We start from the raw sequence: 57,671 nt of genomic DNA, 5'->3' as shown, positions 1-57,671 counted from the left end.
GACCTTCCCGAGACCTCCCATGAAAAAAGTCCTGTTGCTCAATGGCGGCAAAAAATTTGCACACTCCGACGGCCGCTACAACGCCACCCTGCATGAAGCCGCGTTGAGCGTGCTGGATCGCGGCGGTATGGATGTCAAAACCACTTTCATCGACGAGGGCTACGACGTCGCCGAAGAAGTGGCCAAGTTCCTCTGGGCCGACGTGATCATTTACCAGATGCCCGGCTGGTGGATGGGCGCGCCGTGGACCGTGAAAAAGTACGTTGATGAAGTCTTCACCGAAGGCCATGGCAGCCTCTATGCCAGCGACGGTCGCACCCGTTCGGACGCGTCGCAGAAGTACGGCAGCGGCGGCCTGATTCACGACAAGCAATACATGTTGTCGCTGACCTGGAACGCCCCGCAGCAGGCCTTCGACGACCCGACCGATTTCTTCGAAGCCAAAGGCGTGGACGCGGTGTACTTCCCGTTCCACAAGGCCAACGAGTTCCTGGGCATGACCGGTTTGCCGACGTTCCTGTGCGTGGACGTGATGAAACGCCCAAACATCGACGGCGACGTGGCGCGCTATGAGCAGCATTTGGCAGAGGTGTTTGGTCTCAAGGCGTAACTGTCAGCTAGTATCGAAAGCTTGAGTTTGTGTGCGGGCTTTTGTGGCGAGGGGGCTTGTCGGAACGCCGCACCGCCCCGTTCGGCGGCGAAGCCGTCGTAAAATCGATATACGCAGTTTATCTGAACCTGCGTGCGCACCGGTTTTGGGTCCGCTTCGCGCACCAACGGGGGCAAGCCCCCTCGCCACAATGGATTTTCTCTGCACAATAGGGCGGCGCAGGACTATCGATAAGGGACACACGTGAAAGCCAGATCCGATGAGTTGCAGGTTTTCGTCTGCGTGATTGAATGCGGGTCGATTTCTGCGGCGGCCGAGCAGGTCGGGCAAACGCCTTCGGCGGTCAGTCGTACGCTGTCGCGGCTGGAGGCCAAGCTCGACACCACGTTGATCAACCGCACCACGCGGCGCATGGACCTGACCGAAGAGGGCAAGTACTTCTTCGAACACGCCAAGCGGATTCTCGATCAGATGGATGAGCTCGAAGAGCGCCTGTCCTCACGCCAGCAAACGCCGTCCGGGCGTTTGCGCATCAACGCGGCATCACCGTTCATGCTGCACGCCATCGTGCCCTACATCGATGAATTCCGCCGGCTCTACCCCGACATCCAGCTCGAACTCAACAGCAACGATTTGATCATCGACCTGCTGGAGCAGAGTACCGACATCGCCATTCGCATTGGCACCCTGACCGACTCGACGCTGCATGCCCGCTCCCTGGGTTGCAGCCCGCTGCACATCGTCGCCAGCCCGGCGTACCTGGAAAAGCATGGCACACCGCAAGCCGTGGCTGACCTGGCCCACCATACGCTGCTGGGGTTCACCCAGAACGAAGGCCTCAACCAATGGCCGCTGCGTTATGTGCATGGCGATCGCTGGCCGATCCAGGCGTCGATCAGTGCTTCCAGCGGCGAAACCATCCGCCATCTCGCACTGGACGGGCAAGGCATCGCCAGCCTGTCGCATTTCATGACCATCGAAGACATTCGTGCCGGACGCTTGAAGGTGTTGCTGGCCGAGTTCAACAGCGGTTATCGCCAGCCGATCAACGCGGTGTACTACCGCAACTCGCAACTGGCCCTGCGCATTCAGTGCTTCCTTGACTTCATCCAGGGCAAGTTGGCGGATTATGCGAGCGCAGACTTCAAGGGTTGATTCGTGATTGCTGCGCAATGACGAGAGGGGCTGAGCTTGCTTCAGACCGCGTTATCGTTCTTCGCGGGCAAGCCACGCTCCCACAGGTACTGTGTTGTTCGCCCATTTCGTGAATGACACAAAACCTGTGGGAGCGAGCTTGCTCGCGATGGCGTTTGCGCAGGCACAACAACTGGTCGGTCTGACTGCATTTCCGTAACATCCGCACACTCTTTTTCGTCTCTCCCTGTGTGCGGTTCCCAATGAAAGCAAAACGTCTACGTGCCGATGTTCTGGCCGGACTCACCACTTCCTTCGCCCTGTTGCCCGAGTGCATCGCTTTCGCGCTGGTGGCCCATCTCAATCCATTGATGGGGCTCTATGGCGCGTTCATCATCTGCACCCTGACCGCGCTGTTCGGTGGGCGACCGGGCATGGTGTCCGGCGCGGCAGGCTCGATGGCCGTGGTGATCGTCGCGCTGGTGGTGCAACACGGTGTGCAGTATCTGCTGGCCACGGTGTTGCTGGGCGGGTTGATCATGATCGCGTTCGGGCTGCTCAAGCTCGGCAAGCTGGTGCGTATGGTGCCGTACCCGGTGATGCTCGGTTTCGTCAACGGCCTGGCGATCGTCATTGCCCTGGCGCAACTGGAGCACTTCAAGAACGGTGAGGCCTGGTTGAGCGGTACGCCGCTGTACATGATGCTCGGGCTGGTCGCGGTGACCATGGCCGTTGTCTATGTGATGCCGCGCCTGACCCGTACGGTGCCACCGGCGCTGGTGGCGATTCTCGGCGTGGGCCTGGCGGTGTATCTGCTTGGCCTGCCGACCCGCACCCTGGGCGACATGGCGCACATTGCCGGTGGCTTGCCGACGCTGGCGCTGCCGGACATTGCGTGGAACCTGGACACCCTGCGCATCATCGCGCCCTACGCGATCGTGATGGCGCTGGTCGGGTTGCTGGAAACCCTGTTGACCCTGAACCTCACCGACGAATTCACCGAAAGTCGTGGTTACCCGGATCGCGAGTGCGTGGCGCTGGGGGCGGCGAATCTGGTGTCCGGTGCGTTCGGCGGCATGGGCGGGTGCGCCATGATCGGCCAGACCGTGATCAACCTCAGCTCCGGCGGTCGCGGGCGTTTGTCCGGGGTGGTGGCGGGGGTGTCGATCCTGCTGTTCATCCTGTTTCTGTCGCCGCTGATCGAGCGCATTCCGCTGGCCGCGCTGGTGGGGGTGATGTTCGTGGTGTCGCAACAGACCTTCGCCTGGGCTTCGTTGCGGGTGCTGAACAAGGTGCCGTTGAACGACGTGCTGGTGATCATCGCGGTGACGGTGATTACCGTTTTCACCGATCTGGCAATGGCAGTGCTCTGCGGGATCATCATCGCGGCGCTCAATTTCGCCTGGCAGCAGGCCCGGCAGCTGTACGCCGACAGTCATCTGGAAACCGACGGCAGCAAGCTGTACCGGGTGCATGGCACGCTGTTCTTCGCCTCGACCACACCCTTCCTCAATCAGTTCGATCCGGCCAATGACCCGGCGCAAGTGACACTTGATTGTCAGCACCTGAGCTTTGTCGACTACTCGGCCATCGCTGCACTGGGCACCTTGCGCGAGCGCTACACCAAGGCCGGCAAGCACCTGCGGGTGCTGCATTTGTCCGAGCGTTGCAAGAAATTGCTCAAGCGTGCCCGGATGCAGCACGACTGAAATCAAACAGGCAGGCGCGATGAAAATCCGCCTGCCTGATTTTCATTATTTGCGACAACTCATACCTCTGCGCGACACGCCTTACCTCTGCACGAAAATTACTTTCACCTCGTTTGAAAATCACCTTCCGAAATGTTTTAAGAGTTTCACAAATATTTCGACGTGACCCTCTCGAGGAGTACCGCATGACCCTGTCCTTCGGCTATTGGCTGCTGGTGTATGCCGCCATCGCCATCATTGCACTGATCGTTCTGATCGCCCGTTACCGGCTCAACCCGTTCATTGTCATCACCCTGATTTCCATCGGCCTGGCGCTGGTGGCGGGCATGCCGCCGTCCGGTGTGGTGGGGGCGTACGAGGCCGGGGTCGGCAAGACCTTGGGGCACATTGCGCTGGTAGTGGCGTTGGGCACCATGCTCGGCAAGATGATGGCCGAGTCCGGTGGCGCCGAGCAGGTGGCGCGGACCTTGATCGACCGCTTCGGCGAGAAGAACGCGCATTGGGCGATGGTGACCATCGCGTTTCTGGTGGGGTTGCCGCTGTTCTTCGAAGTCGGTTTCGTCTTGCTGGTACCGATTGCCTTTACCGTGGCGCGGCGGGTTGGCGTCTCGATCCTGATGGTCGGCTTGCCGATGGTCGCCGGGCTTTCGGTGGTGCATGCGCTGGTACCGCCGCACCCGGCGGCGATGTTGGCGGTGCAGGTGTATCAGGCGTCGGTGGGGCAGACGTTGATGTACGCGATCCTGATCGGCATTCCGACGGCGATCATCGCAGGTCCCCTGTACGCCAAATTCATCGTGCCGCGCATTCAGTTGCCGGCGGAAAACCCGCTGGAACGCCAGTTCCTGGAGCGTGAGCCGCGCGACAGCCTGCCGGGTTTCGGCATCACCATGGCGACCATCCTGTTGCCGGTGGTGCTGATGCTGATCGGTGGCTGGGCCAATCTGATTTCTACGCCGGGCAGTGGTTTCAATCAGTTCCTGCTGTTCATCGGCAACTCGGTGATCGCGCTGTTGCTGGCCACCTTGTTGAGTTTCTGGACCCTCGGCCTGGCCCAGGGCTTCAACCGTGAATCGATCCTCAAGTTCACCAACGAATGCCTGGCGCCGACTGCGAGCATCACCTTGCTGGTAGGCGCCGGCGGTGGTTTGAACCGGATTCTGGTGGACGCCGGCGTCACCGACCAGATCGTCGGCCTGGCCCACGAATTTCATTTGTCGCCGCTGTTGATGGGCTGGCTGTTTGCCGCGCTGATGCGTATCGCCACCGGTTCTGCCACTGTGGCCATGACCACCGCTTCAGGCGTGGTCGCGCCAGTGGCCATTGGTCTGGGTTATCCCCATCCGGAGTTGCTGGTGCTGGCGACTGGCGCCGGGTCGGTTATCTTTTCCCACGTCAACGACGGTGGTTTCTGGTTGATCAAGGAATACTTCAACATGACAGTGACCCAGACCTTCAAGACCTGGACCGTGCTCGAGACGTTGATCTCGGTCGTCGCCTTCGGCCTGACCGTTGGCCTTTCTTACCTGATTTAGCCGGAGCCACTTGCATGGACATCCTCTACCAGATCCGCGCCCGTCAGGACTCCTTCAGCGCCGGTGAAGGGCGTATCGCCCGCCTGATGCTCGACGACGTAGGATTTGCCGCCTCCGCCAGTCTCGATGAGCTGGCGCTGCGGGCGGAGGTCAGCAGCGCTACGCTGTCGCGGTTCGCCCGTACGGTCGGCTGCAAGGACCTGCGTGACTTGCGCTTGCAACTGGCCCAGGCCAGCGGCGTCGGCAGCCGGTTTCTCGACCCGGCGGGCACGCCCGAGCAGTCGGCGTTCTACGGGCAGATCGTGGGCGACATCGAGTCGACCTTGCGTCAGCACCTGGCCGCGTTCGATGAGTCGCGTTTCGCCGATGCGGTGAAACTGCTGGGCAAGGCGCGCATGATCCACGCTTTCGGCATGGGTGGCTGCTCGACCCTGTGCAGCGATGAACTGCAAGTGCGCCTGGTGCGCCTCGGCTATCCGATTGCGGTGTGCCACGATGCGGTGATGATGCGCGTCACCGCCGCCAGCCTCAGCGCTGAACACGTGGTGATTGTCTGCTCGCTGACCGGGATCACCCCGGAGCTGATTGAAACGGTGGAGCTGGCGCGCAACTATGGCGCAGGCATTCTGGCCATCACCCGGGCAGATTCGCCCCTGGCGCAACTGGCCGACATCGTCCTGCCCCTGCAAAGCGCCGAAACCTCGTTCATCTACAAACCCACGGCAGCGCGCTACGGCATGCTGCTGGCCATCGATGTGCTCGCCACCGAGCTGGCCCTGGCCAATCCTGAAGACAATCAAGAACGTCTGCGGCGGATCAAACTCGCCCTGGACGAATACCGCGGCGGCGACGATCACTTGCCGCTGGGAGACTGACATGCAGTACGACACGCTGATTCGCAACGCCCTGATCATCGACGGCAGCAACAGCCCCGGTTACTCCGCCGACGTGGCCATTTTCAACGGGCGCATCGAGCGTATCGGCGACTTGCGCGATGCCCGTGCCAGCGAGGAAATCGACGCGCAAGGCCATGTGCTGGCGCCGGGTTTCATCGACGTGCACACCCATGACGACACCGTGGTGATTCGTCAGCCGCAGATGCTGCCCAAGCTCAGCCAGGGCGTGACCACGGTCATCGTCGGCAACTGCGGGATCAGTGCCTCGCCAGTGAGCTTGCGCGGCGATCCGCCGGACCCGATGAACCTGCTGGGCACTGCCGCTGCGTTCGTTTATCCGACCTTCCGCGACTACCGCGTGGCCGTCGAAGCGGCGAACACCACGTTGAACGTTGCCGCGCTGGTCGGTCATACGGCGTTGCGCAGCAATCATCTGGACGACCTGTTACGCACCGCCACGGCCGATGAAATCAGCGCCATGCGCGAGCAACTGCGCGAAAGCCTCGAGGCCGGCGCCCTGGGCCTGTCCACCGGCCTTGCCTATGCCAGCGCCTTCTCGGCATCGACCGATGAAGTGATGCAACTGACCGAAGAATTGACCGCGTTCGGGGCGGTCTATACCACCCATTTGCGCAGCGAATTCGAACCGGTGCTGGAGGCCATGGACGAGGCGTACCGTATCGGTCGCCATGCGCAAAGCCCAGTGATCATCTCTCACCTCAAATGCGCCGGCGCCGGTAACTGGGGGCGTAGTCCACAGCTGCTGGCGTCCCTCGAAGAGGCAGCGAAGACCCACCCGGTGGGGTGCGACTGTTATCCCTACGCCGCGAGCTCTTCGACCCTGGACCTCAAGCAGGTGACCGATGCCCACCGCATCACCATCACCTGGTCGACCCCGCATCCGCAGATGGGCGGCCGCGACCTGATGGACATCGCCGCCGAATGGAATCTGCCGTTGCTGGAGGCCGCTCGCCAACTGCAACCGGCCGGTGCGGTGTACTACGGAATGGATGAGGCGGATGTCCGTCGGATCCTCGCGCATCCGCTGTCGATGGTCGGCTCCGACGGCTTGCCGGAAGATCCGTTTCCGCACCCACGCTTGTGGGGCGCATTCCCTCGGGTGCTCGGACATTTCAGCCGCGACGTGGGACTGTTCCCGCTGCACACCGCCGTGCACAAAATGACCGGGCTGTCGGCGGCGCGCTTCGGCTTGAAGGCGCGCGGTGAAATACGCGAAGGCCATTGGGCGGACCTGGTGTTGTTCGACCCGGCGACCATTCGTGATGTCGCCGACTTCAACGACCCACAGCGAGCGGCGGAGGGCATTGAAGGGGTATGGATCAACGGAGTGTTGAGTTTCCGTGATGGCCAGGCCAACGGGCGCAGGGAAGGACGGTTTTTGGCCCGGGAAGGGGATTTGCGCACGGGTTTTCAGTGAGTTTCGAGGACTGCGTCACAGTGATGGCACTTTGAAACTAAAGAATGGCATTTCCGCGCCGAAGGACTGTTATCAAACCCGACAACCTAACGCTGTTCAATCATGTAGGAGCGAGCCTGCTCGCGATGGAGTCAAAGGCGCCGCGTTTAGCCAGTCAAAACGCGTTATCGTTAACGACCATCGCGAGCAGGCTCGCTCCTACAGGGAGCAACCCGATGAGCTTCGGCAAAACAACTCCGATCCTGCGTATTTTCGACGAAGCCAAGGCAGTGGAGTTCTACGTCGATTTCCTGGGGTTCAAGATCGACTGGCAGCATCGATTCGAAGCGAATTACCCGCTGTACCTGCAAATCTCCCGTGGCGAATGTGTGCTGCACTTGTCCGAACACCATGGCGACAGCACACCGGGGTCTGCGCTGCGGATCGAGACGGATGAGCTGGAGAAGTTTCAGCAGCAACTGTTGGCCAAGCAATACAGGTTTTCCCATCCGCAGATTCAGGCCATGCCCTGGGGCAGCCAGGACATGACCATCGCCGACCCGTTCGGCAATCGGTTGGTGTTCACCAACGCGATCAGCCTCTGAGCCTTCAGCTCCTCAGGTTTAAGCCTTCAGCCTTCGTTCGGCACCCGGTGGGTTTGGCGAAACTCGCCGGGCGGCATCCCGCGTCGGCTTTTGAACGTGCGGTGAAACGAGCGGGGTTCGGTGAAACCCAGGTACTGGGCGATGTCCTGGATCGGCAGGGTGCTGTTGAGCAGGTAATGCTCGGCCAGTTCCTGGCGCAGGTCATCGAGGATCTGCTGGTACGACGTACCGGCCTGATGCAGTTGGCGTTGCAGCGTGCGCACTGACACCGCGAGATGCTCGGCCACCTGCTCCTTGCGCGGCAGACCTTCCTTGAGCAATTTTCGCAGGATGCTTTTGACCCGCTGTTCCAGCGAAGCGTCCTCCAGTGTGGCCATCAACCCCTGGGCATGTTCTTCCAGGGTGCGCAGCAATTGCGCATCGGCCTGTCGCAATGGCAACTGCAAATACGGCAATGGGACAATCAGCGCCGAATAAGGCTGGTCGAACAGTACCGGACAGTCGAAGAACTGCTCGTACTGTGCCAGCGTCGTGTCGGCCGGACAGGCATGTTCCAGCCAGACGGCAGCCGGTGACATTTGCGTGTCGGCGATCCAGCGCGCGTATTGCAGCCAGGAACCGAGCACGTTTTCCACCAGGTGTCGGCGAATTCGCGGGCGTTGATGGCGGCATGTCCAGATCAGGTGCACGTCGCTGCCCTGCACCTCGGCGCGGCTGACGCCCATGTCTCCCACCAGCTTCTCGAACGGCATGATGCGGCTCATGGCGTCGCCCAGTGTCGCGCAGTTCATGGTGATGTAACCCAGCACGCTCCAGGAGTTGGGCAACACAAAACGCGCGGCGTTGAGACCGAACAACGCATCGCCCGAGTGTTCGCAGAAATAGTCGAGCAGCCGTTCATGGGCTTCACCTGGCAACCGCAGGCTGTTGTCACTCAACTGCTGTGCCTGCAACCCGGCAGCCGCCAACGCAGGCTCGATGGCCATGCCCAGTTGTTCGGCATGACGCAGGTATTTGAGCAGCGGCGGAACTGAAGTGAAGCCCAGGGATTGCATGATCGTATTCCTTTGATCAAGGCCCGCGTGCGCGGATGAATGCCCTGAAAGGTAATTTGAAACCACGGCTAAAGTAAATGGCTGACGCCTGCGCGACGTTTGACTCAATTGGCTACTCGAACTGGCCGGATGCGACCGTGACACTTTTCGGCGGCTGACTAGTATGGGGGCCTGAAATATCACTGATCAGAACCGCAAAAGGACACACGCATGCGACGCTGGAACGGCTGGGGAGATGCAACCACGGTGGTCGAACTGCCGGCCCAGGGCGCGAGTTTTCTCGCCCAGCGGGTGGGAGACGGTCGAGCGCTGCCCGATGCGACGCTTGAGACAGCATTGGCCCGCGTGCCCCCGTCGCGGTTGCAGCAACACTTCCTGTACAGCGTGGATGCCCATGATCGTTTGCTGCATGCGCGAGGGCAGAGCCTGCCGGACTGGCTGGCGTTGCGTGAAGGCGCGTTGGGGAATTATCCCGACGCCGTGGCCTATCCCGTGAACGCTGAACAGATTCGCCGGTTATTGTTGCTCGCCCATGAACAGGACCTGTGCCTGATTCCTTATGGCGGCGGCACCTCGGTGGCCGGTCACATCAACCCGCCGAGTTCCGCACGGCCGGTGGTGACGGTTTCCCTGGCCCGCATGAATCGCCTGCTGGACCTCGACGAACAGAGCCTGATGGCCACCTTCGGCCCTGGCACCAGCGGACCGCAGGTGGAAAGTCAGTTGCGCGCCCATGGTTACACCCTGGGGCACTTCCCGCAGTCGTGGGAGCTGTCGACCCTGGGTGGTTGGGTCGCCAGCCGCTCCAGTGGCCAGCAGTCGCTGCGCTATGGGCGGATCGAGCAACTGTTCGCCGGCGGGACCCTGGAAACCTTTGCCGGACCTTTGGACATTCCCTCCTTTCCGGCCTCGGCGGCCGGGCCCGATCTGCGCGAGGTGGTGTTGGGCTGTGAGGGCCGCTTCGGGATCATTTCCGAGGTGAAGGTACGGGTCAGTGCTCTGCCCGCCGATGAGCGTTTCTATGGTGTGTTTCTGCCCGATTGGCCCAAGGCGCTGCAAGCCATCCGCCAGTTGGCCCAGGCGCGGGTACCGCTGTCGATGCTGCGTCTGTCCAACGCGGTGGAAACCGAAACCCAGCTGGCGCTGGCCGGTCACCCGCAGCAGATCGCCTGGCTGGAAAAGTACCTGGCCCTGCGCGGCGCCGGTGCGGGCAAATGCCTGCTGACGTTCGGTGTTACCGGCAATCGTCGACAAAATGCGCTGTCCCTGCGTCAGGCCCGGCAGCACCTCAAGGCGTTCGGCGGGGTGTTTACCGGCACCTTGCTCGGCAAGAAGTGGGCGCAGAACCGTTTTCGTTTTCCCTACCTGCGGGAAAACCTGTGGAGCGCCGGTTACGTGGTGGACACCCTGGAAACCGCCACTGACTGGAGCAACGTCGATAACCTGCTCACGCTGATCGAAAACAGCCTGCGCGACGCCTTGGCTGCCGAAGGCGAGCGGGTGCATGTCTTCACCCACCTTTCCCATGTCTATGGCGAAGGATCGAGCATCTACACCACCTATGTGTTTCGCCCGGCGGCCGACTACCCCGCCACCCTGGCGCGCTGGCAGGCGCTCAAGCAGGCGGCCAGCCAGACCATCGTCGACAACCACGGCACCATCAGTCACCAGCATGGCGTGGGCAAGGACCACGCGCCGTACCTGCGGCGGGAGAAGGGCGCGCTGGCGATGGACACCCTGCAGGCACTGAGTCGGCACTTTGATCCGGCCGGGCGACTGAACCCTGGCACGCTGTTGCAGGAGTGACGGCCATGAGCCTGGACTGGAACGCGGCGTGGCGACAGCGAGTGCTGCCGACGCTGGCGGATGAAACCTGGGACCTGATCGTCATCGGTGGCGGCATCAGCGGCGCCGGTATCCTGCGCGAAGCCGCGCGCCGAGAGTGGCGTTGCCTGCTGTTGGAGCAGCGCGATTTCGCCTGGGGCACCTCCAGCCGCTCCTCGAAAATGGTCCATGGCGGCTTGCGCTACATCGCCAAGGGCCAGTGGCGCCTGACCCGCGACTCAGTCCGCGAACGCCAGCGCCTGCTCGACGAGGCGCCGGGGCTGGTGGAGCCGATGAGTTTCATGATGCCGCATTACCGTGGCGGTTTTCCCGGACCGCGGGTGCTGGGTGGTTTGCTGTCCATCTATGACGCATTGGCCGGGCGACGCAGCCATCACTTCCATGACGCGCAACAACTGCGTTATCTGGCGCCCGGGGTGAAGGAAGATGACCTGCTGGGCGGCACCTGTTTTGTCGATGCGCTGACCGATGATGCCCGTCTGGTGATGCGTGTATTGGGCGAGGCCCGGGCCGATGGCGCCGTGGTGCTCAACGGCGTGCGCGTACAGCAATTGCTGCGTGAAGAGGGGCGCGTTTGCGGGGTTCAGGTCGAAGACTGCGAAGGGGGCGGGTTACTGACATTGCGTTGTGGTGCGCTGGCCGTGGCCACCGGCGCGTGGGCCGAGCGCTTGCGCCTGCCCGATGCCCCTCGCCAGTTGCGGCCGTTGCGTGGCAGTCATTTGCTGTTGCCGGGCTGGCGCCTGCCAGTGGCGCAAGCCTTCACCTTTCTGCACGAGCGCGACCGTCGACCGGTGTTCGTTTTCCCTTGGGAGGGTGCCACGGTGGTCGGCACCACGGACCTCGATCATCACGGCGATCTGGACCAGAGCGCGAGCATCAGCTTTGATGAGCTCGACTATCTGCTGGCGGCCTGCAGCCAACAGTTCCCCCAGGCCGAGGTGGTCGCCGCCGATGTGCTGTCGACCTGGTCGGGCGTGCGCCCGGTGGTGGGCAGTGCGGCGGGTGAGCATCAAGACAAGCCGTCGAATGAAACCCGTGAGCATGTGCTGTGGCAGGAGCCTGGTTGCGTGACCCTGGCCGGCGGCAAGCTGACCACCTTTCGCCCGCAGGCGATTGAAGTACTCAAGGCCTGCGCAACCATGCTCGATCGTCCGTTCGTTGATGACGCCGCACCGGTGTTTGCCGTCGTGCCGCCGCTGGCGATCCCTGGGCTCAGCGTCAGCCAGTGGCGACGACTGGCCGGGCGGCATGGCCGTGACCTGCCGAGGCTGGCGCAACTGATCGCGGAACTCGGCCACGACACCGTCGGCGGCACTGACACCTTGTGGGCGGAGCTGGCCGTTGCCTGCGATGGGGAAATGGTCTTGCACCTGGATGACCTGTTGCTGCGCCGAACCCGCCTGGGCCTGTTGCTGCCGCGCGGTGGCGAGGATTACTTCGCTGCCATTCGCCAACTCTGCCAACCGCGACTGGGTTGGGACGATGAGCATTGGCAGCAGGAATTACAGCGTTATCGGGCGTTGTGGCAACGCCATCATGGTTTGCCGGATGCCGCGCATTGATGCCCATTGAAGAGAGCTCCATGGATAACCACCCGAACAAGCGTTACCTGTTGGCCATCGACAATGGCACCCAGAGCGTGCGCGCGCTGCTCTTCGACCTGCAGGGCAATCTGCTGGGCAAAGGCAAGGTCGAGTTGCAGGCCTATTATTCGACTCAACCCGGCTGGGCCGAACAGGACCCGGAGTATTACTGGGCAAAACTGGGTGAGGCCTGCCAGCAGTTGTGGCAGCAAACCGGCATCGATCGCTCACAGATCGCCGGTGTATCCCTGACCACCCAGCGCGGCACGGTGATCAACGTCGATGCCCAGGGCAAGGCGCTGCGCCCGGCGATCCTGTGGCTCGATCAACGCCAGGCCGAAGTCAAGGGCGGCATCAAGGGACCGTGGGGCTGGCTGTTCAAACTGGTCGGCGCGCAAGCCACAGTGGACTACTTTCGCGCCCAGGCCGAGGCCAACTGGATCGCCCGCCACCAGCCTGAGGTCTGGGCGGCGACCGACAAGTTTTTGCTGCTCTCGGGGTTTCTCACCCATCGCCTGTGTGGGCGCTTTGTCGATTCGGTGGGCTGTTGCGTCGGTTACCTGCCGTTCGACTTCAAGCGCTTGCGCTGGGCCGCCCCCGCCGACTGGAAATGGCAGGCGCTGGCGGTGCGTCCCGAACAACTTCCGAGCCTGCACAAGCCCGGTGAAACCCTCGGCTACATCAGCGCCGAGGCCAGCCGCCACACCGGCATTCCCGAGGGGCTGCCGCTGATCGCCGCAGGTGCCGACAAGGCCTGCGAAGTCGTGGGTTCCGGCGTCGTCGACCCAGGCACCGTGTGCCTTTCCTACGGCACCACGGCGACGATCACCAGCACCCGGTCGCGCTACCTGGAAATCGTTCCGTTGATTCCGCCTTACCCGTCTGCGGTACCGGATCAATACAACTGCGAGGTGATGATTTATCGCGGCTACTGGATGGTCAGCTGGTTCAAGAACGAGTTCGGTCTGCGGGAAATGCAGCAGGCCAAAGCCCAGGGTGTGGAGCCCGAGCAACTCTTCGATGCGCTGGTCGACGCCGTGCCGCCGGGCTCCATGGGGTTGATGCTGCAACCCTACTGGTCGCCCGGTATCCGCGAGCCGGGTGTCGAAGCCAAGGGCGCGATGATCGGCTTCGGCGACGTGCATACCCGCGCACACATTTACCGGGCGATCCTCGAAGGTCTGGCGTATGCCTTGCGTCAGGGCATGGAGAAGATCGAGAAACGTTCGAGGGTCTCCATCACGCGCTTGCGCGTCGCCGGAGGTGGCTCCCAGAGTGATGCCGCGATGCAACTTACGGCGAACATTTTCGGCCTGCCGGCCGAGCGTCCGCATGTCTATGAAGCGTCCGGCCTGGGCGCGGCCATTTGCTGCGCGGTGGGGCTGGGGCTGCACGCGGATTTCCCCACGGCGATGGCCGCCATGACCCGGGTCGGTGCGGTATTCATGCCGCAACCCGAGGCGCAGCAGATCTATGAGCGACTGTACAAAGAGGTCTACCTGCGCATGTATCGACAGCTCAAGCCGCTGTACCAGAGCATCCGCAAAATTACCGGTTACCCCGCTTAGGAAAACACCCGGGAACCCTGTGGGAGCGAGCTTGCTCGCGATAGCGGTGTGTCAGTCAAAGTAACTGTTGGCTGACCCACCGCTATCGCGAGCAGGCTCACTCCTACAATGTCCGGGGGTGATTTCATGTCACCTCATGTGGCGCTATCGGAGACCTTTTCTGGTGAGATTGGACAGTGTCAGGGGCAGGGTCGGTTGTTAGGCTCAACCCCCACAGCACATCCAATAAGAACCAAGCAATGAAGCTGACATTCCTCCTGTTGCTGCTTTGTGCAACGGCCCCCACAGCCTGGGGCTGGTCGAACCATACGGTGGGCAGCTACCTGGCGTTGCAGGATTTGCCGGCCTTGCGTGATGCACCGCAGGTCGAAGTCGAGCCGCTGGAACAGTTTCTTTCGCAGCAATACCAGGCCGTGAGTGCGCTGCTCGATGAGCAGGAGCGCTTCGCCCGCGAGCACTTCGCCCAATACCCGCCGCGCCCCGACAACCTGCGATTGCCCGTCGTGCCTGGGGACAATCTGCGCCACGACTTCCTCACCGCACTGCGCATCAACCCCGGGATTCATCTGGCGATGGTCATCCAGCCGATGCCGGGCAAGGATCTGCCCGAGCGTGAACACCTCAAGGCCGAACAAGTCATGGTGCAACAGACGCTTTCACCGTGGAATCGCCAGCGCTTCATCGTTGTCGCGGACCACGAACAAGTCGCGCCCCTGGCCGTGTTGGCCAGCGCCGCCGATGAGCCGGATTACGGCCACGACATCAACCTGTTCAGTGACAACCCCGGCGAAGTCGGCGCGTTGTACGGCTTCGGCCCGCAGCCTTTCGGCGACGCCCGGTTTCAGTACAGCTCCCAGGCGCCGTTCCATATGGGCTTCTTCCATGAAAGCCCGGTGGTGTACGCCGCTGCCGGGTTTCTTCAGCGCAGCTGGCCGGACTGGCGCGCCTACCAGTACATGGGTTTGGCGCGACTGGCGTTTGCCACTGGCCATTCTTATTGGGGCTATCGATTTCTCGGTTGGGGCCTGCACCACGTTCAGGATCTGACCCAGCCTTATCACGCCAAGCCGCTGCCCGGTGTCGAACTGGCGAGCCTGCTGGTGCTGGAAGGCAAGGCCCTGGCCGGCTTCGATGCGGACAAACATGCCGCCATCGAACGGGTCGCCACCCGACACATGGAAGTGGAGAAGTATCAGTCGACCTGGCTTCGTCGCCTGCTGCGCGCCGGCCATGCACACCCGATGCTCGACGCTTATACCGACTCTGCACAGGACGGCCGTTATCCGCCGTACTCGGTGGACTACCTGCGTGAAGTGGTGAGTGCCGAGTCCGTCGACGAATCCGCGGCGTTTGATGAAGCCATCGGCCAGTGGTTGGACACGGCACCGATCACCAGCGATTTCAGCAGCGCTAATCAGCTGCAGCGCGAAGACTTCGACCATCCGGCACTCAACCGGCAGCTATTCAAACTGCTGGGAAATTTCGGCGCCCACAGCCGGATTTACGCCCGTGCGGGATTGGCGCCATAGCCATCGCAGCCACATTTTCAGAACACAAAAACAATAAAACCAGGGAAAGAGGAACGGATCATGAGCACTCGATTTCGCCTGTCTGGCGCGGCGCTTCCCGGCGTGGGCCTGGCAGGGCTGCTGCAACTGTGCGCGGTCGACGGCGTGCAGGCCAAGGAGTTCAGCGTGCTGGACAACCAGATCACCGGTTCATTCGACAGTACCTTGTCCTATGGCCGCTTGTGGCGGGTCCAGGGCCGGGACAAAAACAACGACGACGTCAACACCAACGACGGCAATCGCAACTTCGACACCGGGCTGGTTTCCGAGGTGTACAAGATCACCTCGGAGCTCGAGGCCAACTATCAGAACTACGGGATGTTCGTGCGCGGCACCGCGTTCTATGACACCCAATTGATGGACAAGCGCAACGATTACTACCGTAACAACAACCCGTCGCAACCCAGTCAGAGTTTCCCGCAGGACGACCACTTTACTGACCAGACCCGCGATATCGCCGGCAGCCGGGTGGAGATGCTCGATGCCTACCTATATGGCAACTGGGACGTTGCGCAGATGCCAGTCACGGCCCGTGTCGGGCGCCAGGTGTTCAACTGGGGTGAGGGGATTTTCTACCGTGGCGGGGTCAACACCACCAACCCGGTGGACGCGGCCAAATACCGTTTGCCCGGGGCCGAAGTCAAGGAAGTGCTGGTGCCGGTGGAAGCGCTGAGCTTCAACATCGGCCTGACCGACAGCCTGACCATGGAAAGCTTTTACCAGACGAACTGGAAGGAAACCCGCATCGACCCGGTCGGCACGTTCTACTCGCAGACGGACCTGTTCGCCGACGGCGGCAACACCGCCTACAACAACTTTACCGGTACCGCCCTGGACACCCCGGTGCCTGGCTTCGGCAACGTGATCGATCTGTACAGCGCGCTGGGCAACAACCCGCTGCTCAGCCAGGCCCTGAGCACCACCGGCCTGTACGCCAACGGGGTCACCCCGGCCTTTGGCAACACCGTCAAAGTGGCCTCGGTCGGCAAGGATTACAACGCGCGCAACGACGGCCAGTTCGGTTTCGCTTTTCGCTACATCGTAGAAGAGCTCAACAGCACCGAGTTCGGGTTGTACATGGTCAACTACCACGCCAAGGAACCGACCATTTCCGCCGATCTGGGTGGGTACAAGGGCATCGACATGAACGCCCTGACCAACCTGTTGGCCGGTGTTGCCGGCAGCCAGGCGGGGCAACTGGCCAACGGCCTGGCGACCATGGATGTGCTGGGCAATATTCAGGCGCATCGGCGCTACGCCGAAGACATCCGCATGTACGGCTTCAGTTTCAACACCACCCTGGGCCAGGCGTCGGTTTTCGGTGAAGTGGCCTATCGGCCGAACCTGCCCATCGGGGTCGCCGCCACCAACGACCTGATCGGCGACCTGGCCAACGGCGCCGCCGCAGCGGCAGGCGGCCAGACCATCAACATCGGCGGGCAGCAGGTCACGCTCGACAGCCAGATCAATAACGCCGAGCGGGTGGAAGCGTTCAACGCGTCCATGGGCACCATTTACAACTTTGGCCCGAGCCTGTCATTCGACTCGATGTTCGGCGTATTCGAGCTGGCGTCCGAGCACCTGCGTGGCAGCAGCCTGCAATACACCGCTTATGACGGCAGTACCCGTTACTACGCTGGCACCGGTAACTTTTCCTATGTGTCCGGCGGCGAACGCAGCGATCAGGTCAACCGCAACTCCTACAGCTACACCGCGATGCTCAACGGCACCTGGAACGACGTGTATGCCGGGGTCAACGTCTCGCCTTATGTCGTCTACAAGGATGACTTCAAGGGCAACAGCTACCAGGCGGGCAACATCATCGAGGGCCGCAAGGCCTACACCCTGGGGATCAAGGCCAACTACCAGAACAAGCTGGAGGCCGAGCTGCAATACACCGAGTTCTACGGCGGTGGGCAGGACAACGGCCTGCGTGACCGCGACAACGTCGGCTTCAACCTCAAGTACTTCCTTTGATTGCTACACGCAGACCCATTGTGGGAGCGGGCTTGCTCGCGAAAGCGGTGTATCAGGCGACATCTGTGCTGGATGTGCCGCCCTCTTCGCGAGCAAGCCCGCTCCCACAGGTTTTTGTATTTCGGAGAACGTCCATGTTTGACCTTCCACAACTGACCAAGACCACGCTGGCGCTGCTCCTGAGCCTGGCCGCCGGCAACGCGCTGGCCGCGATCTCGCCCCAGCAGGCCGAGCAATTGAAGACCACGCTGACGCCGCTGGGGGCCGAGCGTGCCGGCAATGCGGCCGGGACCATTCCGGCCTGGAACGGCGGCATCACCCAGGCACCGGCGGGCTACAAGCCGGGCCAGCATCACCTGGACCCGTATGCGGCGGACAAGCCCCTGTTCACCATCACCAAGGCCAACCTTGAACAGTACAAGGCCCACCTCAGCCCAGGTCAGATCGCACTGTTCAACAGCTACCCCGACACCTTCCAGATGCCGGTCTATCCCTCTCGCCGCTCGGGCGCGGCGCCGCAGTGGCTGTATGACAACACCTTGAAAAACGCGACCTCGGCCAAGCTGCTCGATGGCGGCACCGGTTTTGACGATGCCTATGGCGGTGTGCCGTTCCCGGTGCCCAAGGATGGCATCGAGGTGCTGTGGAACCACATCACCCGTTATCGCGGCATCTATGTGGTCCGTCGTGCCTCCGAAGCGCCGGTACAACGCAACGGCAGCTTCGCGCTCGTGACCTCGCAGCAGGAGGGGCTCTTCAACTATTACCGCCCGAGCGGGCAGTTTGCCGACCTGAAAAACATCCTGTTCTACTACCTGGCGTTCGTGAAGAGCCCGGCCCGTCTGGCGGGCGGTGCGGCATTGGTTCACGAGACCCTGGACCAGCTCAAGGACCCGCGTCAGGCCTGGGTCTACGACGCGGGCCAGCGCCGTGTGCGCCGGGCGCCGAACCTCGCGTATGACACCCCGATCGCCTCATCCGACGGCCTGCGCACGGCGGACGATACGGACCTGTTCAACGGCTCGCCAGACCGCTACGACTGGAAGCTCAAGGGCAAGCAAGAGGTCTACATTCCCTATAACAATTACAAAGTCGGCAGCCCTGAGGTGAAGTACGAGCAGTTGCTCACACCGGGCCACCTCAACCCGCAATTCACCCGTTATGAGCTGCATCGGGTCTGGGTGGTCGAAGGCACGCTCAAGCCGGGCGCGCGGCATATCTATTCCAAGCGCGTGCTGTTTCTGGACGAGGACAGTTGGGGCGCCGCATTGGTGGATCAATATGACGGGCGTGGGGAGTTGTGGCGGGTGTCGATGGCCTACCTGAAAAACTTCTACGACCTGCCCACCACCTGGAGTGCGCTGGACGTATTCCATGACTTGCAGGCGCGTCGTTACTACGTGCAGAACCTGGATAACGAAGAGCCGGGCACAGTGGACTTCGCCCAACCGGTGCCCGAAGACGCGTACTTCATGCCGTCGGCATTGCGCCAGCGCGGGACGCGGTAAGCCGCGCAGCACACCCTTTCAGATGCGGTCTGTGAGAACGCAATCGCGAGCAAGCTCGCTCCCACAGGGTGTTGGGTCGTTCACAGAGTCTGTGTTCGACTCTCTACCTGTGGGAGCGGGCTTGCCCGCGAATGGGCCTTTCAATCACTGACGGTGTACGGTCAGACGCGGAAGTGGCTCACCATCTGCTGCAATTGACCACCCAACCGCGCCAGTTCAATGCTGGACTTGGCGGTCTCATCGCTCGCCGCAGCAGTCTGCTCGGACACATCGCGCACGTTGATGATGCTGCGGCTGATCTCTTCGGCCACGGCACTTTGCTGTTCGGCAGCGGCGGCGATCTGCTGGTTCATCGACTGGATGTTGGACACCGTGCGGGTGATGTTCTCCAGTGACTCGCCGGCCTTGCGGGTCAGGGCCACGCTGCTGTCGGTGAGGACGCGGCTGTTGTTCATCACGGCGGACACTTGTTGCGTGCCGTTCTGCAGACCGGCCACCAGGCCTTCGATTTCCTCGGTGGATTTCTGCGTGCGCTGGGCCAGGCCGCGGACCTCGTCGGCCACCACCGCAAAACCACGACCGGCTTCACCGGCACGGGCTGCTTCGATGGCGGCATTGAGTGCCAGCAGGTTGGTTTGTTCGGCGACGGCCTTGATCACGTCCATGACGCTGCCGATCTTGTCGCTTTCCTGTTGCAGCACGCTCATGGCTTCGGTGGAGCGCACCACTTCGCTGGCCAGGCGCTCGATCTGGGCGATGGCTTCGTTGACCACTTTGTCGCCTTCACGGGCTTCGCCGTCCGCCGCTGCAGCGGCTTGCGAGGCTTCTTCGGCGTTGCGCGCGACTTCTTGCACGGTGGCGGTCATCTCGTGCATGGCGGTTGCGACCTGATCGGTCTCGACTTTCTGGCTGTTGACCCCGGCACTGGTCTGCTCGGTCACGGCCGACAGCTCTTCGGCGGCGCTGGCGATCTGGGTCACGCCGTCGCGGATGCCACTGATCAAGTCGCGCAGGGTTACGCCCATACGAGCGATGCCTTGTTGCAAGACGCCAAGTTCGTCGCGACGGGTGACCAGCACATTGTGGGACAGGTCACCGCTGGCGATGCGATCGACCACCGCCAGGGTTTCGCGCAATGGGCGAGTGATCTGGCGAGTGATGACCACGGCGGCAATGACGCCCACCAGCAGTGCCAGCAACGTGCTGATCAGTTGCAGGGTACGGGCCTGGGCACTTTCGGCATCACGGCGGTCGAGCTGGATCTGGTACAGCTGATCGCTCTGGGACACGATGGCGGCGCCCTGTTCGGTCATTTCCTTGCGCGCCTGCACCGCGTCATTGCTGGCGGCCTTGTAGGTCTGCAAGGCGCTGCGGTAGTTGCCCAGCGCGGTTTCCAGCTGACGCAAGGCGTCTTGTTGGGAATCGGCGAAATGCACGTTCAGCGGTTTCAGGCTGGCGATGGCGGCGTCCAGTTGACCGACGGCTTTTTGCTCGGTCTCGGCATTGGTACTGGCGGTGTAGCCGCGCACTTCGTAGCGCGCCAGCAGGAACGCTTCCTTGGCAGCCGTTATGGCCTGGAACTGTTCGAAGCGCTGGTCGCTCAACGGCATTTGCTGCACGCGGGTATTGATGTCATTGATCAGCGTGTTGGCGGTTTCGGCGCTGGCGCTCATGGCATCACGGGCGCTGTTGCCGGCGCGATAGGCGCTGCGCATCTTGCCCAGGGACGTTCTGTAGGCGTCGATGACGGCGCCTTGCTCTCGCAGCAGCTTGAGGTTTTCCGGGCTCTTGAACTTCGCCAGCAGGGCTTGCTGCTGGGCCGAGAAGGCGTCGAGGGTGGTCTGCACATTCTGCGCGGCGGTTTCGTCGCCGTTGGTCAGCATGTATTGCAGGCGAACCACGCGCAGCTTGGTCAGGCCGGCGTTGAGCTGGGTGATGTCGCTCATCCAGTTGCTGCGGTCGATCAACCCGCCCAGGCTGGTCCAGCCGGTCAGGGCCAGGACGCAGGTCAGTGCCAGGACCAGGCCAAACCCCAGGCCCAGTTTCAGGTTCACGCTGATGTTGCCGAACCAGCTATTCATCTCATTCCTCCAGGAACTTGGTACTTCTTTATCGTCGGTTGGCTGGAAGATTGTTTTTTTTGGAAGCCGCCAAGCGGTGTAAGCAGGATGTATCGGCAGCAATCCCGGGAGCTGAAAGGTTTTTTCCACACGGTTCTGTAACAAGACTTTTACAGCGCCTTTAAGCTTTTTTTCACATGGGTTTCACCAGCCACCGACGCGGGTTTCCTTAACCTGCCCGTATCTGATGAGGTAGTGCTTGCTGGCGAGGCGGTTTGATGTGGAATTAAGACTGAGTTTTTTTGGGGTAAAACGCTCGATCGATCTGAACCGCTTCGCCCGTTATCGCAACGCTGCGGTGGTGTTGGTCTCGGCGTTGCTGGTGATCCCGTTGGTGCTGTTCTTGCTGCGACCTGCTGCCGTTGCGGACCTGGCTCACGGCAATGTGAGCGGTGCACAGGCGTTGATGACCGGGTGGGCCAAGGGCGACCTGATCGTTCTGGTGCGCCACGTCGAGCGCTGCGATCACTCCACGGCGCCTTGCCTGGTTGGCAACGATGGCATTACCGAGCGCTCGCGCAGTGTCGCCATGGGTGTCGGTGCGCATTTCCAGAACCTGGGCCTGGACAAGGCCGATATCTACAACAGCCCGATCCTGCGTACGGCGCAGACCGCCAACTTCATGTTCAACAAGGTCGGCACGGGCGAAGACTGGCTGATCGGTTGTAGGGGCACCATGCTGCGCGACGCATTGGCGCACAAGGTGGCCGGACGTAATCTGATTCTGGTGACCCACAGCGAATGCATGGACCAACTGGAAAAAGACCTCCATGTGCCGACGTCGACCCTGGGTTACGGTGCTTCTTTGTTTATCTCCGCCGAAACGCCGCAGGCTCCGCGCATGCTTGGCTTTATCGAAGCATCGGATTGGCCGACGGTGACGACCCGTTGAATTTCACCATCCCTTTGAATCAGGACTGAGCATGCAGACCGCTTCCCGCTTTTACTGGGTGAATTTTGGTATTCCGCTGGCCTGCGCGGTCGCGGTGTTCCTGATGTTCGACATGACCAGTATCGACATCGCCTTCAACAATTACTTTTTTGATCCGGTGACGCAGACGTACCCGTTGGACCAGGTCCATCTGTTCGAAAAAATCACCCACAAATGGGCGCGGATCATTCCGAACTGGACCGGAGAAATAGCGATTATCGGTGCCTTGCTGTCGTTTCTCTGGCCGCGCCTGAAGGCTGAAAAGCACTCGAAAATCATCGCCTTCCTGGAAAAAATCAAAGTCGCACCGGTGCTGCGCTTTGCCAATCGCCATCGACGCGACTTTCTCTACGTGGTGTTCGCGTTCGCCATCAGCACCGGGGTCATTCACTACCTCAAGGGCCACACCAGCGTGTATTGCCCGATCGAGACGACCCTGTACGGCGGCAAAATGGAGCACATTGAGTGGTATGAAAATTTCGACCTGTTGAAAGTCGCCGGTGAGGGGCGCTGCTGGCCGGGCGGACATGCATCGGGCGGTTTCACCATGCTGGCGTTGTACTTCGTGGCTCGCCGTTATCGCTGGCGCTATTCGAAAGCGATCATGTACGGCTCGCTGACCCTCGGTTTCATCTATGGCACCACACGGGTATTGCAAGGGTGGCACTACATGTCCCACACCTTCTGGGCCGGGATCTTCGTATGGCTGGCGTGTTTACTGACGGCGCTGGCGTTCTACGGGCGAGCGAGGCTGGAACAGCCGGTGCTCTCCAAAGCGCAACAACCGGTGGCGGCGACTCAGATCCAGGCAGCGAATTGAGTTGGTGTTGAACCGCAAAACCCGCATCTCGAAAGGGGTGCGGGTTTTTTGTTGCTCGCGGAAACCTTCAGTGAGTCTCGAATTGCGAATTCGCAGACAAAAAAAAGCCCGCGGGAGGGCGGGCAAACCGTAGTTTCTTGAATGAGCGAGTGCAATGTACAGGCAGTAACGCAACCGTGGGGTGAAGAAAAATTCATCTGGATCAAAGCCTTGTACCAGAGCTTGCGGCATAGCTACGGCAAATGATCCGCGGCAAAGTCTGCTTCCGACCGGTTTGTCTGTCAGGCATCGACTCGACGCCACTACCTGGAAACAAGGAGGTTCGGGCCGGTGCCCATATTGCAACCATGCACATAGCGGCATTGCGCGACTGACCATGTGACCCTATCGTCAGATTTCACCTGCCACAAAGTGTTTTTGTGAGTTGTGGGCGTACGATGTAACTCACGTTTTAGCTGAATGCCTGGGGGAGCGAACGAAGCGACCGAGCGATGTTGAATTGGAGAAAAATCATGATTCGCAAGCACTACTTGAAAGCCCTGGCGACGCTGCTTATCGCCGCTGGCGTGCAGTGGGTGACGCTACCCGTCTACGCGACCGAGCAGGGTGAACAGCGGCGTGAAGCCCGCGATACCAGGCAGGAAGGGCGATCCACTGCCCGGCAAACCAAGGATGAATGCAGAAAGGGCAATGACAAGAGCAACGTGGAATGTCGCCAGGACAAGCGCAGCACCAAGCAGGATACCCGTCGCACAGCTCGGGATATCAAGTACTGATCGTTGACGTGGGTCCTGTTTCGGACGGTTGCAGGGCTTGCGATACAGCCAGAAACAACAAAGCCCGCACTGGGCGGGCTTCGTTGGTGTCTCAATTGGTGGGCCGGGGTAATCTGAAACGATTAGCTATCTTGTTGTAATATATTAGAAAAGTCTGGTTTGATATTTAATTGGAATACCTTTTGGAATACCGAGTGGCTGGATTTTTAGCTCAGGATCCCGTAGCGCTCCTTGTGGCTGGCCTCGCGGTCTCTGCCGGTGGAGCGGTATTTAAACATCGGCGAGGTATAAGCCGCCGTCAGCCTCCATCCTCACTAGGTTCTCAATGATTTGAGAGCGTTTCACGCCATGCGTCTCAGCTAGCGCATCAAGCTGAGCGATCACCGCTTTTGAGAGCATGACGTTGACCTGCTTCTTGTCTGCGGAGCGTTCGTCGAACTGCTTACGGGCCCATCGCTTCTTGATCTCTCGAATCATCGCCGCCCGTTCGTAACGGCCTACATCAGTATGGTCGAAGAACATCAGCAGTTCTTGGTGGTTGCTTATTGGCGCTTGCCTGGATAGCGGTGACAGATGCTTCTTCTCAAGCCATTCCCAGGCGCAAGCACAGCGCCTTTCGCTCTCCTTTTTATCAGCAAACCACTCGAACTCGACGTCCTTCGCCTTGTGCCTACGCCAGTCCCGGTGAAGGTCATCGACCTGGGACGCCTTCTCAGCAATATCGACATCCCAAAGGTCGACCATGGCGATGAGGCGATCCCTGCCAGTGAGGTGGACTAGGCCGCGATGCAGGCGCAGGTCAGTCATCTGTTCGATCTCGCGGATCAGCCACCGGTGCTGCCGTTCATCCTCTTCGATCCAGTCCAGCTTTTCGTTTGGAAGTAGGAATCGGTCCTTCTGTCTAGGGATGCGGGACTGGAAGAACCTCTGGCTCCTCAGAGCCCTGGCTATCTCGTCACGCATGGTGAGGCCGTTGCAGGTTCTGAGATCAAGCCTGGCCTCTCTGTAGTAGTAGAGGAACAGCCACAACCAGATGTCGTGGCGATGGTTTTGATGAGGCTCTTGGAGGAGCTCGCTCAGCCTGTCCGCATCCTTATTGCGTGCGCGATTGTTGATTTCCATGTCATCTCATCCGGATCTAGGGGTGGCTATGGTGGCAAAATCTAGATGATTCTACATTGATTCTATGGCTGTTCTAGATGGATTCTTGTTGATTTCTATAAATATTCTACGGCGATTCTAGAATCATATTTTCTAGTTATCTCCAGATTTCATTGGGGTTTATTGAGGTTATTACAGGCTACAGAGTCTCTTTAGCTTTCCCTTGTGCAATAGGAGAGCTCAGGGCGGGATGCCGCTACTGGAAGCATGGCTTTGCTAGCCACGCTCAGGCGGGCGAAAGTGCATCTGGGGGAGACTGATCTGATGTACAAACTCAAGCCGGATGTTCTGCTGGGCGTGGCGTGAGTCCGGGCGGTTTCTGAGTTAGGTCGGGTAGTCACAAGGTGGGCTAGGGTCTGAGTCAGCGCTCGGGACCAGAGCGCTGTACGCATGTACGTTCACAGCTTGAAGGTGCACTGTAGGAGCGCCTGCGGATCAGTTCTTCAGTGTTTTTTTACCGGCTCTGCCAATCCTCTGAACGATTACGAGGAGCCCCGTTCATGAGGATCATCCGTCTGAAAGAAGTCATAGACTCGACAGGCCTTGCCCGGTCGACCATCTACAAATACATCGCGGAAGGCACCTTCCCGAAACCGGTGTCATTGGGCGACCGCTGCGTCGGCTGGGTCGACAGCGAAGTGCATTACTGGATCCTGGCAAGGATCGAGGAGCGGGACTTGGCTGACGGGACTGCGTTGCGCCCGACCAACCACTTAAGCGTGGCTAGCGAAAAATGACCATCTGCGCCATGACCGGCTAAGGCTGGTCATGGCGTTTATGCCGCTGGAAAGCCCAGCGCTCTCAGCTAACTCTCCCAGGAGGAAACTCGGTGAATCTCTCGGCAGGTTCGGCAATGTTGCTCCCCATTGCTTGGCCAGCCTGGGATGGCCGCTGGGGCTTGCGTCGGGATCTAGTTATATAGCTCAGGCTATCTGTTTATAACCACTCAATAGGCTGAGCTCTAACGGCAACACGAGCTCTATCATCCTGCCCATTGGTTAGGTTATCGATTAAAAAATACACAACACGTACCTGGTATGCGAGATCACCAATCAGGTACACAACCATGACCGAACGAAATACCAACACCCCTCGATCTCAGTCCGATACTGCTATCCGGATTGAGCGCCTCATCAAAGCCATCCAGCGTACAGATTGCCAAGCCTACCGAGTCACATACTCGAAGCATGGAAATGAGCGGATCAGTGAAACTAGACTGTCAAAATACTTCGATGGGATCGTGCAGATGGTCGCACTGTTCGATTGTGATGCGGAGTACCAGCGCAGCTGGCAATTAAGCCTTTTTCAGGAAGCCTGCCAGGCCATTGGGGTTGAGCGCAGTCCCTTTGGCATTACCTGCTTGAACGAGAGTGGAACACGCTATCTGAGCATCAGCGGGGCGCTGAATGAGCTGACCAAGAGCATCCGAACTCTCCTCACCCAAAAGAGATTCAAGCGTAGGGAACACGACCAGCGCTACCAGGCGATTCAGCAAGAAATCGAGGTAGGCCGCTACGTTGATGCCGTGCTTGATCGCTATGCCCGTACCTGCGTAGTCAGGGTTGATCTGTATTACCGAACTGAGGCCCAAGCTAGGTTGCGTGTAGAGCACGTATTCGACGACCTGAACCGGTTGATTGCTGAGCGTGAACGTAACCTGATTTTCGATAATGAAACCGGCTACATCTGCAGCGTTGAACAAGGCGAGGATCGTGGGTATCACATCCATGCTGCTTTCTTCTTCAACGGCGCGGAAGTGAGTGCCGACATCTACAGGGCACAGCGGATCGGAGAGCTGTGGCAGCGCATCACCCGTGGTCAGGGCTGCTTCAACAACTGCAACCTCGAAAAAGATAAACATCAAGACAGGCTGGGGATTGGCCTAATCCATAGGCGAGATCTGCATGCTCGGGCTAACGTGCACCACGCCATGCGTTACTTGGTCAAGAATGACCAGCACCTGCGGCTCAAGCCTGAGGGCGTTCGTTGCTTGCGTAAAGGCGTGGCTAAGAAGGCGCGCGGGACGACTAATCGACCCATTGCCCGGCGGGCGTAACTCATCAGGCGGGTTGGTTTGGTAGTTCCGGCCCGCGCTGGTGATGCCGATGGAGTCATGGCCTACCGATGGTTTAGGCTCCGCCCGGGAATTTATGACTGAAGGGGATTTTGGGGGGCAGAGAAAGGAGAACGCTGGACTGTCTGCGAGAAACATCCGAAAGGCAGCGCTGACTCGGCCAAGGCAATCCTCGCGTTCTTGACCAGCGACCTAAAGTCGCTTTCTAAGTAATTGAAGCTGCAGCCTCGCACGCCTGCGCCGGGCCTGTACGAGCAGCCTTTCTACAAAATCGGCCGCTACAGTTTTCAGTTTCCCTGGGTTGGCGCGCAACAGAACAACCTGATGGCGGCCATCAATAACCTTCGACGGGTAAACGCTCGTCGGGCCGACATGCAGGCAGAAACTCAGCGAGTAGAAGTGGCGCTGGCCGAGAGCCTTAGGCAGCGCGGCTTTGCTGTTGAGGTGGGTTATCGACCACTGGCGACCGAAGAGGACGATGCCGGCGAGTTTGATCTGATCTGCCACCAGGATGGCGTAGTGCTGCTCCTAGAGGTCAAGTCGGGGTATATCCGCTCGACCGCCCATGAGGTCTGGCTACATCGTACCAACACGTTACGCAAGGCCGCCTGGCAGTTACGGCGCAAGCAGGTTGCGGTACTTAGTGCGCTGATGGCTGATCAAGAGCTGCGCGCCAGATTGGGTTATCGCGGTCAGCAGCCTGAAGCGGATCTGCAGGCCTGGATCGTCGATACCTCCATTGAGCTTGATGGGCAATCAGTCGATGGGTTCAGAGTGGTATCTCGTGAGGCACTTGAGGTCATTCTGCGTGACGAGCAGCATCTTCTCCGGCCCGTGGATGAGCTTGGCGAGGGGGCTCGGAATTCATTGTTTCCTCACGGGTTTACTGCTGGCCGATTTATAGCGAGTCCGATGAGCTGTGGCGAGGCATCTGCTAGTGCTGAGTCTAAGGATGTATGTGTTTCAATATTCTGGCCGCCAATCCACTTTGCCTAGCTCTGCTGCCCCTGGCTACATCGTGCAAGGGAATATCCTGCTCTGGTGCTTAACTGCAGGGTATAATGAAAATTGTGCAATCAGATGAAGTGTTATGGGTTATGTCGATCTTGCTGACATGGTTGGGCAACGCCGATTTATGCGCATCTGAGTCCCAAGATCTTAAAGGTGAAGGGCCGGTTCTTGGCGCCATCAGCGCCTTGTCCTTTAATGAGGTGCACCTGCTGTCGGATCATGGGGTGTCTGCTTCAAACGCTTATGTGAAGTGGCTGAAGAGGCAGGCGAGAGTCGGTGTGACCTTGCATTTGGTTGAGCTGCCCAGTCCCACCAATCACGAAGCGATTTATCGTGCGGCGTCTCAAGTCGCTGAGTTGGTATGCCGAGAGCGCCCAGGGGCGGATCAAACTTATCACCTGAGTCCTGGTACGCCAGCCATGGCGGCTATCTGGATTCTGCTTGCCAAGACGCGCTACCCCGCCCGATTGATCGAGTCCTCCAAGGAGCAGGGGGTCAAGGACGTCTGCATCCCGTTTGAGTTATCGGCTGAGTTTGTTCCCGTCGCTAAAGAGGCCGATGATTTGCTGACGAGGCTCATGCAAGGCCTGCCGCCAGAATCGCCAGCTTTTACTGCCATCATCCACCGATGCGCAGCTATGAATCGCACTGTTGCCATGGCCCACCGACTCGCGTTGCGCGACGTGCCAGTGCTTATTCAGGGCGAGTCAGGAACTGGCAAGGAGCTATTCGCTAGAGCTATCCACCAGGCAAGTACTCGTAGCGGCCAGCCATTCATTGCGATCAATTGTGGTGCTATCCCGCAAGAGCTGGTGGATGCGGAGCTTTTTGGGCATGAAAAAGGAGCGTTCACTGGAGCGGCGACTGCGCGTGCTGGCTACTTTGAGTCTGCTGATGGCGGCACTCTGTTCTTGGATGAGATTGGTGAGTTGCCTCTGGCGTCCCAGGTTCGGCTGCTTCGGGTGTTGCAGGAGCGCGAGGTTACGCGTGTTGGTGCTGCCAAGCCGAAGCCCATCAATGTTCGCATCATTGCGGCGACCAATCGTTTTTTGCCCGCAGAGATTGAGGTGGGGCGCTTTCGGGAAGATCTTTTCCATCGACTCGCAGTTGGTGTTCTGCTGCTCCCCCCGCTTCGTGAGCGCGAAGGTGATCTTGGTTTGCTGATCGATTCGATGTTGGCTGCTATCAATGCCGAGGCCTCATCACAGCCTGGCTACAAGCATAAAGAATTAGATGCTTCTGCAAGAAATCTTCTGATTGCTCATCCTTGGCCGGGTAATGTGCGCGAGCTGCACAATACTCTACTTCGGGCCAGCATCTGGGCTTCGGGCGACAAAATTACCGGCGAAGACGTCGCTGCTTCGTTGGTTATGACTGTTATGCCCAAAGGCGACTCGGTGCTTGGGCGCCCGCTGGAGCAGGGTATTTCCTTGCCAGATCTGATGGCGGCCGTGGCGCGTCACTACCTAGAGCGCGCCATGGCTCAGGCCCATGGCAACAAGTCTGAAGCTTCTCGACTTTTAGGCCTAGGTAGCTACCAGACCCTCAGTAACTGGCTTCAGAAGTATGGGGTTGGATAATTGGCACGGGTTCTGCTTAAGGTGTGTATAACAACTTTTATTATGGCCAAGGCCGAAATCAAGCATTAATAAGAAAGGCAACCGGAATGGCACGCAACGAACGACTGACCTGCAAAGAGCTGATCGAGCCTCAACTGGCGGCGCTGGGTTGGTCGTGGCAGGAACAACTGAGGATAGGGCCGGGACGGGTCAACCTCACTGGCGATGCGATGTACGACGAAACACAGTCGATCATCGCGGATTACCTACTGCGCTTCAAAGGCGTGCCTTTGGCGATTCTGGAGGCTAAATCCGAAACCGCAAGTGCGGCCGACGGCATGCAGCAGGCTTCGCGCTACGCCCGTCGCCTTTCTCTGCGCTTCTCGATTGCCTCGAACGGCAACGACTGGATTCTGACTGACAACGAAACCGGCAAGTTCGAGTCGCTGAACGCTCCACCGTCGGCTGAAGAACTCATTGCCCGTTCGGGAGGCGCAGTTGACTGGTCCCGCTGGGAAGGCGCGTTCGCCGCTGGTTACCACATGGATCAGGTTTCACGCAAAGGCGTGCGTCCGTATCAAGATATCGCCATCAATAAGGCGCTGTGGCAGTTTGCTCTAGGTGACGACCGTGTGCTGTTGCTGATGGCAACCGGCACGGGCAAGACTTTCACCATTTTTCAGCTCATTTGGAAGTTGCTCAACGGCAAATCGCTGAAGCGCGAACATGTGCTGTTCCTGACCGATCGTAACAGCCTCAAAGACCAAGCCTATCGTGCTTTCTCGGCCTTCTCGGCGTCGGAGCGCGTGCAGATCGACAAGGATACCGTTGCTCAGGGCCAGCACTTGGTCGGCAAGGTCTTCTTTGCAAATTACCAGAGTCTCGATGAGGAACTAGATGGCAAGAAAGTTTATGAACACTACGACCCCGACTTCTTCGATCTAGTAGTGATTGACGAATGCCACCGCTCGGGCTTTGGGGACTGGTTCGGTGTACTCAAACATTTCGGCAGCGCTTTGCAGTTGGGCCTGACAGCTACCCCGCGCGAGCTCGAAGAGGGGGACCGTTCTCTGACCGCAGAAGAAAAGCGCCGCGACACGCAGCACTATTTCGGCGATCCAGTCTTTACCTACAGCCTCAAGCAGGCCATCGAAGATGGCTTCCTGGTGCCCTATCTGCTTGAAGAGCGCATCACCAACATCGATGAAGAGGGCTACACCGGCTCCGACGGCAAGCGCTACACCACTGCCAACTTCGAGCGCGACATCCGCATGCCGGATCGCACAAAAGCCATTGCTGAAGACCTCTGGGAGGTGCTGGGTAAGTACGATCTGCGCGATGAGAAAACCATCATCTTCTGCGTGGACGACACCCATGCCGCCTTTATGGCACAGGAGCTGCGCCGCCTTTCGGGCAGCGCCGACTACGCAGCTCGCATCACCAGGGCTGAGCGCAACAGCCACCAGCTCGAGCGAAACTTCGCTGTAGTGGGGCCCAGCAACCCACGCGTGGCGGTCACGGTGGATCTTCTCACCACGGGCTTTGATGCGCCCGATGTGAAGAACGTCGTCTTCGTACGCCCGTTGCGTAGCGCCATCCTCTACAAGCAGATGAAGGGCCGCGGTACCCGGCTGTGCGAGGACATTAACAAGCGCTACTTCACCATCTTCGACTATTCCGGCGCTAGCCAGCTTGAGGATGCTGAGTTTGACGGCCACCCTGCGAATCGGCAGAAGGCTGTCTCCACCAGCAGCAAACCAAAGAAAAAGGGCGACGACAGTACCCCTAAGCCTGTGGGTAACGGTGTTTCGGTGGTGATCTCCACCGAGAACCGCTACGTGTGTCTAGCTGATGGGCGCAAGGTGCCGTTCGAGGAATATACCGAGCAGTCCCGCGAGTTTATCCTCGACGTCAGTCACAAGGGTATGGATGAGTTGTTGCGCATCTGGATCGACAAAGGCAGCCGGCAGGAGCTGCGTGAGGCCTTGCGCGACCGCGACATTTACCCGTCTGCTTTCCGGCATTACCTGGACCTTCCTGATGCTGACGACGTCGATGTTCTAGCCAAAATTGGCTTTCAGCTGCCCCGCGTGCCCAATCGTGCGGACCGTGCCAACAGGCTGTGGGATGAAGATCAGATTTGGCTGTTAAACCAGATGGGCGAAGCTGTGCTACCCGAGAGTCAGCGCTTTAAAACCCATCTCTGGCAAACCGCACTAGACCATTACCGCCTTTTCGGTATTGACGACCTCGAGCAGGCACGCACCTACAGTGCCCCGCAGTTCGCCGAACAGTTCGGCAGCTTTACCACGCTTACCCAGCGTTATGGCGGTCCAGCCTTGCTCAAGGCCGACCTCGAACTGGTGAAGCAACGCCTTTACGTGTCCATGGTCGCCTGATACGACCGGACCTAGAAGAACAACAGGAATCTACATGACCCAGAACAACACCGATCACCGCCGCCAGGAAGTGCAGCAGATCGTCAAAAACGCTTGCGATCAGCTCAATGCTGAGGGAGTGGATGCCCGTAACTACGTGGAGCAACTTGCCTGGCTCTTCTTTCTCAAGGCCTTCGACGAAACCGAAACACGCAAGGAGGAAGAGGCCGCCTTCGACGACACGCCCTACGAGCGCCGTCTCAAGGGGAATTACGCCTGGAGCCATTGGGCAAAGGACACCGACCACCCCGACGACATGCTCGAGTTTGTCGACGGCAAGCTATGGATCAAGCTCACTAGTCCCGACCTCTCCAAAGGCCTGGGCAATGATGCGCTGGCCCAGCGTTTCCGCCGCATCTTCGACAACGTGCGCAATTACAGCCGCCGGGGCGTGAGCTTTGCCAAGGTAGTGCAGCAGGTCGATAGACTGCACTTCTCCAGCGAGACCGATGTCATTGTGCTGTCGGAAATCTACGAAGACTTGCTCAAGCGCGTGGCGGCCGACTCGGCCGGCTACGCTGGCGAGTTCTACACCCAGCGCCACATCATCCGTGCCATGGTGCAAGTGATTCAGCCGCAATCCGGGGAGCGTGTGTACGACCCCTGCTTCGGCACTGCAGGTTTCCTGGGGGAGGCCGCGGACTACTTACGCTACAACAGCACCCTGAGCGGCAATCAGTTCGATGAGTTGCAGCACAAGACCTTCTTCGGCCTGGAGCTCAAGCCGCTGACCTACCTACTGGGCTCGATGAACATGATCCTGCATGGCATCGAAGGCGCCAGCCTCGAGTTGGCTAACACGCTTGAAGTGCACAGCCAGAACGTGGCCGAGAAGGACAAGTACCAGGTCATCCTCGCTAACCCGCCTTATGGCGGCAAGATGGCGCAGGAGCTGCAAACCAACTTTCGCGTTCGCTCCAGCGCCACCGAGTGCCTGTTCCTGCAGCACATCATGGCCAACCTGGCCAAGGGCGGTCGCGCGGCGGTGGTTATCCCCGAGGGGGTGCTGTTCCGTGGCGGCCCTGATCAGAGGGTACGCAAGGAGCTTTTGGAGCAGTTCAAGGTTCACACCATCCTGTCGCTGCCGGCAGGATGCTTTCTGCCTTATACCGGCGTTAAGACCAATGTGATCTTCTTCGACCGCGCGCAAGACGGATCAGGCACGGAGTCTGTCTGGTATTACGATCTGACCAACGACGGCTTCGAACTCAAGCAGACGCGCAAGCCGATCGCAGGCAACCAGCTGCCTGACTTCTTGGCCAAGTGGCAAGGCCGCGTGGAGGGCGATAACTCCTGGACAGTGCCCCTGGCTGACATCGTGGCCAAGGGCTACGACCTCTCGGCCAAGAACCCGAACAAGGTGGACGACTACGAGCATCGGCCGGCGCTTGAGCTCGTGCAGTCCATCAAGACCAAGGAATCCCGAATTTCTGACTTACTCGGAGAGCTTGAGAGTTTGCTGGAGAGCGCGGGATGATTCGTTTCTCTGATTTCACGACGCCCTTTGATATGGTTGAGCTTGGTGAATGCGTGGAGGTTCTGGACCGGCTACGGAAGCCAGTAAACTCTGACGCGCGCCGAGGGCGCGAGGGCAGCATTCCCTATTACGGTGCAAATGGGCCGGTTGGCTTTATCGACGAATGGATCTTTAACGAAGATCTTGTCTTGGTCGCAGAGGACGGTGGATTTTTCTACGACTTGTTCAAGCCTATTTCATACAGAGTTTCCGGCAAGGCCTGGGTAAATAATCATGCTCACGTGCTTCGTGCGTTGCCATGTGTGGATGTTGATTGGTTGAACTATGCGATTGCGCATCAAGACGTTACGAGCCTCGTAAAGGGCGCTACGCTGAAAAAGTTGAATCAGAAGGATCTTAAGATGATTCGGATTCCACTTCCGGACATGGTTGAGCAGCGCCGCATCGTTGCTCGCATCAAGGAATGCATGGAACGAGTGGATGAGATTGGATACCTCACCAGCCAAGTGCAGCAGGAGTCCGGTTACCTTCCCCAAGCTTTTCGCTTTGACCTTTGGAAAGAGTGCCTTGATCGCTATCCGCTTGTGGAGCTCGGAACTCTCGTGACCTCGGCGAAGAATGGCCTCTACAAGCCACGAGAACATCATGGATCTGGTTCGATCTTGTTGCGTATGTTCAACATCAATGGAGCCCATTTCGACACGACTCGGTTAGAGCGCCTAAATGTCACTGAGAAAGAGGCAAGTGACTATGCGATCAGCAATGGTGACATCATCGTCAGTCGAGTGAATAGTCGAGAGCTTGTTGGTAAGTCGACAGTGGTTGAGGGGCTGACGGAATCAGCTGTCTTCGAGGCCATGCTGATCCGGCTCCGGGTTGATGTTGCGAAGGCTCGGCAGGACGTTCTTGCTTGGCTAATGAATGCGCCTCAGTTTCTCCACGACCTGCGGATGCGAGCAAAGCATGCAATCGGTCAGTCGAGCATCAATCAACAAGATTTGTTGGGCTCTTGCCTGCCTCTGCCGCCGCTGGATGAGCAGTGTCAGCTTGCGGAGAAATACGCCGATCTTGGAGAACTAGCGGCCAACCTTCGGAATGAATGCGGTACTCGATGGAAAGCAACGGACGGATTGCGCGAAGCCATCCTCCGCAAAGCCTTCGCCGGGGAGCTATGAGCATCTTGCAAGATAAGCAATTGCGCGAAGCCACCTCCCAGTGGGTCGCTGCCTTGGACGTGCTGCGCAGCGAGATGCCTGCCAGCGAGTCTAGGTCGCTGATCCGCGAGGTGTTCGCTGCTTTTCTGCTGCTGCGCTGGGCCGACCTCCAGGATGCCGAGCAGGAAGCGATGGCGGTCTTCGAAGACCGAACCTACCAGCCACTGCTACCCGAACCGTTGCAGTGGCGGCACTGGGTACGGTTGGATCACCCTTACGCTATCGCCGAGCGGCTGCGGGAGCTGGCGCATTATGTGGAGGGGTTGCGCGGCGATGCGACGCACCAAGTTGCAGCCTATCTGCACACGCTGGCTGAGCCGTTACGCCGTGTGTTGAAGGTGAACTTTGTCTACCTGCACGACTTCGTGCGTTGGGTGTCCGATCTGCCGTTCGAGACTCCGAGCGAGCGCCGTGCGCTACTGGAATTGCTCGATCAGGCCATCGCCGAAACCGGCGATCCTTACGATGGGCAGTACTCCACGCCGGTCAATATCGCTCGCCTCGTTGCAGCGCTGGCGAACATACAGCCGGGCGAGCGCATCTACGACCCATGCTTTGGTTCTGGCAACTTCCTGGTGGCTGCCTGGCAGCAGGCCGAGCGCAGTCGCAACGAACTACTTCGCCCCGGCGCTTTGCTGGAGGTAGCGGGGATTGAGATCAATGGTAACGCCTTCCTGATCGGCCTGACGCGGATGTTGCTGGCAGGTATTGAGGCACCTCGGCTGGAGCTGGGCAATAGTCTGGAGCGAGAGTCGCTGAGCAGCCCCAGCCGCGAAGGCTTTGATGTGGTTCTGGCCAACCCACCTATCGGCGCTAAGACCAGCCGCGAGCCTTGGCGGTACCAGCACTTCGCAATTGCGACAAACGACAGCACAGGCTTGTTTATTCAGCACGCGCTGTCTCAGCTCAAGCCTCACGGGCGTGCTGTCATAGCAGTACCTGAGGGGTTTCTGTTTCGTGGCGGGGCAGAGCGAGAGTTGCGTCGCTACTTGTTGGAACAGGGGCAGGTTGAGGCAGTGATTGGACTTCCAGCTGGGGCGTTTGCTCCATATACCGGTGTGAAGGGCAGTTTGCTGGTGCTCAGTAAGCAAGGTGGTTCTAGCCGGGTACGGATGGCAGATGCCAGTACATTGTTTGAGCCACGGTCTGGCCGCAAGGCTCCGGCGATCCGAGCGGAGGTTGCCGAGCAACTCGCAAGCGAGCTTCGCCGTCCCGAGCTTCGAAAGCCAATCAAGGGGCACGAAGAAAACACTCCGGATAGGGGTATGATCAGCCGCTTCTCTTGGGAGCTCAGTATCAGTGAGCTTGAAGCTGCGGAATGGGATCTCAGCCCACGCCGTCGTGAGAAGGGTGGGCTTGATGACTTACTGGCCAGCCTCAAAGAAGCCTTGGGCGAAGCCGGTGCAGTGGTTTCGCTCGCCGAGGTGGCTCAAATTACGGCCGGGCGATCCATTAAGTCTGCTGATCTGCTGGGGGAGCCCCCAAGTGAGCGAGCGGTGGGCTATGTCCGGATCAAGGACCTCAGTAAAGGAAAGGTTGGACGCAGCTCGAGTTGGCTGCGCCCGGATCTGGCCAGCGTTGAACAGCGTTGGGCCCTGCTGCCGGGTGACGTTCTGGTGTCTAAATCCGGCACCATCGGAAAGACAGCCTTGGTGCGCAACGGTGCTGTGGGTGCTATCGCAGCTAACGGTCTCTACGTGCTGCGGACTGATCAGGAGCGGCTCGACGCAGGTTTTTTGTTGGCTTATCTCGCCAGTCCTGCTTGCCAGAACTGGCTTGCCGCTCAGTCACGTGGAGCGGTGATTCAACACCTCAACCGAGCCGTACTCGATGGCTTGCCGGTGCCGCTGCCTCCACTCCAGATGCAGGCGCGTGCCGCTGCGCAGTTTCGCGAGTTTGGCACTGATGCACTTGCGTTTCTGTCCCAGGCAACGGGGAGCAGTGAATCAGATCGCCTCGCCGCATGGCTGGCGGAGCTAGATGGCAAGGTGCCCAAGTTTTTAGGTGGCCTAGACGACACGCCAGCACTCAGCCACTTCGACCCCATCGTCGCCGTGGTCAGTAGGGCCCGGAACTGGGTGGCTCATGAGCAGGTCAGCAGCCAGGCTGGACGTTGGCTAATGCCGCTGAACCAGGCACTGCTTCCTCTGGCTGGCGTCGCTCAGATTCCACAAGGTCCTGGGCTGTTGAGTGTGTTGCAGGATGCTGAGCGAGGGGTGCAAGCCACCCTAGAGCAGACCACCGGCCACCTACCCTCTGAATCGCAGGCGCGTGCCGTTGGCGAGCGTCTTCGGGAGTGGTTGCGCGCGGCGATTGCAGACCTGATCGATTCGAATGGACTGCAGGTGCGTACCTCGCCGGGATCACTGGTGGCGGGTAGCTTCGCCGAGTTTACCGTGGAGCTGGAAAATCCCGGGGCCTTGCCGCTGCGCAATGTGCGTGTGGAAACTCAGCCGGATTGGGGCATCGTCGAGCTACCGTATCTCGCAGAGCGGGGTGCGTTCGCGATCAACCTGCGAGGGGACGTTTCCAAGCAAGTTGGCGATCTGGCGCTGCGCCTGATTTGGCAGGCACGAGCCTTGTCGGGGCAGGAAGTCGATGGGGAAATCGAATTGGTCATCCGCGTGGCCGAGCCCGAGCTAGTGGCCAACACTGTGCCCGCCGAACTGGGCGGAAGCCCCTATGTGACCGGCAGCCCGCTGGAGCCTCAACATGGTCATAGCGTTTTCTACGGCCGCGACGAGCTGCTCGGTAAGATCAGCCGTCAAATCGCGACCCATGGAAATGTGGTACTGCTTGAAGGTAATCGTCGGGCTGGCAAGACTTCGATCCTCAAGCATCTTGAAGGGTGTTTAGCGATTCCAGGTTGGTTGGCGGTGTATGCCAGCCTGCAAGGGGCTGAAGGCGCTGCTCAAGTCGTGGGTGTGCCGACGGCCGAAGTTTTCCGCGAGATCGCCCGCAGCATCGCTACGGCACTAACCAAATTGGGCATCGATGTACCGCTGCCCAATGGCCAGATGCTTCCAGCCGGGAAACTCGCGTTGGGCGTGGCGCGAGCCTGCCGTGAGGGCATCGGTGACGAGTCACCGTTTACCGAATTCCGCGAGTATCTGGAGCTGGTGCTGACCGTTCTGGAGCGCTTGGGACTTGGCCTCGTTTTGATGCTCGATGAGTTCGACAAGCTGCAGGAGGGCATCGACAACGGGGTGACCTCACCCCAGGTGCCGGAGAATATCCGCTTCCTTATCCAGACCTACCCGAAGTTCTCGGCGATCCTGACCGGATCGCGCCGCCTGAAGCGGCTACGCGAAGAGTATTGGTCAGCGCTGTACGGACTGGGAACGAGCATCCCGGTGACGACACTCGATATGGAGAGCGCACGCAAGGTGGTCACCGAGCCTGTGCGTGATCAGTTGGCCTTCTCCCAGGAGGCCATTGAACGGGTGATCGAGGTCACTGCACGCCACCCTTACCTGATGCAGTGTCTGTGCAACCGTGTGTTCGACTACGCGGTTCAGACCAAGAGCAGGTCAATCACCGTAAGCGTGGTTAATGACGCAGCGCATGCGCTGGTGCGGGACAACGAGCACTTCGCCAGCTTGTGGGATTACTCAGCCCTGGGACTCAAGACGGGCCGCCATCGCCGGCAGTTGATCTTGCTGTTGTGTGCGCTGAGCTTCAAACAGGGAACGCACATCGATTTTGGCACCTTACACGAACAATTGGCTCAAGCCGGCGTGGACGTCAACGATGAAGCGCTTGATGCCGATTTGAGTTATCTACGTGAACTTGAGCTTATCGAGTTCTCAGGCGAAATCGGCGATGGTGAATATCGCTTGGCCATCCCGTTAATGACGGACTGGATAGAACAACAACAGGATGCAGACGTGGTGGCCAGCCGCGCGCGCACGGAAGCGGAGGAAGAAAATGCCTGACACTCAATTCCCTATATTGGGCACTGCTGTACCACCGATGCTCGGACGAGGGGCCATTCTGCAAAAAATGATGGGCGCTCTGACCAAGGCGACTCCGGATCATCTGCAAGTGGTCGGGCCAAGGTTTGCCGGCAAAACGGTGCTTCTGCATGAGTTGGCTGCCCGCTTGCGTCAGGCTGGCTCACCCTACTCGGCTGTCCTGCTATGGGACTTAGGTCATCAGACGCCTGGGACTGATGCGCTCTTCATGCAACGATTGGCGAGCGAGCTCTCTTCAGCATTAAGGGGCAGCTACACCGACTATGCCAATCATCTCAAGGTCTCTCAGGACAACCCTTACCAGGACATCGCTGAGGTGCTGGATATACTGAAGGATGAGGGCGTCAAAGTACTAATAATCATGGATGGCTTTGATAAGCCGCTATCCAATGGGCAACTGACGCGCAACCTATGGGATCAACTGCGGGAACTGGCGCTTAAACCCAGCCTCAGATTGGTCACTGCCAGTCGGCGCACATTGCGCGACTTGATTCGCAATCCAGAGGCTCAGACTAGTGATTTCTGGAATATCTTCGAGCCGAATCCGGTGCGTGTGGGATGCTTCGATGAGAATGACTTGGCGGCTGTTTTGGAAAAGATGCCGGAGTGGCAGCTTGCTGCGGGTGCCCAGACAGAGCTTTGGAATGCGAGCAATGGCTTCCCGGTAGTAATGCTGGGTGTACTCAACACCGTATGCGAGTCTGGTGGGCCGGGGGCTGTGAGCGCAGTAGCCATGCAGGCTGCATGTGAGAGTGCATTCCCTACGATTTCTGACAAACTGGATGCTCTCTGGAGCGATTGCCTCCCTTCTGCTCAGGATCTTCTTCGGCGTGTTCTAGATGAAAGTTCTGTCGCACGAGCGGGTATAGCTGCCGCAGATGCAGATACGCTGATTGAGCGTGGGTTTGTGCAAACGTCAGCAAACAAGCTACAGAGACCCTGTCGGCTGCTTGAACGCTACCTTGGGGAGCAGCCACACGAGGGCAATGCACTTGTTCGTTTGTTTGGGACAGATGATGCCTATCGGAAGAATCTCAAGGGAGTGTTGGAACGCCGGATTGGACAGGTCAACGGCATTGATTCAACGTTGAAGCGCTATCTTGAGCGCGGTACAGAGGATCTACCCGACCACCCCAGTATGTTCCTGAGTAATGTCCGTGGCATCGTTGACAAAGCATTTGACCTGGTCTGGAAGGCTGAGCTGCCAGAAAAGCGGATACCCTCCGGTTGGATATCGATCTGGGAGTACAACAAAGAGGGTGGTATCGACAAATTCAAGACGACTTTCCCTCAGGGTGTACACCGTGTGCGCTTGCTCAACCTCATGACTGGTACAGACAAGAGTGCCCCGTGCGCAGCGCACATCACGAAGGGAACCTTTGTCTTGATGAATGCGGTGCACGCGTTTGGAGACTTCGGACAACACCAAGAAGGAGCACCGATCGATCCGGGCACGGCGTACGCGGTCCTTCATCTGTGTGTTGAACTGTCTGCTGCACTCGCTCGTGAGTTGCCATTGAACGCATAAAAAGAAAAATGTAGGGAGGGCATTAGCCCTCCCTACATTTTTAGTCGGTTGAATTGAGAATCAAAGGTGGTGAGTGTTTTGGTTTGATGTGTGCTGCAGCTTGAGCATGTGTCTTAGTATCCAAAGCGCCAGTAGCACAACGACCAGCAATGGTGGGAAGCGTAGAATCAGCCCAATGCTAATCACCAGCGCTCCCGCCGCAGCAATTGCACCAATGAAGAAAAACAGGCAGAGCAGAAATCGAAGTAGCGTCATAGCGGGTCTCCGAGGTAGGTTGCCTAGCCGATGTGTTTAGGCCTGGCAGGTGAAGCTCCGCCGGCTGACGAGGCAAGCGCTTCTAGCTTGCGAGCGAGTCCGTTGGACGCCGATCGCAGCTCTTCATCCTGGGCTGTACCGGTTTCCGTATCTGCGCTTGAATAAAACTCCTCGATCACGGCGCTGTTATCCTCCTCGCTTTCTTCGAAGACCCCATTGCCAAACCCATGCCGAGCCGCGCTGTCCAATGAAGCTTGGTCGAAGCCTGCATATTGGCGTGCTTGCTCCAGTTGCTGGGCAGCCAGTAATACTTCCTCCATGCTCAGGCCGCTACGCATGGTGAGATCAACATAAAAGATCGGCGTGCCATGGCTCTGCCGAGTCGACTTACCACGCAGACGCAGCTCCAACGGCAGGCAAGCCAGTCGATTGCCGGAAATAGCCTGGAAGTAATGCAGGCGAGCTGCCAGGGTGCGAATGCTGTTAAAGCCGGTGGTGCGGAATACAAAGCTACCGAGCGGATCATCATCACTTATCAGCACATTCAGCCGGCCATAAGGCTTGCAGGCACCGCCTTTGGCCAGCGGACAGGCATCCGGCGAGGGGCAAGGAAGTGATTGCATACCGTCCTGAGTGACGCGCTTGCAGGTCTCGCCATTGCCCACGCACAACGGCCTGCCAGACTGCCGATCAAACAGCGTGTAGTCGGCGCGAAAATTCAGCTCCGGTTCGTTGAATAGCAGACGTACTGGGATGCTGCGTAGTTTCTCGTCCTGGTTTTTACGCAGTTCATCATTAAGCGGATGCAGCAGCCAGCCGTCCTTGCCTTGTACTTGCGAGGTGATGGTGAATTGATCATCTTTCTCCGGCAGGCGCTTGCCGTTCTTCTCGATGACCTTACCGATAGAAATTCTGCCCAATACGGGCGGGGTGATAGCAAGACCTTTGAGCATGATGGTTCTCCTGAAAACAACAAGGGCCAGCCACGCAGAGCGAACTGCATGGACTGGCTAAGGGGAGGAAGGGTGAAAAGGGTGGCATTAGCCGACTAAGAAGCGCCGACTGCCTTGCTTGAGCTTGGAGTAGCGAACCTCCAGGTAGGGCTTTTCTTGGAGCATTCGATCCACGTCGAGTACGTGGCTTTCCTTGGATTTCTTCCAGCTGATAAAGCCGTGGCTGAACTCCGCGCGGGTGGCATCCCCCATGGCCTGTTGCAGCATCTGCTTGAGCTGGGCCTCGCGGGTTTCCTTCTCGCTGATGGATTGGCGCACCGCCTTGAGTTCCAGGTAGGCCGCAGCCAAACCGGCGCGGCCACTGAAGTCGACGGTCTGGCCGTTGTCCTCCGGATAGAGCGCACGCAGGGCCATATCAGCCGAGGCTGAGCCATCAGCAGGTGGAGGCGTGTCGGTCTCCACGTAATGCCAGAATTTGCGCTCTAGTTCGATCAGGCGAGCAATCATCTGCTCGTCCCGTTCGATGCGGTGGATCTCCAGCGTCTGGCCGCCCAGTAGTACCGCGACATCCGCAGCTTGCTTGCCGGTGACTGCGAGCTGATGCATTACCTGCAGTTGCACATACTCGGGCACGCCTTCTTTCCAGAGGCGTGCGCCGTTTATGCCGGCTGTCTTGCACTCAAGGATCTGCACATCGTCAGCACCGATCACCTCGCGGTCGATGTTGGCCAGCATCCAGGGCAGCTCAGGATCAGGGTGCTGCAGTACGGCGTTGATGCGCCGCACCTTATTCTTCGTGCGCTTGCTGTAATGCCAGGCCACGACCGGCTCCAGCACGATGCCCCAGTACATCGGGCTTTCTTCATCGTGCGGATCGGCCTTGGGTAAAGTGGCGTCACGCCCGGTTTTCTCCATCCATAGTTCTAGCTGCGACTTATAGGGATTTAGGCCAACGGCCGCGCCTGCATCAGAACTGCCGATGCCCTGCTTGCGCACCACCAACCAGTCTTCACGCGGTAGTTCCTTGGTACTGATCAAGCGCAGCGCCGGGCGCGGCCTGCTGTTGCTGCTCAACGGAGTAGCTGTCATGGTGTTCACCTTGCGGAAAAAGAAACGCCCGATCAGCAATTAGGCTGATCGGGCGTTATTGGGTGGGTAAGTAAGCGGTCAGGCGACCAGTTGTAGAGCGGTGTCTAAGGCACGTTGCTTGATCTGCGCGCCCTGGCCGAACCACGCCGAGTCCATGCGGTACTCGGTGCTGCGTGCACGACGTTCGTGATCAACAAACTCGGTCACGGAGTTGAGTAGGCCCCAAGCGGTGCCGCGTGCCGAGTCGAGTTGGCTGCCCCGGCCCCGACCCTCGTACAGCTCCTGGACTTTGCGCAGTGCACGCTCGTTGGGCAGTACCTCTGGCAGCGTGCCGGTCGGGTTGGTCTCGCACAGCACGCTCATAAAGAAGCCCAGCACCTCATGCCACTGCACTTTGCGCTCGGCCAGTGCACGCATGCGGTACATAAAATCGTCCCATTGCGAGACGGCTATTCCGAGCTGTTTCTTCACCAGCGTTGAATCGAAGCGCGTGTTGTGCGGCACTTTTATCGCGCGGCTGGTGCCGTCCAAGGCGATGGTCAAGGTGTTATTGCATACCACGCGAACAGTGGTCGGCGTTGCTGTCGTGGCCAGGGTACCGTCGCAGGAGGTAGCCAGCAGCAAGTAGCCATTCACCTGGTCGTTGCCCTTGAGAGCAACGCCTTGCCCGGTACGCGCCAGCGCCCAGAACTTGCGCCCGCCCTTGAGTACTCCGGCCGTTTCCAACTCGTAGCCGGAAACCTCGGTGAGGTCGCGATAAAACTCCAACACTTCCCGAGGTTGCACCGTGTGGTAGCGCTGAGAGACTACCGATAGCGGTGCCTTGGTGTCGGAGCGATAGAGCACCTTCTGCTCTGGAAAAGAATGGATAGCTCCCAGGTGGCCGATGGCATCCGACTTGAAATGCACGGGGCTTTCCAGGATCTGCCAGGCCATGCCGGCTTCGCGTTGCCAGATTTCGATGGGCTGTTTCTGGGTGAGTTGATTGCCAAGGCCGTGCCAGGGAGTAGCTCCAGCGTAGGCCATGGTTTCGACGAGATGTGTCATGTGAACGATTCCTTTGGGTGCAGGCCGGCATAAAGCGCTGCGCGAGGCGCAGCACTGTGCGGACGAATAAATGGAAGGAGAGAGGGCCAATCAGGCCGGTAGGTTGAAGCGATGACCACAGAGCAGGCAGAGGTTGTGGGCCAGGACGTGGCGGTCGAGTGATTCACCGAGCTGAGCGCCGAGTGCACAACCACCGACACCGCCGGCCAGACCGCTGAGGATGGCACCCGATACGGAGCCGAGGGTAATGCCGACCGGTCCGGCGATAGCGCCGAGGGCTGCGCCTGTCTGGCCACCAGCTAGAGCCGCGCTGACGCCACGCGCAACACCGCCCACGGTGCCGATGGTCGCGCCGACTTTCATGGCGTGATGGAAGGAAGCGACTTTTGGGGAGTGACATTTGGGGCACTGCAATGACATGGGACGAACCTCCTGGGTGGTGATGTCATTGCGGTAATGTGTGATTGAGATTTTCTCGAATCGAATGGCCGCTTTTCAGCAGCGAAAACCAATGGCATAAGGGGCAACAGTCGGCCAAAACTGGACGTCTGATCTAGGGGGCCTTAGCCGATAGCTGTCTGTCACGAAGAGCTGCAAACAACCAATACGGGTGATTATTCCGAGCAATTGCTCCTTCTTGTGGCTAGGTAGGTACTGCATTTTTTTGAGGCTGTGAGGTGGCGACGCTGCTGGCGGGCGCGCCACTTCCTTACGTTTACTTCATTGCGGCTCATAGCGAGTACTCGGCCTAGCCACCCTCTTGCCGTTCGGCACCTGAGGTATTACCTTCCAATGGTGTTGGGCGTGGCATAAAGCCTCCATCGTAAGGACTTTAGCGAATTCGCGGATTCTGCAGGGAGGAGGGGGATAAGATTATCGTCATGCCAGGCCAGTGGTGCTCCATGTAGTGTGCGACTGTCTTTACGTTTTACTGCAACCCACTAGGCACAACCCAATCTTAGCCGGTGGTATTGCCATGGGCCCCAAAAAGCCTGAGTGCAAAACACTCATGGGCAGCCCTAAACATGATGTTAACGGCGCTATTAAACAGCCTATCAATGGATGGAGATGCTGGATTGCTTGATTTTCTTTCACGCCTGCTGAGCGTGCTTGAGCCTTCTCCTTCAGAACGTAATTCTCGGTCGGAGCGCTCGAGTCGGACGGCTACGTCCTCTCGTCCAGCGAGAGAAACGAGTGCGCCGATGGGTCGAGAGAATTGCGGAAGGATTGTCGCAGGCAGCGTGGTAAAAATTTTGCCAAAATCTGTGCTCGTAAAGTATCAGGACACATCTGTCTTGATTCCTCAGCATGAATTGTTGAGCACAAACGCCAAGGTCGAAAACCCAGTAAGCCTATTTAGCGTGGGCGACCACCTGGAGTTCGTATTAACTAGCCTTGATGAAAAGGGCTGGAAGGGGAGTGTCCATGCATTAGCTGAGGCTCGGCTACGCAATGCTTTGAGCAATCTGCAACCAGGCACTATCGTGAAGGCGCAGGTAGAGCGTTTTGATGATCGAGGCGCCTGGCTGATGGCCGGACAACTGCGCCTCTGGGTACCATTGGCCGAGATCAGTTGGAGCTGGATTGATCATCCTTCTGAAGCTCTGAATATCGCTCAAGAGCACAACGTGCAGATCAGCAATCTTCTGCTTGAGGAGAATTGGCTCACTGACAAACGTGCCCGCAAGGGACGTGTTACCGCAAGCATCAAGGCTTGCTCGCTGCGACCAGAGTCACCGTGCATCACGTTGTATTTTAAAGCGATGGAATTTCAGGTGCGCACATTTGCCAGGGTGCCCCGACGTTGTGATGCCGTAGGGCTTTTTGTCCTTGAAGCACTGGGTCAACAATTGAACGTCAATGAAATCGCCGAGCTGACTGGCTTGCCGTTGATTTCAGTCCAAGACATCGTTGAGTTGCTTGTCGAGGAAGACCTGGTAGAGGGACAAATCATCACGCGCTCGGGCGAACGATTGTTGGCAGGCGTGGCCACCTCAAAACTGCTCAATGACGGTGGCGTCGGTGGATTGTTTGCAAGCGCAGCACCTCCCGATCAGCAAATTCACCCAAATCATGCAGTGGCTCAAACATACCCTCGCCATCTTCCAGCGCCCGTATTCAGCCATAAACAGCAGAAGCGCTTCATGCGTTTAAGGGGCAGCGAACTGCCGGATAATTTGCTGATGCGCGCTCAAATCAGCGAGGCGCAAGGCGAGCAACTGACTGCCATGCTCCGAAATCCCCACGTTCGCGTGTTCTTGTCTCAAACCCCAAACTGGAGAGCCCTGGAACTTGATGTGCCGTTGCATTGGGTGCTTGCAGGCCTGTGGAAAAACTTTCAACCAGTTGGAAAACCACCGTTCAGGCCTGCGCCCAGAGAGAAGGGGTGCGACGCGTTGCTTATGGTTCGTTATCTGGAAGCAGGGCAACCACTCTTCTGGGAGCCCGCAACCCGCACCGTATGGGCGCCACGGGATGGTCGCATCAAAGCCCAAGAGGCTGACGTGTGTGAGGAGGACTTCACTCAACACATGTCTCCTGACATCGCCCAGCGCGTGGCAAAGGCAGGCACTGGTACATGGTGTTGGGTACAGCTTTGAAATGGAAAAATTATGAGCACTCAGATCCCAAGGCATGCGTTCTACTTTACAAAGACCTTCATCTCCGCCGCCAGCCGACATGGCATTAAAGAGGGCTTGAAAAAAGCGTCGGCCGGTGCCAATCCGGTTTTGATGAGCATCGAAGCAGCATCCGCAGTATTGGGAGCTATCGACTCTTACTTGAAATTGCGCCAAGCCCGTGCGCACCGAGACGGTCTAAAAGCTTTGATTCCCCAAGAAGAAAAGCGTCTCGAGCTTGAGCGTGCAGCACTGGCCCAAGACATTGACCTGGCTCGAAAAGAAATGGAACAAGCAGCAAAGGTTCGCCAGGTGGTGGGACGGATGACGCTTCAATGCGTGCAACTGACACGTCATTGTTTGGATGAGTTGTCGTTGATAAGGAGCAGCGATTTGCCAGATGCTCGGTCATTTGACTCGGCGTTTGAGCGTTTGATGGAAGCAGACCAAGGGCTGCGCCGCAGTGTGGAATATTTCAATACCAGTGTTAATTGAACGGAGTCTTAGCCATGTCCAATGAGCGATTCAAACTGCCGGCCAGCCTCGCCAAACCCAGCGCGGTCAGCAAGTCGAGCGATGCCCTTGACCTTGCCAAGGAAAAAACATTGCAGGAGCAAATCAAGCGTGAAACCGCGTTTAGTGGAGATCGCGCCCAAGTGCTGACTGAAGGCATTGGGCTGCTTCGCGACCTGGTTGGTGTGCTGCAATCAGCTGTCGAATTGAAAAAAACGTCTACTGAGTGGAAGCAACGCGTCAAGTTAGCTGAAAAAGAAGTGCAGAAAGCTCAGGCAGACCTCGAAAAAGTCAAAGCACAAACGGCGCCTGAGCTCCAGCGATTGAACCAGGTCGACAGTGTCCTCACGCCGGTTCTGAAAGCCTTCGAGAAACTCGAAGCGGTCATGGATCCTTCGTTGATCGACGACGACCATCAACGGCAGATTCGGGCAAGCATTGAGGTCATGGTCGGTCGTATGGTCGACTTGGTCCAGCCAGGGAAACGCTAATTAATGTTCATGCTATTGCTGGCGGGCATCACCTTAACCTCCACAGCCATAAGTTGGTGGAATGGGAAGCGCTTGGACGACGTTAACACCGAGATTGAAGCGTTGGAGGCTGAACTGGCCGCCATTCACGCGATGCATGAACGCAAAAGTGCTGCCCTTATTCGTCCGTACCTGATTCAACTCGTGAAGATGTTTGAAAGTGAGCTGGCGATGCGCGTGGAAATCGCCAGCGAGCTGGAGCGGGCACACGCTCGTGCAAGGTACATATTGAGAAATCAGTTCGGCGCTCGTGAGTCCGCCAATTTTCGTCGAATGATGCTTGAAATCGAGCTTGCCCGCGGCCGCATCACTGCTGAGCGCGCCTATCTCCAATCCACAGCACAATACATTCGTACCTTGTATGGCGAGGTGCCGGCGCAGTTGCCGACCGTTGCCTGGCTCGAAATGCCGGCGGATTATCCCTGTGAGGGCGCAGTGGTTTCGCTGCCACAGGGTTTACCTGGACGCCTTCAAAATTACATCATCGAGTCTGAAGTCTTTGATGGCCGAGGGGTCTTTTACGCAGTTGACCATGAGACACGCTTCGCCCGCATTGGCAGCGACAAGGTGAAACTCTTGGACGCGGCGACAACAAGCGGTGGCGAGACGCTGACAGGCACCGTCGTGCGCCTGGACAACAATGAAGCCCAACTGCAGATGGATGATGTCATCCTGCGTTTGCCACTTGGCAGACAGGAAGGGCAATGGATAAAACCCGGCATGGAGCTGCAAGTATTCGCTGACGGTTGGACACTCACTGACGTACTCGGCGACTCGCAGTCCCAAAATTTGCTTGTGAGATTGCACCCCCGCATATCAGGGCTCGAGGAGTATTGGTGGCCGGTCGCGCTTGGCGTCAAAGATGATCAGATAGCGCTGATCCAAAACATGTGGGGCTATTTTCAGACACCGGCAATCCAGGACAGGCCTTGGCATATTTATGAGAACGATGACGGCCGTCTCGTCTTTCAGCTGGGGCGCTATGCCTTGGTCACCGAAACCGATGCTCAACAGCGATGTTTTCGATTGCTGCATGTGCTAGAGGATAATGAGTCGCCTGAAGACGTTTTACGCAGCTACGTCGCCCTTTCCCCTATTTTGATAGGGAGTGAGGATGACGAATTGACCAAACGCAATCGCTTCCAGTCTTTCGTGTGTGCCTTGAATGAAGAGCGGCTTGGCCAGCGAAACGCTGCCCGTCAGCGAGAAGTCGCCTTGCATTTGCGCAAGCTGTCATTGGTGTACCGTGAGCAGCAGCTTTACTTGGAGCAGAGCGCAAGCTGTGGTTTTCTTCCCGGCCAGGTCGAGGAGAATGGACGCAAAGTGACAGGCCTGCTGAGCTCGCAAGGCATTCCCAACTGGTTGAAAACTGCACTGAGCGAGCAAGGTGCACCTCGTTTGCGGGCCGTTGGACGAGATCGAATATGGTCTTTGCAATCGTTCAAGCTTCTAGATCCCCAGCTTGGTATTTGCGAATTTACGCTGGCCACGCATAAACGGATGAATGAAGCTGAGATCAACCCCTTCGATTTGTTTAGGCTTGAACTAGTCAGGGAAGGCAGTCAAAAGGAAACGCTCTCCAAAGCACTTGAAAAGGCTATTTCCGGCGATTTTGTAGCGCCTTCGGTGCACAGTGCGATCTTTACACTTGACCCTGAGCCCGTCGAGACGTCGAATCTGGGACAGGAAGCAGTACTCCAAATCTTGGCGTCAAAAGAGCCCGTACTGGCAGTCTGGGGACCCCCTGGGGCTGGGAAGACCACCACCTTGGTGCAGTGGCTCAAAACCCTGTTTCCAGAACAAGCACCACATCTCTGGCCACGCATACTGATCACCGGCCCTACTCACGTAGCGGTAACTAAGCTGATTGAAGATCTACTCAAGGCCGCAGAGTACTTAAGGCCTGTCACGGTTCGCTACGGTAAGGAGGACAAGATCAGTGAAGCGCTTGAAGCCAACTGGCATCAAATCAAAATCGATGCACTGAGCGCAGGAGATGCGCAAATCAATCCCCAGCTGCACGATACTTGGTTGTCCCTCCTGAAGTCTCGCAAGGGGCGCGAAGCGGCAAGTCGCTGGACGTTCCGCGACAAGTTGATCCACGGTGCCACCTGCACAGGGATGGCGCGTACTGACTTTGCTTTGATTAAGGAACCTTTCGATTGGGTGATCGTGGATGAAGCAGGCAAAGCCTTTGCTGCCGAGCTAATGATCCCGGCTGCCATTGCTCGGCGGATAGTCCTTGTTGGGGATCACAACCAGCTGCCACCCACGGTGACTACCGATGTGTTGGATGAGCGCATTGGCTATACATTGCCTCTGGCGGAGGTGGAAACCCTACTGCGCAAAAATTTCTTCCAGGAATTGTATGAAGGGTTGGAACCACAGGCCAAGGGAATGCTGACCGTACAGTACCGAATGCATGAAGATATCGGTGACTTGGTCAGCGCGCTATTTTATGAAGACCAACTGCGGTCGCACCGCAAGGGTGGTACCTGGGCGCTGACGGCTGCCCGCGCATTATTTGTAGACTTTTCCAAGATGCAGAACTATCGGCACAAGAAGGCAGGTACAGGAGATTCTCCTTCATCGCTGGTTAACTCCACCGAGCGCGCTGCGCTCTACCAACTGCTGAATGCGCTGCACAAAAAGGTGAGAGCAACAAAAACTCCCTTGAAGCTATTGATTGTGTGCCCTTACAAAGGGCAGCTGGAAATCGTCACCCAAGATACGGAAGGCAAGCAATACGCATTCGAATTGTCTGTTGCGACTGTTGATGCCGTACAGGGCGGAGAAGCCGACATGGTGATTCTGCTGATGACCCGCGCAAGCGGAGACACTCAGTTTCTTCTGGATCGCCATCGCCTGAATGTGGCGCTATCAAGGGCTCGTGATTCAGTCATTATCCTAGGTCACCTGGATTGCCTGGCAGGCGATGGTCAAGGCCCAGTTGCGGAGCTGGTCGCGGTGGGGCGAGCAAAGAAAAGCTTGAAAGTCATTTCACTGCCCGCTGAGGCAAAATTTCACAAAGACCTAGTGCCGGCGGTATTTCCGAGCGCAACGGCTTAGGCGACTTATTTCATTTCCAAGGGATCTCACACCTCTTCAGCAACAGCAAAGGCTCCAGTCAATTCGTTCGACCTTGTGGGGCGTGCGAAAGGGTTGTGCCTAAAGATTGGTTTGGCGAAAACGAAGAATCACGAACTAGGTGACGCAATGGCACTACAGCGGCAGCAGCGGATCTTTACTGCTGAGGATTCACAATGGCATGCCCGCGAAGTCGTTCACCACGACCCCGCAACGCGTCGTGCCTTTTCGTTTGTTCCTCTAGATGGGCTTGCTGCAGACGCTGGTGTCGCAGCACTTTCGACCCAACTCAAGACGCTACCTGCAAGCATTCGGAATGCTCTGGCCAATGCTGAATCGAGTGCTGGTCATATCAGCGATGATCGGCTGCAAGGGCTTGCTGAGCTCATTCAAAATGCCGACGATCTCGGTGCAACATCTGCAGAGTTTGTAGTTGACGTGAACGGGTCGCGCCTCATGTTTCGGCACAACGGGGCCGGGCTTACTCTTCACGACGTGTGGGCACTCGCGATTCCCTGGCTAAGCCTCAAATTCGACGATCCGAACCAGTTGGGTCGATTTGGAATTGGCTTGAAAACGCTTCATGCGTTGTCAGAGATCCTTGAGGTCCATCAGGGCCATTTTCGCGTTCGTTACCAGGCAAACGATCTGTCGGTTGCCAAAAGCGATGTGACGTGGCCGGGCGAAGAGCCAACGGACGCCATGACTACGTTCGTGATCCCATTGGAGGCTGACGCATCAACCGCAGCGATCGTGGCCCAGTGGCTGAAGCATTGGAGTGATGCCGGATTGGTTTTCTTGTCCTCTCTCAATACTGTGACGTTGCGAGGGGCTACCGGTGATGTGCTAGCCAGACTTCACATAGATCGCACCGCTCCTGAGACTGTAAAGAGCACGGGTGGTGAGATGACTCGGCGTATTGCCAAGGCCTCCGACTCTCGCGAGTGGGTCATCTATTCACGATCAGTCCCGGTGCCCACGGGCCACGCTCGAGCACGCAAGGCCCAGACGCGTTACACACCAATCGCTATTGCGTTTTCTCTCGTCGGGGTAGACGCCGGACATTTGCATGTTGGCCTTCCGGTACGTCCAATCGGCCTGCCATTTCGAATGATGGCCCAGTTTGATCCACTGACCAGCCGCCGAGACATCTCTGACGATCCATGGAATCACTCATTAGTTGAGCCGCTGAGCGCCCTGTGGCTTGACGCTGTGCTTGAACACTTTGAGCGCAATCCTGCTGCCGCATGGGCTGCGATTCCCCTGAACAGCGATTTGGATGACGACGGACAAACAATTGGACTACTGCGAGCCGAAATTGACCGTCATTTGATGGAAAATGCCAGAACGACATTTGCCAAGAAAATTACTCTACAGGACGGTCAGCAGCGCTATCACCTTCATGAACTATCGTACGAAGTCCCTGAACTTGAGCATGTCTTGACCCCTCACAATGTCAAGACCGTCGCAGGCACCGCTGGAACAGTTATCGCGGCAGTAAGATCAGGCGACAACCGTTGGCGAGATGCCCTTGAAGAGCTCCGCGGCATCGGAGCGCAAGCGCCAACACTCGTCGAGGTGGTCGACGCCCTTCAACTACTCGACGACGTCCATTGCTCTCCTGCATTCGTGGCGGACCTTGTCGCTATCGCTGTAGAGAAAAACTCCACGAATGAACTGGAAAATCGTCCCTGCCTCGTTCTGAATGACTCCGCCCGAGTCACCCCCATAGATGTCATCGGACTTGGCGTGCTGCTGCCTGAAGAAGCCGCAAATTTGTGGGACATTCTCGACATCGGTCGACGACTTCATCCGGCATACAGGGAGCGGCCGGGATGGAAGAGCGTGCGGGAATGGCTCCACAGAGGTGATCGGCTTCTGATCGAGGCCACCGATAAGGTGGCATTGGGTGTGCTCGCGAAAGCAGGCAACAACGGCGTTGAACTCAATTCACCATTAACCGACGAACAGGCTGACGGGTTACGAAAAGCGTTTGAGCAACTGTCAATTGGCGATCGCCAAACGTTGGGAGAAGGTATCGGTCGGGCGGTCCGATTCGCTGCTATCACCTACGACGAGGCCGGAAAGAAAATACTCATGGCCGCGAGACCGAGTGAGGCCTACATCATCGAGCGTGAGACGAACGCATGGAAAGTGGCCGCGGGCAAAACTCCCGGCCTGGTCTGGCTTCACAGTCGATATGCGGAGAAGTTTCGCGCCGAGTCCGGCCGTGAAGGGATCGGGGCTCAGCGTCTGTTTCGCTATATGGGGGCTGAGACTGCTCCTCGGCTGACCAAGCATTCAGCGCACGTTCAACGTTTTGCATTTATCGAGCCGGGAGTCCCTCGCCTCAGCACTAGCTCACCGCAACGCCGAAATCTCCAGATGAAGGATGCCGGGGCAACGTATACGCTGGCGGATCTAGTGTCACCCCACCTGGATGCAGTGCTTTCGAACATTGCACATGAAAAGAAAACCACCGACAGGGTCCGCCGCGCAAGCGCAGTCTTGAACAGTCTTAATCGAGCCTGGGATCGTCTCGTTTCAGATACCAAAGTGCGCGCAGTCAGCGATTACCGCTCCTGGCAGGATAGGGGTCATGTCGATGCGTGGTGGGTGGCGAAGGCTGCTTCGATTCCTTGGCTCACTTCTGCCAGCGGGGCCGCTGCTGCACCCGACCATCTCCGGATCCGGACGGCAGCTACCGAGGCCTTTTTCGGAAGTAACCCTGCCGGATACCTCAATGGCCAACTTGATAATGTCGCGTATCAGGAAGTGCTTGCCACTCTGGGGGTTGCGGGTGATCCACGTCCTGACCAACTCCTCGATAAACTCTGCGCGATTCGGGACGAGTTTTTTAATGATGCGACCGCCGCTGCAGATCATGCAGCACCTCTATATCGCGCGCTTGCAACCCAGCTCTCCGGTCGAGGAACATCCCGCCGACCTGGCCAATTGACCCTCAGCGCACTGCGTTCAGAGTTCGGGAAGGGTGAGGGGCTGATTGCAACCAACGTCGGGTGGCGGCGGCCGTCAGTCGTCCGAAGTGGGCGCGCCGTGTTTGGGCCAATGCAGCCGTTCGTTCCGGCCATCGATGGTACAGATCCGCTGTGGAAAGCGCTGGAGATCCGCCCACCGGATGTAACAGACGCAAAGGAGACGCTCCGTAAGTTAGCCAAGCGAAATACTCTTACCGAAGACCAACGCCTCGTGATGCTCGAAGCATTGCGCATTCTTGCTGGAGCACCGATCGACCAACGAGGAAAGCTAGCTAGAAGCCCTGTGTGGGTAGGCGATCGCTGGTTGTCGGTACGCCCCATCTTCGCGGTTGAAAATCCGCTTATCGCTGGCGGTTTGGCAGGCCAGATTCCGGTCTGGAACCCAGGCGGAGCGCTGGCGCAACTAGAAGCGCTGGTCGAACCATACGGGCTTACGCGCATCGACGCCTCCCAGGCGTGGGTCAAGGGAGCCGAGCATGCAGAGTACGACCCCGAACTCACCCACCTATTCTCTAATGCGGTTTCCAACCTGCGTAGAGACCTAGCGTTGAGCGACTCCTACAGTGAAGCCAGCATACGAGTGTCATGGGACGCGCTATCGCGATTCAATGTCTGCGTTCTGCACGACCTAACCATTGAGTTGGCCGATCTTCTACCCGGTAAGGTCTTGTCCTTCACGCCGAAGGCTTGGATCGACACGGATGCAGCCACGTTTTACATCTCCAATCCGGACGATCTCGGCGATCCAGATTCCGGCGCGTACGCGATCGCTACAGTCTTTGCCAGCGATATGCGGAGGATGGCTCATGATTGGTTGGCTGCTTGGGCGGCCGCAAAAGCGGGGCACCGAGCGGAGGTGATCAAAACAGCCGCGAGTCTGGAGGCTGAGCAAAAGCAAGCTCGGGCCGAGCGAGAGGCATCTGCTGGTGTCGGGCTTTTAAAGCTGTCAGAGGAGTGGGAGCGACGTCGTCAGAAGAAGTTGAGTGCAAAGCTGGGAGGCAAGCAGACCGAGAGTGCGGAAGAAGAAACCGCGCGGAAGCAGTCTCCCAAGACCCTGGTAGATCTTTCGAAACTGAAACTGAAGAATTCCGCCGGGCAGATTCTTGAGGGATCCAACTCGAAAGGCTCTGTGCCCCCAGACAACCGGAGAAAGGACAGTCCTCTGCTGCAGGAAGTCGATAGAAACAGGCCTAAAGCGAAGCGAAAAGCAGGAACTGGGGCGTCCCCGCGTAACTATACGCAAGAAGAGCAGGAGAGCCTTGGCGCAGAGATCTGCCGCTGGGTTCTTGGGCTCGACGAAAGCGAGATCGTCGACATTCGCAATCAACATAACGTCGGAGCTGATGCTATCGACATGTTCAACAACCTCTATGAGTACAAGGTGTATGCGGGCGCCATCCCAGACGTGATTCGACTTGAGCCCAGCCAGATAGAAAGGGCTCGGACTACTCCCAATTTCTTTCTCGTTGTGATTGGAAATCTTCAAGCAGGGGTAGGCGATCCCGAGGTGCGGATAATCACAAATCCTTTGGACAAGCTCGCATTGCGGCCAACCGCATCTGTTCAGTTCGCGGGCGTGCTCGCTGCTAAAGCGCTGACTTATCGATTCACATCAGAAAATAGCGGCGAGGAGTAGGGGAGGCTCATCGATAACTATGTGACACCGGCAGTCAGGTTTAGCTTGAGAGTTGCATTGATCGGCTGATTCACAGCCGAAACCAATCGCCCTAGATTGACCGCTTCTGGCCTTTTGTAGCCTGTTGCGACCGGTTACTTTGGGGCAGTTTGATGGTCAGCGTATCGAAACGACTTTTCTGTCCCGATTCTCCTGGATAGCTGACACCGACAGATTGCCCGTCGCTGCTTCCTGAATGTGATCACTCCACCAGGTCATCATCGGGCGTCTCCGCTCGATGTAGTCCGCACGGTTGTAGGCACTGCGAACCTCGTCTTTATCGACGTGGGCAAGTGCTACCTCGATCAATTCGGGATCCCAGCCATGCTCGTTGAGGATGGTGCTGGCCATCGAGCGCATGCCGTGGCTGACCAGACGCCCCTCGAAGCCCATTCGTTTCAAGGCCATGTTGGCTGTCTGGCTGTTGCAGTGGGTGCGAGGGTTCCGGTCCGCAGGGAAAACATACTCCCGGTGGCCACTGTAGGGCTTGATTGCTTCTAACAGTACGAGAGCCTGCTCGGTGAGCGGGACGATGTGTGTGCGGCGCTTCTTCATGCGCTCCGCAGGGATCGTCCAGATCTTTTTCTCGATGTCGATATCTGCCCAGCGGGTGGTAGCTGCCTCGGCTGGCCGGGTCATGGTGTGAAGTTGCCATTCGATCAGGCAGCGAGTCGTCCTTTTGATACTGGCATTGGCGATTGCCACCATGAGCTCTTTCAGCTCATCAGGGGGAAGTGCCGCCATATTTTTTTTCTTCGGCTTTTTGAAGACGGAGCGGATCCCGCTGAGTGGGTTTGCGTGAATCAGTCCCGAGTTGACCCCGTAAGTCATGATTTCGTTGAGTCGTTGCGTCAGCCGTTTAACGGTCTCAAGGCTGCCCTTGGTTTCGAGCGGCCGGAGCAGGTTGATGACCTGCGGTGCATTGATGGCGGATATAGGGGTAGTGCCTAGGTCCGGGAAGATGTGAAGTGTGAGGGAGCGCCAGATGTCCTCGGCGTAGGCCTGGGTAACCGAGTCCTTTTTCAGCTCATACCAAGCCGTCGCGATGTTCTGAAAGGTATGTTCGGTCGCCGCTTTTTTCGCCTGCCGATCAGCGTTGCGCTGTTCCTTCGGATCGATCCCTCGAGCGACAAGCTCCCTGGCCTCAACAGTTCGCTTACGTGCCTGAGCCAGACTCACCTCTGGGAATGTGCCTAGACCCATATTGATCCGTTTCTTCGTTACGGGATGGATGTAGTTGAAATTCCACAGCTTGGAGCCATTGATTCTTACTCGCATCTGAAGGCCGTTGCCATCGGTTAGTGTGTAGTCCTTTTCCTTTGGCTTGGCGGCTTTGACTTTGAGGTCAGAGAGGCGCGTGGCTTGGGCACCCATGATGTATTCCAGAGCTGGTTGTGTATTCCAAAAAATACCAGCTGAGTGCTTGGAATACCACGTGGAATACACCGAAACGTAGATGTTGCTGGACGCTATTGGATCGCCATGGCGCTAAAAGCCCCGTATTTCCTGGCTTTCAGGCACAAAAAAAGACGTCCGTGGACGTCTTTAGATGATGAAGTGGTGGAGCCGGGGGGATTTGAACCCCCGTCCGCCAGTACTCCGCTGTCGGTACTACATGCGTAGCCGTGTCTATTAAGTTAACCCTCAGCGACCCGACGGGCAGGGTGCTTTGGGCGAGTTGTGTAAGTTTTAGCCGCTTCGTCCACAACGTACTGCACGGCGATTCTGTTCTATATGACAATCACTTTGGGTTTACAGACATCCCCTGGTGATTGCTGGACCCGAAGGTACCAGAAGCTCAGGGCTAAGGCTGCTTACGCAGCGAGAGCGAATTCCTGGCCGTAGTTATCGTCATTGGCAACTATAAGTAGTTGCAACAGTGGATTTACGAGTTCTGTTACCAACTCGGCATGCACCTAAAGTTTCGCAACCGGCGTCGAATCCTAAACGGCCCCGAGCCTGATGCTCTGTGAATCAAGTGAGCAGCAGGCATATACAGTGTACGTCATCACGCCCCGGAAGGCCAACCTGAAGGTTGGCCACCACAGATCATGGGTTTGGTTGGGTGCTCTGTCTGTCAGCGAGCGCCAATGCCTGGGTGGCCTCGGTGACGCATTTTTTGTCGTCTCCGGAGGCTTGTGAGGCTTCGGCGCTGGACATCAGTCTTTTGATCTCCATCGTAGTGTTTGCGGAGTTCGCCGGCAGCGCATTCACTTTGCCTTTGAGCTCTTGCAGCTTGCTCGTACAGAGGTTGTTGTCCGCAGCAAATACAGGAGAGGCCAGCATGGTAGCAGCAATGAACAGGCCAGCGAGTGTGGTGCGTTTCATGGGTATCTCCTTGAGCTGATGGTCTCGGTGCTGTCGTATGAGTAGACGGCCAAGCCGAGCCCGAAAAGTCCGCCCGATCTGATGGGGCCTACCTCAAAGACTACGATTCAACGCAAGAATTCGGTTTTCTCAGAAAATGTGTCGAGCTTCTGCAGCGATGCGGGCGGTTACACGTATCCAGCCCCCCAGATGCAACAAAACCCGCAACTGGCAGGTTTTGGTTTGCTTCGTATCGGGCACGGCCGGGCTTTGAGCTCCCGGCTGCCAGTACTCCGTTGTTGATGTACGCCAACGCGGCCCGGAAGGCCAACCCGAAGGTTGGCCTTGAGCCGAGTTACTTGGCGCCTTTTTTCGAGTCGGTGACGGCCTTGATAATGTCGTTGGTCTCGGCGATGCAATCATCAATGCCTTCCTTGGTGCCTTTTGCCTGGTCGGCTTTGGCTTGCTCGACGGAGGCTTTTACCTGGTCAGTCATTTCCGGAGG

Annotated in this window: 40 protein-coding genes, 1 other RNA gene and 1 pseudogene (1 of these 42 only partly in view); 30 read left to right on the top strand and 12 right to left on the bottom strand. The window is 58.2% G+C overall.

Annotated elements, in window-relative coordinates:
• The first annotated feature begins 19 nt into the window (after positions 1-19).
• From ABIE16_RS07840 to ABIE16_RS07810, 7 genes are all read left to right on the top strand, one after another.
• Complete coding sequence (locus tag ABIE16_RS07840; RefSeq protein WP_429520824.1) at positions 20-610, top strand: NAD(P)H-dependent oxidoreductase; 591 nt, start codon at positions 20-22, stop codon at positions 608-610.
• 243 nt (positions 611-853) lie between these two features.
• Positions 854-1,765: a LysR family transcriptional regulator gene (locus ABIE16_RS07835; protein ID WP_150754292.1), complete on the top strand. Its 912-nt coding sequence runs from the start codon at positions 854-856 to the stop codon at positions 1,763-1,765.
• A 242-nt stretch (positions 1,766-2,007) separates the two neighbouring features.
• A complete protein-coding gene (locus ABIE16_RS07830; RefSeq protein WP_057716510.1) occupies positions 2,008-3,453 on the top strand; it encodes a SulP family inorganic anion transporter in 1,446 nt (481 codons plus the stop codon).
• Positions 3,454-3,638: 185 nt separating this feature from the next.
• Positions 3,639-4,988, top strand: a complete 1,350-nt coding sequence (locus ABIE16_RS07825) for a gluconate:H+ symporter (protein WP_008047545.1) — start codon at positions 3,639-3,641, stop codon at positions 4,986-4,988.
• A gap of 14 nt (positions 4,989-5,002) precedes the next feature.
• Positions 5,003-5,863, top strand: a complete 861-nt coding sequence (locus tag ABIE16_RS07820; RefSeq protein WP_218494849.1) for a MurR/RpiR family transcriptional regulator — start codon at positions 5,003-5,005, stop codon at positions 5,861-5,863.
• A 1-nt stretch (position 5,864) separates the two neighbouring features.
• Complete coding sequence (locus tag ABIE16_RS07815) at positions 5,865-7,322, top strand: D-aminoacylase (protein WP_429520823.1); 1,458 nt, start codon at positions 5,865-5,867, stop codon at positions 7,320-7,322.
• A 215-nt stretch (positions 7,323-7,537) separates the two neighbouring features.
• Positions 7,538-7,906 carry a glyoxalase superfamily protein gene (locus ABIE16_RS07810; protein ID WP_154910464.1) on the top strand — a complete coding sequence of 123 codons (369 nt, stop codon included), beginning with the start codon at positions 7,538-7,540 and terminating at the stop codon, positions 7,904-7,906.
• 26 nt (positions 7,907-7,932) lie between these two features.
• On the opposite strand, the gene ABIE16_RS07805 is transcribed toward ABIE16_RS07810, so the two are convergent.
• Positions 7,933-8,961: an AraC family transcriptional regulator gene (locus tag ABIE16_RS07805; protein WP_057716506.1), complete on the bottom strand. Its 1,029-nt coding sequence runs from the start codon at positions 8,959-8,961 to the stop codon at positions 7,933-7,935.
• A gap of 210 nt (positions 8,962-9,171) precedes the next feature.
• Here ABIE16_RS07805 and ABIE16_RS07800 point away from each other — a divergent pair, with 210 nt between their 5' ends.
• The 6 genes from ABIE16_RS07800 (at position 9,172) to ABIE16_RS07775 (ending at position 19,010) form a co-directional block, all read left to right on the top strand.
• On the top strand, positions 9,172-10,767 hold the full coding sequence (locus ABIE16_RS07800; RefSeq protein WP_429520822.1) for an FAD-binding oxidoreductase: 1,596 nt from the start codon (positions 9,172-9,174) through the stop codon (positions 10,765-10,767).
• 5 nt (positions 10,768-10,772) lie between these two features.
• Complete coding sequence (locus ABIE16_RS07795; RefSeq protein ID WP_429520821.1) at positions 10,773-12,368, top strand: glycerol-3-phosphate dehydrogenase/oxidase; 1,596 nt, start codon at positions 10,773-10,775, stop codon at positions 12,366-12,368.
• 20 nt (positions 12,369-12,388) lie between these two features.
• A complete protein-coding gene (locus ABIE16_RS07790) occupies positions 12,389-13,957 on the top strand; it encodes an FGGY-family carbohydrate kinase (RefSeq protein WP_349733791.1) in 1,569 nt (522 codons plus the stop codon).
• A 239-nt stretch (positions 13,958-14,196) separates the two neighbouring features.
• Positions 14,197-15,486, top strand: a complete 1,290-nt coding sequence (locus tag ABIE16_RS07785) for a phospholipase (protein ID WP_429520820.1) — start codon at positions 14,197-14,199, stop codon at positions 15,484-15,486.
• Between the two features lie 60 nt (positions 15,487-15,546).
• Positions 15,547-17,502 carry a DUF1302 domain-containing protein gene (locus tag ABIE16_RS07780; RefSeq protein WP_349733787.1) on the top strand — a complete coding sequence of 652 codons (1,956 nt, stop codon included), beginning with the start codon at positions 15,547-15,549 and terminating at the stop codon, positions 17,500-17,502.
• A 134-nt stretch (positions 17,503-17,636) separates the two neighbouring features.
• Positions 17,637-19,010 (top strand): DUF1329 domain-containing protein, encoded by a 1,374-nt coding sequence (locus ABIE16_RS07775; RefSeq protein WP_429520819.1) that lies wholly within the window; start codon positions 17,637-17,639, stop codon positions 19,008-19,010.
• A gap of 161 nt (positions 19,011-19,171) precedes the next feature.
• Here the strand turns inward: ABIE16_RS07775 and ABIE16_RS07770 are convergent, their stop codons facing one another.
• Positions 19,172-19,876: a methyl-accepting chemotaxis protein gene (locus tag ABIE16_RS07770; protein WP_429520837.1), complete on the bottom strand. Its 705-nt coding sequence runs from the start codon at positions 19,874-19,876 to the stop codon at positions 19,172-19,174.
• A gap of 201 nt (positions 19,877-20,077) precedes the next feature.
• Positions 20,078-20,956 (bottom strand): annotated as a pseudogene (locus ABIE16_RS07765) (methyl-accepting chemotaxis protein); the annotation flags it as partial.
• 394 nt (positions 20,957-21,350) lie between these two features.
• On the opposite strand from ABIE16_RS07765, the gene ABIE16_RS07760 reads away from it, so the two are divergent.
• The 3 genes from ABIE16_RS07760 to ABIE16_RS07750 all read left to right on the top strand — a co-directional run bounded on the left by ABIE16_RS07760 (position 21,351) and on the right by ABIE16_RS07750 (position 23,657).
• On the top strand, positions 21,351-22,022 hold the full coding sequence (locus tag ABIE16_RS07760) for a histidine phosphatase family protein (RefSeq protein ID WP_429520818.1): 672 nt from the start codon (positions 21,351-21,353) through the stop codon (positions 22,020-22,022).
• 31 nt (positions 22,023-22,053) lie between these two features.
• Positions 22,054-22,881 (top strand): phosphatase PAP2 family protein, encoded by an 828-nt coding sequence (locus ABIE16_RS07755; protein WP_429520817.1) that lies wholly within the window; start codon positions 22,054-22,056, stop codon positions 22,879-22,881.
• Positions 22,882-23,393: 512 nt separating this feature from the next.
• On the top strand, positions 23,394-23,657 hold the full coding sequence (locus ABIE16_RS07750) for a hypothetical protein (RefSeq protein WP_008047515.1): 264 nt from the start codon (positions 23,394-23,396) through the stop codon (positions 23,655-23,657).
• A gap of 270 nt (positions 23,658-23,927) precedes the next feature.
• Here the strand turns inward: ABIE16_RS07750 and ABIE16_RS07745 are convergent, their stop codons facing one another.
• A complete protein-coding gene (locus tag ABIE16_RS07745) occupies positions 23,928-24,779 on the bottom strand; it encodes a hypothetical protein (protein WP_429520816.1) in 852 nt (283 codons plus the stop codon).
• Positions 24,780-25,318: 539 nt separating this feature from the next.
• Between ABIE16_RS07745 and ABIE16_RS07740 the strand changes: the two genes are divergently transcribed.
• From ABIE16_RS07740 to ABIE16_RS07700, 9 genes are all read left to right on the top strand, one after another.
• On the top strand, positions 25,319-25,555 hold the full coding sequence (locus ABIE16_RS07740; RefSeq protein WP_429520815.1) for a helix-turn-helix transcriptional regulator: 237 nt from the start codon (positions 25,319-25,321) through the stop codon (positions 25,553-25,555).
• 329 nt (positions 25,556-25,884) lie between these two features.
• Entirely contained in the window at positions 25,885-26,874 is a 990-nt protein-coding gene (locus tag ABIE16_RS07735) for a YagK/YfjJ domain-containing protein (protein WP_429520814.1), read from the top strand.
• Positions 26,875-27,105: 231 nt separating this feature from the next.
• The gene (locus tag ABIE16_RS07730) at positions 27,106-27,888 is read left to right on the top strand and encodes a hypothetical protein (protein ID WP_429520813.1); all 783 of its coding nucleotides are present in this window, start codon (positions 27,106-27,108) and stop codon (positions 27,886-27,888) included.
• Positions 27,889-27,953: 65 nt separating this feature from the next.
• A complete protein-coding gene (locus ABIE16_RS07725) occupies positions 27,954-29,483 on the top strand; it encodes a sigma-54 interaction domain-containing protein (protein WP_429520812.1) in 1,530 nt (509 codons plus the stop codon).
• Positions 29,484-29,569: 86 nt separating this feature from the next.
• Positions 29,570-31,861 (top strand): DEAD/DEAH box helicase family protein, encoded by a 2,292-nt coding sequence (locus ABIE16_RS07720; RefSeq protein WP_429520811.1) that lies wholly within the window; start codon positions 29,570-29,572, stop codon positions 31,859-31,861.
• Positions 31,862-31,895: 34 nt separating this feature from the next.
• Positions 31,896-33,377, top strand: a complete 1,482-nt coding sequence (locus ABIE16_RS07715) for a type I restriction-modification system subunit M (protein WP_429520810.1) — start codon at positions 31,896-31,898, stop codon at positions 33,375-33,377.
• Positions 33,374-34,552, top strand: coding sequence for a restriction endonuclease subunit S (locus ABIE16_RS07710; RefSeq protein ID WP_429520809.1), 1,179 nt, complete (start codon positions 33,374-33,376; stop codon positions 34,550-34,552). The genes ABIE16_RS07715 and ABIE16_RS07710 overlap by 4 nt, the downstream gene beginning before the upstream one ends.
• Positions 34,549-38,526, top strand: a complete 3,978-nt coding sequence (locus ABIE16_RS07705; RefSeq protein WP_429520808.1) for an N-6 DNA methylase — start codon at positions 34,549-34,551, stop codon at positions 38,524-38,526. The genes ABIE16_RS07710 and ABIE16_RS07705 overlap by 4 nt, the downstream gene beginning before the upstream one ends.
• The gene (locus ABIE16_RS07700) at positions 38,519-40,093 is read left to right on the top strand and encodes a hypothetical protein (protein ID WP_429520807.1); all 1,575 of its coding nucleotides are present in this window, start codon (positions 38,519-38,521) and stop codon (positions 40,091-40,093) included. Before ABIE16_RS07705 ends, ABIE16_RS07700 begins: the two co-directional genes overlap by 8 nt.
• A gap of 278 nt (positions 40,094-40,371) precedes the next feature.
• Here the strand turns inward: ABIE16_RS07700 and ABIE16_RS07695 are convergent, their stop codons facing one another.
• The 4 genes from ABIE16_RS07695 to ABIE16_RS07680 form a co-directional block, all read right to left on the bottom strand.
• On the bottom strand, positions 40,372-41,301 hold the full coding sequence (locus ABIE16_RS07695; protein ID WP_429520806.1) for a hydrolase or metal-binding protein: 930 nt from the start codon (positions 41,299-41,301) through the stop codon (positions 40,372-40,374).
• Positions 41,302-41,388: 87 nt separating this feature from the next.
• Complete coding sequence (locus tag ABIE16_RS07690; RefSeq protein ID WP_429520805.1) at positions 41,389-42,390, bottom strand: YqaJ viral recombinase family protein; 1,002 nt, start codon at positions 42,388-42,390, stop codon at positions 41,389-41,391.
• Positions 42,391-42,468: 78 nt separating this feature from the next.
• Entirely contained in the window at positions 42,469-43,437 is a 969-nt protein-coding gene (locus ABIE16_RS07685; RefSeq protein WP_429520804.1) for a DUF932 domain-containing protein, read from the bottom strand.
• Positions 43,438-43,527: 90 nt separating this feature from the next.
• Positions 43,528-43,857, bottom strand: a complete 330-nt coding sequence (locus ABIE16_RS07680; protein WP_429520803.1) for a hypothetical protein — start codon at positions 43,855-43,857, stop codon at positions 43,528-43,530.
• Between the two features lie 782 nt (positions 43,858-44,639).
• Between ABIE16_RS07680 and ABIE16_RS07675 the strand changes: the two genes are divergently transcribed.
• The 5 genes from ABIE16_RS07675 to ABIE16_RS07655 all read left to right on the top strand — a co-directional run bounded on the left by ABIE16_RS07675 (position 44,640) and on the right by ABIE16_RS07655 (position 54,820).
• A complete protein-coding gene (locus ABIE16_RS07675; protein ID WP_429520802.1) occupies positions 44,640-46,037 on the top strand; it encodes a hypothetical protein in 1,398 nt (465 codons plus the stop codon).
• Positions 46,038-46,049: 12 nt separating this feature from the next.
• A complete protein-coding gene (locus ABIE16_RS07670; protein WP_152989702.1) occupies positions 46,050-46,550 on the top strand; it encodes a hypothetical protein in 501 nt (166 codons plus the stop codon).
• Positions 46,551-46,564: 14 nt separating this feature from the next.
• Positions 46,565-47,059 carry a hypothetical protein gene (locus tag ABIE16_RS07665; protein ID WP_058152405.1) on the top strand — a complete coding sequence of 165 codons (495 nt, stop codon included), beginning with the start codon at positions 46,565-46,567 and terminating at the stop codon, positions 47,057-47,059.
• Positions 47,060-47,062: 3 nt separating this feature from the next.
• Positions 47,063-50,167 carry a DEAD/DEAH box helicase gene (locus tag ABIE16_RS07660; RefSeq protein ID WP_429520801.1) on the top strand — a complete coding sequence of 1,035 codons (3,105 nt, stop codon included), beginning with the start codon at positions 47,063-47,065 and terminating at the stop codon, positions 50,165-50,167.
• Positions 50,168-50,278: 111 nt separating this feature from the next.
• Complete coding sequence (locus ABIE16_RS07655) at positions 50,279-54,820, top strand: sacsin N-terminal ATP-binding-like domain-containing protein (protein ID WP_429520800.1); 4,542 nt, start codon at positions 50,279-50,281, stop codon at positions 54,818-54,820.
• 156 nt (positions 54,821-54,976) lie between these two features.
• Here the strand turns inward: ABIE16_RS07655 and ABIE16_RS07650 are convergent, their stop codons facing one another.
• From ABIE16_RS07650 to ABIE16_RS07635, 4 genes are all read right to left on the bottom strand, one after another.
• Entirely contained in the window at positions 54,977-56,233 is a 1,257-nt protein-coding gene (locus ABIE16_RS07650) for an integrase domain-containing protein (RefSeq protein ID WP_429520799.1), read from the bottom strand.
• 184 nt (positions 56,234-56,417) lie between these two features.
• Positions 56,418-56,814, bottom strand: a transfer-messenger RNA (tmRNA) gene (ssrA, locus tag ABIE16_RS07645).
• Between the two features lie 94 nt (positions 56,815-56,908).
• Entirely contained in the window at positions 56,909-57,187 is a 279-nt protein-coding gene (locus ABIE16_RS07640; RefSeq protein WP_218494871.1) for a hypothetical protein, read from the bottom strand.
• A 334-nt stretch (positions 57,188-57,521) separates the two neighbouring features.
• Positions 57,522-57,671 carry the 3' portion of a hypothetical protein gene (locus ABIE16_RS07635; RefSeq protein WP_090453013.1) on the bottom strand. 123 nt of this gene lie beyond the right edge of the window, so the window shows 150 of its 273 coding nt (coding positions 124-273); its start codon lies off the right edge, out of view; its stop codon occupies positions 57,522-57,524.

Origin of the sequence: Pseudomonas sp. 2725, assembly GCF_050434585.1 — a bacterium.
Lineage (GTDB): Bacteria > Pseudomonadota > Gammaproteobacteria > Pseudomonadales > Pseudomonadaceae > Aquipseudomonas > Aquipseudomonas jessenii.
The sequence above is the reverse complement of the archived record's forward strand: the minus strand, read 5'-3'. Positions and strand labels throughout refer to the sequence as shown.

Coding starts and splice junctions, on each gene's coding strand:
- ABIE16_RS07800 (WP_429520822.1), top strand. CDS start 9,172: ATGCGACGCTGGAACGGCTGGGGAGATGCAACCACGGTGGTCGAACTG.
- ABIE16_RS07680 (WP_429520803.1), bottom strand. CDS start 43,857: ATGTCATTGCAGTGCCCCAAATGTCACTCCCCAAAAGTCGCTTCCTTC.
- ABIE16_RS07775 (WP_429520819.1), top strand. CDS start 17,637: ATGTTTGACCTTCCACAACTGACCAAGACCACGCTGGCGCTGCTCCTG.
- ABIE16_RS07685 (WP_429520804.1), bottom strand. CDS start 43,437: ATGACACATCTCGTCGAAACCATGGCCTACGCTGGAGCTACTCCCTGG.
- ABIE16_RS07715 (WP_429520810.1), top strand. CDS start 31,896: ATGACCCAGAACAACACCGATCACCGCCGCCAGGAAGTGCAGCAGATC.
- ABIE16_RS07660 (WP_429520801.1), top strand. CDS start 47,063: ATGTTCATGCTATTGCTGGCGGGCATCACCTTAACCTCCACAGCCATA.
- ABIE16_RS07815 (WP_429520823.1), top strand. CDS start 5,865: ATGCAGTACGACACGCTGATTCGCAACGCCCTGATCATCGACGGCAGC.
- ABIE16_RS07695 (WP_429520806.1), bottom strand. CDS start 41,301: ATGCTCAAAGGTCTTGCTATCACCCCGCCCGTATTGGGCAGAATTTCT.
- ABIE16_RS07790 (WP_349733791.1), top strand. CDS start 12,389: ATGGATAACCACCCGAACAAGCGTTACCTGTTGGCCATCGACAATGGC.
- ABIE16_RS07805 (WP_057716506.1), bottom strand. CDS start 8,961: ATGCAATCCCTGGGCTTCACTTCAGTTCCGCCGCTGCTCAAATACCTG.
- ABIE16_RS07770 (WP_429520837.1), bottom strand. CDS start 19,876: ATGACCGCCACCGTGCAAGAAGTCGCGCGCAACGCCGAAGAAGCCTCG.
- ABIE16_RS07785 (WP_429520820.1), top strand. CDS start 14,197: ATGAAGCTGACATTCCTCCTGTTGCTGCTTTGTGCAACGGCCCCCACA.
- ABIE16_RS07705 (WP_429520808.1), top strand. CDS start 34,549: ATGAGCATCTTGCAAGATAAGCAATTGCGCGAAGCCACCTCCCAGTGG.
- ABIE16_RS07720 (WP_429520811.1), top strand. CDS start 29,570: ATGGCACGCAACGAACGACTGACCTGCAAAGAGCTGATCGAGCCTCAA.
- ABIE16_RS07670 (WP_152989702.1), top strand. CDS start 46,050: ATGAGCACTCAGATCCCAAGGCATGCGTTCTACTTTACAAAGACCTTC.
- ABIE16_RS07750 (WP_008047515.1), top strand. CDS start 23,394: ATGATTCGCAAGCACTACTTGAAAGCCCTGGCGACGCTGCTTATCGCC.
- ABIE16_RS07830 (WP_057716510.1), top strand. CDS start 2,008: ATGAAAGCAAAACGTCTACGTGCCGATGTTCTGGCCGGACTCACCACT.
- ABIE16_RS07740 (WP_429520815.1), top strand. CDS start 25,319: ATGAGGATCATCCGTCTGAAAGAAGTCATAGACTCGACAGGCCTTGCC.
- ABIE16_RS07650 (WP_429520799.1), bottom strand. CDS start 56,233: ATGGGTGCCCAAGCCACGCGCCTCTCTGACCTCAAAGTCAAAGCCGCC.
- ABIE16_RS07725 (WP_429520812.1), top strand. CDS start 27,954: ATGAAAATTGTGCAATCAGATGAAGTGTTATGGGTTATGTCGATCTTG.
- ABIE16_RS07825 (WP_008047545.1), top strand. CDS start 3,639: ATGACCCTGTCCTTCGGCTATTGGCTGCTGGTGTATGCCGCCATCGCC.
- ABIE16_RS07755 (WP_429520817.1), top strand. CDS start 22,054: ATGCAGACCGCTTCCCGCTTTTACTGGGTGAATTTTGGTATTCCGCTG.
- ABIE16_RS07820 (WP_218494849.1), top strand. CDS start 5,003: ATGGACATCCTCTACCAGATCCGCGCCCGTCAGGACTCCTTCAGCGCC.
- ABIE16_RS07780 (WP_349733787.1), top strand. CDS start 15,547: ATGAGCACTCGATTTCGCCTGTCTGGCGCGGCGCTTCCCGGCGTGGGC.
- ABIE16_RS07675 (WP_429520802.1), top strand. CDS start 44,640: ATGGGTCGAGAGAATTGCGGAAGGATTGTCGCAGGCAGCGTGGTAAAA.
- ABIE16_RS07690 (WP_429520805.1), bottom strand. CDS start 42,390: ATGACAGCTACTCCGTTGAGCAGCAACAGCAGGCCGCGCCCGGCGCTG.
- ABIE16_RS07700 (WP_429520807.1), top strand. CDS start 38,519: ATGCCTGACACTCAATTCCCTATATTGGGCACTGCTGTACCACCGATG.
- ABIE16_RS07745 (WP_429520816.1), bottom strand. CDS start 24,779: ATGGAAATCAACAATCGCGCACGCAATAAGGATGCGGACAGGCTGAGC.
- ABIE16_RS07735 (WP_429520814.1), top strand. CDS start 25,885: ATGACCGAACGAAATACCAACACCCCTCGATCTCAGTCCGATACTGCT.
- ABIE16_RS07810 (WP_154910464.1), top strand. CDS start 7,538: ATGAGCTTCGGCAAAACAACTCCGATCCTGCGTATTTTCGACGAAGCC.
- ABIE16_RS07665 (WP_058152405.1), top strand. CDS start 46,565: ATGTCCAATGAGCGATTCAAACTGCCGGCCAGCCTCGCCAAACCCAGC.
- ABIE16_RS07640 (WP_218494871.1), bottom strand. CDS start 57,187: ATGAAACGCACCACACTCGCTGGCCTGTTCATTGCTGCTACCATGCTG.
- ABIE16_RS07795 (WP_429520821.1), top strand. CDS start 10,773: ATGAGCCTGGACTGGAACGCGGCGTGGCGACAGCGAGTGCTGCCGACG.
- ABIE16_RS07710 (WP_429520809.1), top strand. CDS start 33,374: ATGATTCGTTTCTCTGATTTCACGACGCCCTTTGATATGGTTGAGCTT.
- ABIE16_RS07840 (WP_429520824.1), top strand. CDS start 20: ATGAAAAAAGTCCTGTTGCTCAATGGCGGCAAAAAATTTGCACACTCC.